Origin of the sequence: Micromonospora sp. NPDC049175, assembly GCF_043197345.1 — a bacterium.
Classification (GTDB): Bacteria; Actinomycetota; Actinomycetes; order Mycobacteriales; family Micromonosporaceae; genus Micromonospora.
This window is the reverse complement of sequence record NZ_JBICSY010000003.1, coordinates 92314-149984: the sequence shown is the minus strand read 5'-3', so window position 1 is coordinate 149984 and position 57671 is coordinate 92314. Positions and strand designations below refer to the sequence as shown.

Here is a 57671-nt window from a genome sequence, read left to right as displayed (position 1 = left end):
CCACCCGCGGCACCTACGACTGGGCCGCGGCCGACCAGCTCATCGACTTCGCCAAGCGCAACCGGCAGAGCGTACGCGGCCACGTGCTGGTCTGGCACAACCAACTGCCCGCCTGGCTGACGAGTGGTGTCGCCGACGGCTCCATCAGCAAGCAGGAGCTGCGCGAGCTGCTTCGCAAGCACATCACCACTGTCGTCAACCGGTACCGGGGCAAGATCTGGCAGTGGGACGTGGTCAACGAGGCGGTCAGCGACCCCTGGGACACCCCGTCGACCCTGCACTACAAGGGTTTCTGGGCGGAGAACCTCGGGCCCGGCTACATCGCCGACGCGTTCCGCTGGGCGCGGGCGGCCGACCCCAAGGCCCTGCTGTTCTACAACGACTACAACATCGAGGCGTTCGGCTCCGGTAACCCGGCGGACGACAAGACCCAGTTCGTCTACGAGATGACCAAGGGGCTGCGCGCCCAGGGTGTGCCGATCGACGGCGTCGGCTCCCAGGGTCACCTGGGCACCCAGTACGGCAACTTCGACACCCTCCAGGTGACCGCCGCGCTGAAGAAGTTCAGTGGGCTCGGCGTCGCCACCGCGTTCACCGAGGTCGACGTCCGCAGTCAGATGACGGCGGGCGTCCAGGCCGGCAACGCGGAGGAGATCAACCCCCGGTTGCAGGCGTCGGCCGCCAACTTCAGCGTGCTGATGAAGGCGTGCCTCGCGGTGCGGAGCTGCCTGTCGTACACGGTCTGGGGTTTCAGTGACAAGCACTCCTGGGTGCCGGACTGGTTCGACGACCCGCCGGAGGGCCTGGCCACCATCTACGACGAGAACTACCAGCCCAAGCGGGCGTACCAGGAGCTGAAGTCGGACCTGCTCCTCGCTGGCCCGCCGTACGTGCAGCAGCGCAGCACACCCCGACCTCGCCGCTGACCTCCGGTCGCGGCCGCCTCGACGGCATGTCCGTCGGCGTAGGGCCGTGTGGGGTGCGGCGGCGCCCCACACGGCCGGTACGTGACCACGTTCAGTCGCCCCGCGCGGCCATCCGGACGCCATCGGAGTATTGATGTCGGTTTTACCGGCTTATCGATCGCGTTGGTGTCACTATGGCAGGCGTGGGAACTGCGAAAACTGCCATGCCTGCGATCTCGCCGCTCACCGGCGATCCAATCAAGCGGGCCGATGCCGAACGGCTCGCGGGGGTGCTGAAGGCCTTCGCCGATCCAGCGCGACTGCGTCTGCTCAGCCTGATCCAGTCCGCGCCCGAAGGTGAGGCGTCCGTCAGTGACCTCACCGGGGCGCTCAACCTGTCCCAGCCGACCGTGAGTCATCACCTGCGGATCCTCACCGAGGCTGGCCTACTCGAGCGCGACAAGCGGGGGGTGTGGGCCTACTACCGCCTGGTGCCCGCCGCCATCGCACAGATCGCCGACCTGTTGACGCCGCCCCGAAAGCGGGCGACGAAGAAGACCCGCTGACCCCTCACATCCGCTCCGGGGTGCGGATGCCGAGCAGGTGCAGCCCCTGCCGCAGCGTCCGGGCCGTCAGCTCGGCCAGCAGCAGGCGGCTCTCCCGCAGCTCGTCCGGTGCCCGCAGCACCGGGCAGCGCTCGTAGAACGCGTTGAACACGGTGGCGAGCCGGTGCAGGTAACCGGCGAGGTGGTGAAACTCGAGGCTGCGCTCCACCTCGCCGACCACCGCGGCGAAGCCGAGCAGCTCGACCGCCAGCGCCCGCTCCGCCGGCAGCGTGAGCACGAGGGGCGCGTCCGGCCGCGCGGTGGCCCCGGCGCGCCTGGACATCGACCGGATCCGGGCGTACACGTACTGCAGGTAGGGCGCGGTGTTGCCGTCCAGGGCGAGCATCCGCTCCCAGTCCAGGACATAGTCCTTGGTCCGATCGGTGGACAGGTCGGCGTACTTGACCGCGCCGATCCCCACCGCGCGGCCGATCTCGGCGGCGGCTTCGGCGTCCAGCTCCGGGTTCCTCCTCCGGGCCAGGTCGGTGGCCCGGGTGACGGCCTCCTCCAGCAGCCCGACCAGCTTCACCGACTCGCCCGCCCGGCTGCGCAGCATCCGCCCGTCCGCGCCGAGGATCGACCCGAAGCCCAGATGCTCGGCCCGGGCCGGCGGACGCAGCCAACCGGCCGCCCGGGCAACCGCGAACACCATCGCGAAGTGCTGCCGCTGCGGCAGCCCGACGACGTAGAGCAGCCGGGTGGCGCCCAGCTCACCGACACGCTGCCGCAGCGCAGCCAGATCGGTGGCGGGATAGCCGTACCCTCCGTCGCTCTTGCGCACGATGAGCGGCACCGGCTCGCCGTCGCGGCCGCCGAACCCGGCCGGGAAGACACAGTCGGCCCCACCGCTGGACGTCAGCATGCCCAACCGGTCCAGGTCGTCGACGACCCCCGCGAGCAGATCGTTGTAGGCGCTCTCGCCCCGGAAGTCGTCCGCGGACAACGTCACGTCGAGCAGGTCGTAGACGGTCAGGAAGTACCGCTCGGACTGCGCCACCAGCAGCCGCCACCACCGCAGCGTCCGCTCGTCGCCGCCCTGCAGCGCGACCACCCGCAGCCGCGCGCGTTCCCGGAACGTCTCGTCGGCGTCGAACTTCACCCGCGCCGCCCGGTAGAAGCCGTCCAGGTCACCCATCGACAACTCGTGCGCCGCCCCGACCTCGCCGAGGTCGGCCAGGTGCTCGATCAGCATGCCGAACGGTGTCCCCCAGTCACCCAGGTGGTTGACCCGCACCACCCGGTGCCCCAGCCAGTCCAGCAGCCGTACCGCCGCGTCGCCGATGACCGTGGAGCGCAGATGTCCGACGTGCATCTCCTTCGCCACGTTCGGCGCCGAATAGTCGACCACCACGGTCTGCGGGGCCGCCGTCACCGGCACGCCGAGCCGGGCGTCGCCGGCCAGCCCGGAGACCAGGTCGGCGAGTGCCGGGTCGGCGACCGTGAGGTTGATGAACCCCGGCCCGGAGACCTCCGCCGACACGCCGACGTCGTCGAGCACCGCGTGTGCCAGCACCGCGGCGGCGATGTCGCGCGGCGGGCGGCCGAGCCGCCGGGCCAGCGCCAGCGCCGCGTCGGACTGGAAATCCGCGCGCGGAGAGCGCCGCACGAGCGGGTCGACAGGTCCGCCGGCCACCGCGGCGAACGCCGGTGCCAGCCGGTCGGACAACAACCTTTCAAGATCCATGAGTACGCCGATCTCACTCGGACCCGCACGGTCAGGCGGGCCTCGGACGACAGGAGATGCGGGCGGACCGAGGACGACAGCGCACAACCGGCGGCTCGATCCGCCGGTCGCAGGGAAACAGGTCAGCGCGGGCGGGCGACGGATCGCCGGCGTCGCCGTGCACCGACCTGGACGTCACACGACGCTCCGGTGCAGGTGGCGATCACGCTTGTCATGCGGGCACCCTAGCCGGCCGGTGGATGTGTCGGCATCCCGATTACCACCGCCCGGGTGAACGTCCGGTGGTCGTGATGTGTCGTTTGGGACGGGACGCCACCGGGAACTGCCCCGACATCGACGAAAGGTGATCATGAGCCGACACACACCGCTACCGCCCGCCCGTACGCGACGCGTGCTTGCGCTTGTCCCGTTGCTGGGCACCATCACATTCGCCGCCGCCTGCACCACCACCGCGGACCCGCCCGGCTCGACCACGTCGAGCGCGGCACCGACCTCCGCGGCGGCAGGAGTGGACCCGACGGGCCAGCCCTCGCCGAGCGCGAGCGGCCCGACGACCATCCCGACGTCAGCGTTCGTCGAGCTGCCGACCGAGCTGCGGAAGTCTCCGCGCCGGACGGTGCCGGTCGAGGAGGCCCTGCCGAAGCTCTGCGGCAACGAGTTCGGCACCGGAGGCCGCCAGGTCACCGCCTCCGCGGCGATGACCGTCACCTACAAGAAGGCCGACGACAATCCCTCCAACACGCCCCAGGGGATGATCCACCAGACCATCTTCACCTTCGGGGGCACCGGGGCCGCCGAGTACATGACGCGTCTGCGCACCGACCTGCAGGCGTGTCCCACCTACCAGCACTCCGGCAACCGGGCCACCGTCAAGAGCCAGGCCCTGCCCGGCGTCGGCGACGAGGCGCTGTTGCTGACCCGGACGTGGCCCTACACGAACCTGAACGGTGAACACACCGGCGGCGACGGGACCAGCCAGATCGCGGTGGCCCGCGTCGACACGGTGGTGACGGTGTTCGACGACCAGGGGTGGGAGGGTTCCAGCGGCAATCCCGCCATCCTGGACCGGGTCGTCCGCGACGGCGTGCGGACCATCGACACCTGGCAGCGGTAGTACCCCCACGGCCGGCTCCGGCGCGGGGCTCGGCACCCGGGTCTTCGGCGCGACACCGTCGCTCGTGGCGATGCACGCGCCGAAGACCCGCCGCCGGATCGACGGGTGATCCCCCGGTGCGATGATGCGGCCCGTGACCCCCTCGCCCGCCGATCCCCACAACCTACGAAGTGTGCGACGTGCCTACGACACCGTCGCCGAGGACTACGCCACCCTCCTGCCGGACACCCGCGCCGAGGCCGCACTCGACCTCGCCGTTGTCGACGCGTTCGCCGAGGCGGTGACGGCGGGCGGCGACACCCGGGTCCTCGACGCCGGATGCGGCGCAGGCCGGATGAGCAGGTACCTCACCGACCGTGGGTGTCTCGTGCACGGCGTCGACCTGTCGCCGGGCATGGTCGTCAGAGCACGACGAGACCACCCCGACCTGATGTTCACCGTGGGCTCGCTGACCGCCCTCCCCTACCCGGACGGCAGGTTCGCCGGCGTCCTGCTCTGGTACTCCACCATCCACACACCCCCCGCCGGGCAGGCACGCGTCTTCGCCGAGGTGGCCCGGGTCCTTCGACCCACGGGCCACCTGCTCGTCGGCTTCCAGGCCGGCGAGGGAACGCGCGACCTGTCCGAGCCCTACCGCCGCCGCTTCGGCCACGAGATCCACCTGGAGCGACACCGTTACACGGCGGACCAGGTCGCCGCCGAGATCGAGGCCGCCGGCCTGCGGGAGGAGTGCCGCCTGGTGCGGCGGGCTCGGGGCACCGAGCGCGACGATCAGGCGTTCCTCCTGGCCACGACGCGTCGCGTCAGCGGTTGAAGGCCACGTAGAGGCCGAGCCCGAAGTTCACCACCAGGACGATCGCGCCGACCACGGCGAACCCGCGCTGCCAGGCCGTCCACCGGACCGTCCTCTTCGACTCGACGAAGCCCGCCTCCTGCACCCGAACCGCCGCGATGTTCTCCCGTTCCCTGGTGTCCCGGCGATCGGAGACCACACCGGCATTGAAATGGAGCACGTTGGAGCGAAGCTCATCGGTGAGACTCTGCAATGCCTGGGTCATCGAGTCGATCGAGCCGTTGATGTGCCGCAGGTGCTCGTCGTGCCCGTCCAGACGCTGCTCGATCCGGCCCGCGTCGACACCACGGCTGTAGGCGGCCGCCTTCTCGTCGGTGCTCTCCGGGCTCGTCATCGTGGTCTCGTCGGGCGCGATGGGGCGGCATCAACAGCGCGCGTGGGCGTGACCCCCGGGGCGGCCGCTCGCAAGGGTCGGCGTCGGAGGGAGGTGCAGGTGTTACGCATGGAAGGAGCCTCCTCAGGACCACCGCCCCCGCCGGTTGGTCGATGCTCAAGTGGTACCACTCGAACATCGAGAAAGCTACTGTCCGGATCCGACAAAACCCCTGGTCAGAGTGTTTTAGCCGGGCCTCCGGCCACCGTTACGCCCGACCCGGCTGCGCTCCGGTCGGGCGACAGGCACAACTGCGGCGGTACGGCGGCACCGACCCGTACCGCCCGGGATGTAGAGGCATCGACAACTCCGACCCGACGACTCCAGGGCCCTCCGCTCCATACGCTGCGGCTGCACACCTCAGGCGATCGAAGGGAAATGCGATGTCCATCCACCACTTGTTCAGCGCCGCAATCGCTCCGCTCGGGGAGATCGCACTGGCCGCACCGGCAGCAGCGCACGCGTCGGTCGAACCGGTCGCCGCCACCGCTCTCACCATGAGCTCCGGGCGACTCGGCGCGACCACGGCCGTACTGCTGGGGCTGGTCGGCGTCGTCGTCGGCGGGCTGGCGCTGGCTCGCCCCGCCAGCCGCGTCGGCTCCGGCTCGGCGCCACTCGGAGCCGTCCTGGCCCTGACCCTGGGACTGGCCGGCATGGTGCTCGGCGGGGTGGTGGTCGCCACCTCCGACGGCGGCATCGGTACGGGTAACGGGCGCGGCGGGGCCTTCGTGGCCCTGGCGGTCGGGCTGGTCGGCGTGGTCCTCGGTGGACTGGCCCTGGCCCGGGCCCGCCGCAGTGCCCGCCTGACCGCCTGAGACCTTGGTCAGGGGCGGGTGAGCCAGCCGGGAACGGCCAGACCGGACTCGTAGGCGAGGATCACCAACTGGGCACGGTCCCGGACCTGCGCCTTGGTCATGATCCGGCTGACATGCGTCTTGGCGGTGGCGGGGCTCAGCACCAACCGCGCGGCGATCTCGTCGTTCGACAGGCCCGCGGCGACAAGCGCGAGCACTTCGCGCTCCCGGGTGGTGAGCACGCTCAGTCGCGGCCCGGGGTCCGGATGGGTGGCCCGGGCGCTGAACTCGGCGATCAACCGACGGGTGATCGACGGCGCGATGAGCGCGTCGCCACGGGCGACCACCCGCACCCCGTGGATCAGCTCGGCCGGCTCGGTGTCCTTGACCAGGAAGCCGCTGGCGCCGGCCCGGAGCGCGCCGTAGACGTAGTCGTCCAGGTCGAACGTGGTCAGGATGATCACCCGGGCCGCGCAGGTCGCGACGATCTGCCGGGTGGCGGCGAGGCCGTCCAGGACGGGCATCCGGATGTCCATGAGGACGACCTCCGGCCGCAGGTGCGCGGCGAGCCGCACCGCCTCGGCGCCGTCGGCGGCCTCGCCGACCACCTCGATGCCATCCTCGCCGTCCAGAATGGAACGGAAGCCGGCGCGGACCAGGGTCTGGTCGTCGGCGAGCAGCAGCCGGATCACGCGGGCTCTCCCACAGTCGCCGGGCCGGGCCGCAGCGGCAGTCGGGCGCGGACCCGGAAACCGCCGTCCGGCCGCGTGCCAGTGGTCAGTGAACCGCCGAGCGCGCTCGCACGCTCACGCATGCCGATGATCCCGCTGCCCGGAGCCCCGGGGGTGGCGGTGCCGTCGTCCTCCACCTCCACCACCACGTCGTCGCGGTCGGGTCGCACCCGGACCACCGCGGCGGAGGCACCCGCGTGCCGGGCCACGTTCGTGAGTGCCTCCTGGACGATCCGGTACACCGCCAGGTCGACCTCCGGGGGCAGCGACCTGGTTTCGGCAAGGTCGGTGCTGATCGTCAACTCGGGCCGTCCGGCCGTCCGGATCAGATCGCCCAGGCGATCGAGGCCGGGGCCGGGCGCGGTCGGAGCACCGCCCTCCCGCCGCAGCACGCCGAGCGTCGCCCGCAGCTCCCGCAACGTCTCCTTGCTCGTCTGTTTGATCGCGGTGAGCGCCTGCTCGGAGCGGTCCGGGTCCGGCCGGTGCAACGCGGCGCTGGCCTGCACATTGATCAGCGAGAGGTGGTGACCGAGGACATCGTGCACCTCACGGGCGATGCGCAACCGTTCCTCGGTGGCCCGCCGCCGGGCCTCCTCCTCCATCCGCTGCTCGGCGACGACCGCGCGGGCCTGCGCTTCGGCGAGGTAGGCCCGGCGGTTGCGGGTCACGCCGACGATGACCGCGACGAGCCAACCGGCGTGCAGCAGCGTCGCCCCGTTCATGGTGTCCGGGGACCGGTTGTCGTCGTCCGCGGCGGCGAAGGCGATCACCGAGGCGAGACCGAGACCTGTGGCGATCCAGAGGTGTCCCTCGTCGACAACCGTGTAGAGCGCCACGACGAAGACCAGCATGATCGGGCCGGCCTTGTGCAGCAACACCCCGTACGCGACGACGGCGGCCAGCGCCACCACACCCACCGGCACCGGGTGGCGGCGGCGGACGCTCAGCGCGGCGGAGGAGGCGAGCACCACCAGCAGTGTCGTCCACTCGGCGGTGGTGTCGATGCCCCGCGACTGCACCACCAGGCCGGCGCAGGCGACCAGACCGACGGCGACCACCAGGGCGACATCCGCCGCCCGGCCACGCCATCGCGCCCCTGACATACGCGCAGCCTAGCCTCCGGCAGGCAGGCGGATGAACGCCCGGAGCGCCGGACCTCACCGGTGGACGTACCCCTCCGTCCTGGCGTCGCTCCTCAGTGCGAGGACGAGGGGTCCTGGTGCGGAAGCCGCGGCCGCTCGGCCAGGTTGGCGTCGTAGCCGGCGGCCTGGAGAGCGAACAGCTCGGCGTAGCGACCGCCGCTGGCCACGAGCTCGTCGTGGGTGCCCGCCTCCACCAGCCGGCCGTGGTGCAGGACGAAGATCCGGTCGGCGTGGCGGACGTTCGCGAGCCGGTGCGTGATGAGGATCGTGGTGGCGCGGCCTCGGCGATCACGGATGGCCTGGAACAGGGCGTCCTCGGCCCGGGGATCGAGGGCGGAGGACGGCTCGTCCATGATCAGCAGTTCGGCGTCACGGAGGAACCCGCGGGCCGCGGTGATCCGCTGCCACTGCCCGCCGGAGAGGTCCTGACCTCTGGCGAAGGTGCGGTCGAGCAGCGTCTCGTACCCGTGTGGAAGCTCGTTGATCATGTCGTGGGCGACCGCGCGGGCGGCGGCGGCCTCGATGAGGTCCTGCCGGGCCTCGGTGTCGACGTCGCCGATGGCGATGTTCGTCGCCGCGGTGAACGGCCACTTGTGGTATTCCTGCGTCACCACTGCGATCCGGGCCCGCAGCCCCGCGACGTTCCAGTCCGCGAGCGGTCGACCGTTCCACTCGATGCTGCCCTCGGAGGGCGCCCGGAGGCCGGCGATCATCGCGGCGAGGGTCGTCTTGCCCGAGCCGTTCTCCCCGACGAACGCGACGGTCTGGCCGGCGGCGATCCGCAACGTGACGCCGTCGACGGCCGGGGTGTCCCGGTCCGGATAGCGCAGGCTGACCTCGCTGATCGTCAACTCCCGCAGCCGTTGCGGACTGGCGGCGGCCGACGGCCGGGTGGCGGCCGGAAGGTAGGCGTCGGCACGGGTCATGAAGCCTGTGTAGTCGCCGAAGTGCTGACCCTCGGTGTAGACGTGGTCGACCTGGAAGGTGGCGATGGCCAGGGACCGCTGCGCGGACTGCACCGCGATGACACAGGTCGCCGCGGCGGCGAGCGGGATCTGCCCGTCCAGGAGCAGCAGGCCGAGCAGGACGTAGACGGTGCCGGTGGCGAGACCGCCGATGATCGCCCCGACCGTTGTGGTCGTGGTGACCCGACGGGCCAGGGCGAGTTGGATGTCGGTCTCCACCCGCATCACCCGGTCATACTGGTCGAGGAGGAAACCGCGCAACCCGTACGAGCGCAACTCCGGGGCCGAGGCCCGTTCGGCCATCAGCTTGTGCAGCAGCCACAGTCGACGTCTGCGCACCGATCCGGCGGTGTACGTCTGGTAGCGCAGGTGCCCGGCCCGCAACGACGCCCAGGCGTTCGGCACCGTGGCCACCAGCAGCGCCAACAGCAGCAGCGGGTGGATGATGACGACGGCGGCCACCACGGCGAGCAGCCCGGCCAGCCCGGCCAGCAGGTTCATCGACGCCTGCACCAGCCCGATCGTCGACTCGGTGCCCCGCGAGGCGCGTTCCATGTCGTCGGCGAACGCGTCGGCGTCGAACGCCTCCAGGCGTACCGCTGTGGACACCTCGAACAGACCCCGCTCCACCTCGCGGTTCACCCGCGGCGTCAACCCGTTCTGCGCGTACCCGGTGGCGATGCCCATCCCGGCGCGCAGCGCGGTCGCCACCGCCAGCACGGCCAGGGCCGGCATCGCGGCCCGCACCTTGTCCGCGGTCGGGCCGCCGGCGAACAACTCCACGAGCACCCGCTGGGTGGCCAGCAACCCGAAGGCCGCCATCACCCCCGCGCCGACCGTCGCCGCGGCCACCACGCCGGTACGGAGTCGGTCCGCGCGCCAACTGATGCCCAGGGCTGTCCGCACGAGCCTGGGCAGCTCCGCGAAGACGGCGAAGACACCGGCCTCGGCGCGCGCCCGCACCCCCGTCTCCCACCACATCTCCCGCAGCTCCGGCAACACCGACTCGGCGCTTCCGGGGCCGGAGCGGGATGGTGGGGTGCGGTGGGCCTCTGCGGCGGCGGTCTCGATCATGGTCGTACCTCCCGGGCGGCGCAGCCGTCGCCGTCTCAGCCTGTGCAGGCGGATTGGCGGGTTCCTGGAGGATTGGACCACCCGGACTTAGCCCTTCGCAATTGACTGATCACCCGCAGTCATGACGACACGAGCACCGACTCCACGGTGCTCGGCGCCTCGCCAGACGACCGGAGCGTCCCCGGTGATCAGTCCTCGCCCGGCGCGTCGAGGCGCGCTCGCAGCGCGGCCGCGATCTCGCCGGCCGCGAGGATCTGCTCCGGTGTGAGGGCGTCGACGAAGAGCTCGCGAATGGCGCGCAGGTGGGGAAATGTCGCGTTGCCGAACGCCTCGGCACCGGCGGCGGTGAGCTGCACCTCCGCTCCCCGGGGGACCGTCGCGCACTCCTGACGGCGGATGAGGCCGCGCCGCTCCATCCGGCCCAGGTGGTGGGAGAGCCGGCTCCGCTCCCAGCCGATGTGCGCGGCGAGCGCGGACGAACGCATCGCCCGGTCCGGCGCCTCGCTGAGAGCGAGCAGCACGGCGTAGTCCCCGGTCGAGAGGGAGGAGTCACCCTGGAGGCGGGACTCGAGCCGGGAGCTGAGCGCCGCCGTCGTCTCGATGAAGTCCCGCCAGATCCGCAACTCCTCGGCCGCCGGCAGCTGGCGCCCTCCCCGCCGGGCGGGTGTGGTCTCCGTCATCTCACCTCTCCCGGGAATTGACGTGTCAATCGCCAAGTTAGCATCATTGACACGTCAACCGGTAGGTCCGCTTCCCGCGGGTCGCCGACGGGAGCCGAGGAGGTCACGATGACAGCTACAGGTTTCGAACTGGGGCTCAACTCGTTCGGGGAGGTGGCCACCGACGGTGACCGGGTCCTGAGCGACGCCGAGACCGTCCGACTCCTCGTGGACGAGGCACGACTCGCCGAGTCGGTCGGACTCGACGTGTTCAGCCTCGGTGAGCACTACCGGGAGGGCCACAACGACTCGGCGACACCCGTGTTGCTCGCGGCGGCCGCGACGGCGACCGAGCGGATCCGCCTCGGCACCTCGGTCACCGTGCTCAGCACGAACGACCCGGTACGCCTCTACCACGAGTTCGCCACCCTCGACGCCGTGTCCAACGGCCGCGCCCAGCTCGTCCTCGGACGCGCGTCGGCGACCGAGTCGTTTCCGCTGTTCGGCTACGACCTGGCCGACTACGAGCGGTTGTTCGAGGAGAAGCTCGACCTCTTCCTGCGGCTGCGACGCGACGAAACGGTCACCTGGTCGGGAACCGTACGAAGCCCGCTGACCGAGAAGCGCCTGCACCCACGGATGCGACCCGGCGGGATCCCGACGTGGATCGGCGTCGGGGGCAGCCCGAACTCGGTGGTCCGCGCCGCCCGGCACGGTCTCCCGCTCATGCTGGCGATCATCGGTGGGCGACCCCAGCGGTTCGCCGGCCACGTCGACCTCTACACCAAAGCGCTCGACCAGTTCGGGCATACCCCGCAGCCAATCGGGCAGCACTCACTCGGCCTTGTCGCAGACACCGACGAGGAGGCGGTGGAGACGTGGTGGCGGTACTGGCAGCCGGTCGCGGCGGCGCTCGCCGCGGAACGCGGCTTCTACAAACCGGACCGCGCACGCTACGAGGCCGAAATCGACCACGGGGCGCTCTTCGTCGGATCACCCGAGACGGTGGCGCAGAAGATCGCCACGGTCGCCCGCGACCTGCGGCTCAACCGCTTCGACCTGAAGTACGACATCATGCACCTGCCCCGCGAGGCACGCGCGCGCACCATCCAACTGCTGGGCAGTGAGGTCGCGCCGCGGGTCCGGGAGCTGCTGGCGAAGGAGCCCACCCATGTCTGATCTCTTGTTCGGCCTCGACACGTTCGGCGACGTACCGGAGGACGACAACGGCAAGCTCGTCTCCCACGCGGCGGCGATCCGCCAGGTCGTCGACGAGGCGGTGCTCGCCGACCAACTCGGCGTCGACGTCATCGCGTTGGGCGAGCACCACCGGCCGGAATACTCGGTGTCGACCCCGGAGACGGTGCTGGCGGGCATCGCCACCCGTACCTCACGGATCCGGCTGGCCTCCGGGGTGACCGTGCTGAGTTCGGACGACCCGGTCCGGGTGTTCCAGCGTTTCGCCACTGTGGACGCGCTGTCGCACGGGCGGGCCGAGGTCATCCTCGGGCGCGGCTCGTTCACCGAGTCGTTCCCCCTCTTCGGCTACGACCTGCGCGACTACGACACGCTGTTCGAGGAGAAGATCGAGCTGTTCGTGAAGCTGCTCGACGAGAAGCCGGTCACCTGGAGTGGCACCCTGCGTGCCCCGCTGGAGAACGCCGACGTCTTTCCGAAGACGGAGTCGGGTCACCTGGACACCTGGGTCGGCGTCGGTGGCTCACCACAGTCGGTCGTCCGCACCGCCCAGTACGGGCTGCCACTCATGCTCGCCATCATCGGCGGCGCTCCCGAGCGCTTCGCGCCGTACCTGGACCTCTACCGCAGGGCGGCCGACCAACTCGGTACGACGGCGCACCCGGTCGGCATGCACTCGCCGGGCTTCATCGCCGACACCGACGAGGAGGCCAAGGAGATCTACTGGCCGCACTACCGCGTCATGCGCGACCGGATCGGCGCGCTGCGCGGCTGGCCACCGATCCGCCGCCAGGAGTTCGACTCCGAGGTGGAGAACGGCTCGCTCTACATCGGCTCGCCGGAGACGGTGGCCCGCCGGATGGCCCGCGCGATCCGCAGCCTCGGAGTCGGCCGGTTCGACCTCATCTACTCGGCCGGCGCGCAACCGGCGAGTGCCCGGATGCGGGCCGTGGAACTGTACGGCTCCAGGGTGATCCCCATGGTCCGCGAACTGCTGGCCTGATCAGCACGTCAGAACCGAGAGGACGACATGTTCGACAACGACCGACCCCAGACCCTTGGTGTGCTCGGGGCCGGCAAGGTGGGCACGGTGCTCGCTCGGCTCGCCGTCGCCGCCGGCTACCGGGTGCTGGTCGCCGGCTCCGGAGACCCGGCGAAGATCGCCCTCACCGTCGAGGTGCTCGCTCCGGGGGCGGCGGCCACCACGGCCGTCGACGCGGTGGCCGCCGCCGACATCGTGATCCTCGCCCTGCCACTGGGTAAGTACCGCAGCGTTCCCGCCGAGGCGCTGCGCGGCAAGCTCGTCGTCGACGCGATGAACTACTGGTGGGAGATCGACGGCATCCGCGACGACCTCACCGACGCGCGTACCTCGTCGAGCGAGATCGTCCAGGCGTTCCTGCCCGGCTCCCGCGTCGTCAAGGCGTTCAACCACATGGGCTACCACGATCTGGAGGACGGGTCGCGGCCGAGGGGAACGCCGGACCGCAAGGCCATCGCGATCGCCGGCGACGACGCCACGGACCTCGCCACGGTCGCGACTCTGGTGGACGCGCTGGGCTTCGATCCGGTCGTCGCCGGCCCCCTGGCCGAAGGCGTACGACTCGAACCCGGCAGTGAGTTGTTCGGCGCCAACGTCAGCGCCGACGAGGTGCGGGCCATGCTCGACCGCTTCGGAGAGTCCGAACGCGGACGAACCATCGCCGCTGCCCGAGCGTCGGCCTAACCGATCAGGAATCGAGAAGCCCGGCCGGTGTCGTCCGGCCTAACCTTTTCCCAGGTCGCGGCATGGTGCCGCACCTGATCGAGAGGGAGCCCGCGCATGTCCGCGAAGACCACCACGACCACGCCCGACGGTTTCAGCGCCGAGGAGCGGGCCGCGATGCAGGAGCGCGCCGCCGAGTTGCGCGCCGAGGGCAAGAAGGGCGCGAAGAAGGCCGACGGGCTTCAGGCGCTCCTCGACCGGATCGCGCAGATGGAGCCGGACGACCGTGCGCTCGCCGAGCGCGTCCATGTGGCGGTGACCGCCGCCGCCCCCGAGTTGTCCCCGAAGACCTGGTACGGGATGCCCGCGTACGCGAACGCCGACGGCAAGATCGTTGTCTTCTTCCAGGACTCCGGCAAGTTCAACTACCGCTACTCGACCCTGGGCTTCCAGGACGCGGCAAACCTCGACGACGGCGACCTGTGGCCGGTGGCGTACGCGCTGCAGAAGTGGAGCCCCGCCGTGGAGAAGAGGGTCGTCGAGCTGGTGCGGGCGGCGGTCTCCTGACCGTCACCCGCCCATCGCCGCGAGGTGCGGCACGCACAATGTCGCAGTTATCGACATGTGAAGATGTCCGGCCGCCTGGCGAAGGCGGGTGGATTCCCGTCGGAGGGGCCAGCCATGATCCCCTGCGGGGTGCCGACCTGACGCCCCAGACGGGGGACATCGATGCTGCACCGACAATCATCCGCACGGGCGCGCGCCGCACTACCGCGCCGGATCGCGGGCGTGACCGCCGTGGCGACCCTGGTCGCCGCCGCCGCGGTCGGCGTCACCGGGCCGGCCGTCGCCGCGGCCCCACCCAGCGCTTCCGCTGACAGCATGACGCTCCTGCCAGATGTCACCGACGTCGCCGACACCGCTGCCGGCGGCGGCCGGGTCTTCGTCTCCGCGGAGGACCGGGTGATCGTCGCCGACGCGACAGGCGCCATCACCGACACGGTGACGGGGCTTGCCGGCGCGAACGGCCTCGCCAGCACGCCCGGCGGAGACCGCCTCTACGTGGCGCTGTACGACAGCGGCGAGGTGGCGGAGATCGACCCGAGCACCGCGAAGGTCACCCGCAAGATCGACATTGGGCGGCGCTGCCCCCGGCACCTCGCGCTCTCCGGCAGTCGGCTCTGGGTCGGCTACGGCTGCGAGGGTGTCCACGAGGGCGGAGTGCTGACCCTGGACGTCGCCGCGCCCACCCCCACCCTGGTCGGCATCATCGACAACACGTTCGGTGCGCCGGCGGTCGCCGTGGCCGGTGGTGTGCTGGCCCTCGGTGAGACTGATCTGCATCCGTCGGTGGTTCACGTCTACTCCGTCGACGGCCAGCAGGCGACCGAGCGCGGCACGATCGAGGTGCCCACTCTCAACGACCTGGCGCTGACCCCGGACGGCTCGCTGCTGGTCGTCGCCTGGGGAGCGGATTTCCTGCACTTCGCGTACGACACCACCACCCTCGCCGAGGTGCGCCGCTACGGCGACTCCTCCTCGGCCTGGGCGACGGCGGCGGCGTTCAGCTCGGACGGCCGACACCTCGCTGCCGGCCACCGCTCCCCTGACGGCCCAGCGCTGGTCATCCACGACACCGCCAACGGCACGGTGGTCAACACCGCCCGCCCCGAGAGGGGTTACCTGGTGGGTGGTGCCGTGAGCTTCCTCGGCAACGACGCCTTCGCGGTCATGGAGGGGGCCGAGAGTTTCTGGCTCTGGCGAGTGGCTGACGCGACGCTTCCGGCGTCCGCCATCTCCCTGACCGCGCCCACGTCCGGGACCGCGCTCGACCCGCTGCGCATCACCGGCCGGCTCACCCTTGCCGACGGCGCCGCTCCGGGGGTGCAGGAGCTGCAGGTCACCCGCACGATTCCGGACGGCACCTGGGCCACCCTCTCGGTCACCACCGCGGCCGACGGCACCTTCACCCTCACCGACGTCCCCCCGCTGAGTGGTCAGATCCGCTACGACGTCTACTGGAATCCGACCGCGGACTATCAACGCAGCACCGCCTCGGTAACCGTCCCGGTCGACGGCCGCACCGCGACGCTCACCCTCGGCGGACCGAGCAACGGCAGGGACGGCAGCCGGCTCTCGCTCTCCGGCGTCCTGGGCCTCGACGGCAGGGCTCCGGAGCAGCCACAGACCCTGGCGGTGACCCGGACGATCTGGAACAACCGCCTCGACGGCGCCGTCGAACAACTGCCGAACGTCACCACCGACAGCCGTGGCGCCTTCACCATCCTCGACACACCCAGCCAGGGCGGCCGGCACGTCTACACCGTCACCTGGCACGGCGACTCCGTGTACGCGTCGCCGTCCGCCAGCCACGAGGTCGCGGTGACATCCGCGGACTCGCACATCGCCGGGCAGGTGGCGGAGCCCGCGTACATCGGGGTGCCGTTGCGGGTCACCGGTGCCGTGACCTACGACGTCGGCGTGTGCCAGGGCCCGACCGTGGTGCACGTGAGCCGGCGGATCAACGGCGGTGCGGCGAAGCGACTGCCGGACGTCACCACCGACGCCTCGTGCGGGTTCGGTTTCGACGACACCGTGGGCAGGACGGGGCCGGTGACCTACACCGTGGCCTGGGACGGCAACTCCACCCAGCGCAGGACCACCGGCGCCATCTCCGTCACCGTGCAGAAACAGCCGTCGTTCATCGAGGCCACCTCTCCCGACCGCACCCTGCTCAACGGGCAGCAGGCGGTCATCGAGGGCACGGTCACGGATCTCCACGGCGAGTCGATCAGCGGGCGGTTGAAGCTGACCGTGCAGCGGATCGGCCCGGACGGCTCCTCGGTCACCCTCCCGAGCGTGACCACCGCCGCCAACGGCACCTTCTCCTACCGCGACTCGCCGCCGACCATGGACGCCAGCACCTACCCGCAGTTCCAGTACGAGTTCTCCTGGTCCGGCACCGCCACGTACCGGACGACCACGGGCAGTGTCTTCTTCTACATCGTGCCGCCGGAGTGCGGCTGCTGAGGTGCCTGCGATGCCGCCCGCCCGCCCGTCGTGGGGGCGGGCGGCATCATGTCCGACATGTCAATCACCGACCACGCACTGGCCATCGCGGCGGCGGAAGCCGGAGCCGCTGTCGTCCGCGAGCAGTACGGCACATCGCTGGCACGCTTCAGCAAGACCGGGGACGACTTCGCCACCACGGCGGACGTCGAGGCCGAGAAGGCGATCCTCGACGTCCTGCGCGCGGGACGCCCGCAAGACGCCGTGCTGGCGGAGGAGAGCGGGCGCACCGGCACCGGCGGGAACGGACGTACGTGGCTGGTCGACCCGTTGTGCGGAACGCTGAACTATGCCGTACGGACCATGCTGACCTCGGTCAACGTCGCTCTCCGGGCCGGGACACGCGTCTCCGTGGCCGCCTCGGCCGACCCGTTCACCGACGAGGTGTTCTGGACCGACGGCACCGCCGCGTACGCCAGGCGTGGTGGCGTCGACGAGCCGCTCACCCCGTCGGCCGAGTCACGACTTGTCGACGTCAATCTCGACCCGCCGTTTCCCCACCGGCACGTCTTCCTGGCCGCCCGGATGCTCGCGGACGAGGGGTTCATCGAACAGTTCCGCCCACGCGTCGTCTCCACCACACTGGCCGTGGCCTGGGTGGCCGCCGGTCGGCGCGCCGGCTACGTCACCGATGGCGAGTACCTCTGCGACAGCGTCCACTTCGCGGCCGGAATCGCCCTCGGCCAGGCTGCCGGTTGTGTGGTCACCGGGATCGACGGCGGGCCGGTTCACCCCGGCGGGAAAGGTCTTGTCGTCGCCGCCGACGAGCGGACGCACGGCGCCCTCCTGGCTCTCATCCACAACCAGCGGTGACCTTCGGCCCGACGGCCCACGCACGAGGACCGAAGCCCGAGCGCGACAATCTTCGGCCGCAGGACGTACGCGGACACCAGCACCGGGATACTGGCCACCGTGACGATCAAAGCGCTGGTCTTCGACTTCGACGGTCTGCTGATGGACACGGAGACCACGCTGCTGGAGAGCTGGCGTTGGGAGTGGCGGCGGCACGGCCTGCGGCTCGATCCGACGGGCTTCTTCGCCGACCACGGTGGCGACGCGAACGAGGCCCGGTATGTGGCGCTCGAAGCGGCGATCGGGCCGGCGTACGACCGCACGTCCAGCCACGCGCTGCGGATGGCGTACCGGGCAGAGCTGAATGCGGCGCTGACGCCCGCGCCCGGCATCCTGGGGTGGTTGGACCGGGCCGCGGAGTTGGGGCTGCGGCTCGCCGTGGCGAGCAGTTCCCCGATCACGCACGTTGGCGCGCTACTGGACCAGGCGGGGCTGCGCGCGCGGTTCGAGGTGCTGGCGACCGGCGAGGAGGTGCCCGCCCACAAACCGGATCCGGCGGTCTACCTGCTGGCGCTGGATCGGCTCGGGCTGCCCGCGGACCAGGCGGTCGCGTTCGAGGACACCGCGCACGGCGTGGCGGCGGCACAGGCCGCTGGGCTCCGGTGCGTTGCCGTGCCGAACCGCCACGCGGACCACGCCCGATTCACGGCCGCGGACCTGGTGGTGACCAGCGCGGCCGGCCTGCCCCTGGACGCGCTCCTGGCCCGCCTGGCGCTGGGGGCGAGCAGGCCAGCACCGATCCGGAGTTCCGGACTCGGTCGCTGATCATCAACGAGCAGCGCGCCGAGGTGTTCGGCTGAGGGGTGCTCGCGCACGGGCGGGAGCGACAGGTTCCGCCGCTCCCGCCCACAGGCGCTAGCTGGCGTACGTCTCGAACTCGCCGACCCGCGGCGTACCGCTGGAGCTGTTGATCCTGAAGTTGATCTTGGTTAGGGCGGTCGAGGAGAAGGTGATGGAACCCGCCCCGCTGCCGGAGGCCAGGACAGCCCCGTTGTCGTTGTTGACGAGCTGCCAGGCCCCGATGGAGCCCTGGGTCCCCGACGGCTCACGGATGACCACTCGGGACACCCGGGTCGCGGAACCCCACTTGATCGAGATGGTGCCCGTCGCTCCGGCCGGTGACCAGTAGGTGCCGATGTTGCCGTCCCGCACGTTGCCGTAGCTGGTCCCGCTGGCCTTGCTGGATCCGTCGGCACCCGCGCCGAGGCTGAGGTTGGTCCCGCCACCCGGCGGCGGCGTGGTTGGCGGGGCGCTCGTCGGCGGAGTCGTGGTCGGCGGCGGGCTCTGCGGAGAGCAACTGCCGTTCGACACCCGCAGGCCCGTGTTGGCGCCCACCGTCTGCCGGACGATCTCCGGCACGCAACTCGCCCCGTCGAGGCTGTACGGATACGGGATGGTGACCGTGGTGTTGGACGTCGGGTTGGGGCCGGCGGGATAGTTGTCGCTGCCGGCGCCGGACCAGGTGACGTTGTCGAAGATGTTGCCGCTCACCTGCCAGTAGCCGCGCTGGTCGGTGTAGAAGGTGCCCAGCACGTCCTTGGAGTTCCGGAAGTAGTTGTTCTCCACCTTCGCCTTCGCACCGGCCCGGGAGTTGATGCCCGACTCGCGCAGGCTCACGTAGTGGTTGTTGTAGATGTGGGCCGTGCCGCCGCGCAGCAGCGGCGTCCGGGAGTCGATGTTCTCGTACAGGTTGTGGTGGTAGGTGATGAAGCTGTTGGAGAGGTCAGTCTCGCTGGACCCGACGAGGCCGCCGCGCCCGGAGTTGCGCAGGATGCTGTAGGACAGGGTGACGTACTGGGTGTTGTCCTTCATGTCGAAGAGACCGTCGTACCCCTGGGACTCCCCGCCCGAGGCCTCCAGGGTGACGTGGTCGACCCAGACGTTGCGGACCGTGCTCTCCATGCCGATGGCGTCCCCACCGTTGGAGATGGGCGAGCCGGACTTCTTGACGTTCCGGACTGTCACGTTCTGGATGATGATGTTGCTGGAGTCGCGGATGTGGATGCCGAGCTGATCGAACAGCGCGCCGCTGCCGACACCGATGATGGTGACGTTGCTGATCTGCTTGAGCTCGATCACACCGTCCGCCGTGTTGCAGCTCGACCCCGACACCTTGCTGGTGTTGCCGTGGTTGATGGTCCCGGTGACCTCGATGGTGATCGGGGTGCTGCTGCTGGCGCGACCGCACAGCGCCGCGTGGATCGCGGTGCCGGTGGTGGCCCGTACGGTCTGGCCGCCCGCGCCGCCGGTGGTTCCGCCGTTCTGAGTGGCATAGCCGGTGGCGCTGCCGACCGCCGCCGACGCCTGGGGCGTCGGCAGAGTCACGCCGATGGCGACCCCGACGGCCGCCGTGGCCAGTGCTGCCTGAAGTCGCAATGCGACTGGTCGTCTCATTTCGCCTCACCTTCGCATTCGTCAGGTCCATCGCCGGAGCGCGGCGGTCGCCCGACCGCACTCGGGTGCGATCACGGAGACGCTGCATTGACGAGAATTAATTGCCGAGGGCTGCCCGGCCCTGACAAGCGCGGGGTTGGCCGCCCAAACGGCACCGCCCCGGCCACGTTGATCGATGCGCGATGACCCGATCCAGGAATAAGACATCGATGTAACGCAATGGTAGGAAAGCGGTTTCCCCGAAGGCAAGGGTTAGCGCTTGCAGGTTTTTTGCAGTGCTCCGGGAGATCCGAGTGGTGACGGTGGCCGAGACCGGTCGGAGATCGGCACCGACCTGGCCGTCGCCGAGCAGGGCCGGTGAGGTGGTGACGGTCGCGCGCAGTCGTCCCAGCGCCCAGACGTCCATCGGCGCGGGTCGTCATCTCCCGGCTGCCGCCCGGCAGCAACTCCTCGACGGCGCTCGTGGCGTCGCCCGGATAGCGAAACTGTCGGGTCAAGACGGACGCGGCGACCCGTCGCCGGTGGCGCGACCGGACGTCGCAGCCGTCGAGGCAGCTCACGGACGGCGGTGGTGAGCCGGTAGGCCCGCAACGCGCGGAGCCGAGCCGGGGCGAGAACGCCCCAGCCCGGCTCCGCTACTGTCCGCCGTTACGTCAGCTGCGTACCGTCCAGCGCTGGTTCGCGCCACCGCCGCAGGCCCAGAGGATCAACTTCGTGCCGTTCGCCGTCGCGGCGCCGTTCGCGTCGAGGCAGAGACCCGACTGCACGCCCGTGATGGTGCCGTTGGAGTTGATGTTCCACTGCTGGTTGACACCACCGTTGCAGTCCCAGATCACGACCTTCGTGCCGTTGACGGTGCCCTGGCCGGAGGCGTCCAGGCACTTGGTGCCGTAGATCATGAGCTGCCGGCTCGCGGTGTGGGTCCACCGCTGGTTGGCGGCGTTGCTGATGCAGTCCCAGATCTGGGCCTGCGTGCCGTTCGTCGTGCTGGAGTTGCCGATCTCGGCACAGCGGCCCGACTGGGCGCCGACGAGCTGCACGTTCGTCGGGTTGGTGCTGCCACCGCTCTGCACGCCGGCCGTGTTGATCACGGTCTGCGCGCCCGACGGCCAGTTGCCGCCGCTGACCGTGACGTTGTTGTTGACGACGTTGCCGCGGTCACCGTTCGTCACGTTCGTGCCGCTGCTTGTCGACCAGTTGTTGGTGACCGTGAAGTTGCCCATGTTCTCGGCGTAGAAGTAGTTGGCGGTGGCCCAGGTGCCGGTGGAGGAGAACACGTTGTTGCGGGCGGTGTAGTAGCGCGAGCCCTCGTCGAAGTAGAGCCCGAACCAGCCGTTGGTCCGCAGGCAGTAGTTCTCGGCGATCAACCCGCCCGGGTTCGCCGACAGCGAGTAGATGCACCCGCCGTCGGTCATCTGCTGCATGACGTCGTGCACGTAGTTGCCGATGACCTGGTTGTTGGCCGCGGTGGTCGCCGTGGTGTACCGCGGCTGGTAGTTGTACAGGCCACGGTTGGCGTAGTGCTGGCTGCCGCCGGCGTCGTTGGCGCCCCAGCCGTAGCCGATCGACATGCCGGTGTACGGCATGTTGTAGACCTCGTTGTGCGACACCAGCGAGGTGTTCACGTAGGTGGTCAGGATCGAGACGACGCCCCGGTACTCCAGACCCAGGTCGTGCACCTTGTTGTTGCTGATGGTGACGTTGCGGTTGACCATCCGCTGGTCGCTCGGGTGGTGGGCGTCGGCGCGCACGCCGCCGACCACGACGCCACCGGCCGAGTTGCGGGCGATCTCGGAGCGGGTGACGGTGATGTTGTTGGCGGCCAGGCCGACGCCGCTGGCGTGGGCGTTGGCGTCGTTGCCGATGCCGATGGCCGTCTGCCCCAGGTTGACGAACTGCGAGTCGCTGAAGCTGATGGTGTTGGCGGCGGAGACCTGCACGGCGGCGGGCATCTGGGCCCAGCTCGGGCGGGTGGCCTCGAACAGGGAGCAGCCCTCCTGGCAGGAGGTCAGCGCGTCGGACGGACGGGCCCAGGTGCCGACGATGTGCGCGCCGGTCTGCTGGTCGGCGAAGCCGTTGTTGCTGCTCGGGCCGAGCCAGCTCGTGCCGGTGAAGGTGATCCCGCTGAACGAGATGTGGTGCGCGGGCGCGTCGAGGGTGCCGCCGACGTTCACCAGGGACTGCAACTGCGGCAGCTCCACGCTGACGGTGCTCATGTTCTGCCCGGCGAGCGGGATGTAGTTGAGCTGGCCGCTGCTGGGGTTGAGGTACCACTCCCCCGCGGAGTCCAGGAACTCGTACGCGTTGGCCAGGTAGAACGGACCCGCACGGTGCGGGCGGGACAACGTGTCGAACCCGAAGGTGTTGTTGTTCCAGGCGGGCTGCTGCATCGTCAGGAAGTTGCCGCTGATGCTCTGCACCGGCGAGTACCTGTCGGTGAACGACCCGACGCTCTCCACCTCGACCCGGTTCTGGTTGCCGAGGTTGTTGAGGTAGTTGAGCGCGCTGTTGCTGAACCGCATCCCGGACGTGGTGAAGGTGAAGTCGGCACGGTTCACGGCGGTGCGTGCCCGGGTGGCGATGGCCCCGTTGACGTAGAGCTGACGGGAGTCGAGGCCGGCGGGCACGTTGGCCCGCCAGATGTTCTTCCCGGAGTCGACGAGCGACCAGCCGGTGACCGCGCGGGCGCCGGTGATCGACGGACGGGCGCCGGCGGCCGCCCGCCAGATCACCTGGTAGCCGTTGTTGCCGGAGTCGGCGGCGGTCAGCCGCATCGGCGACGAGAGCCGGTACGCGCCGTCGGCCAACTCCACGACGATGTCACCGGACATCGTGGTGTTGGCTGCCCGCACGGCGGTCTGCGCGGCGGACAGCGAACACGGTTGGCTGGCCGAGCAGCTGGTGCCGCTGCCGGAGGGCGACGCATAGAGGGTGGTGGTGGCCGCGAGCGCGGGGGACGCCGAGGCGGTCACCGCGACCAGCGCGGTCAACGCTGACGCGGCGGCGCCGGCCAACAGTCGCCGCAGCGGTGGGATGGACGAGACAGACACGGGACGGTGCTCCTGACTCTAGTGGGGGGTGGCGGGCAGAGCCCGAGGGCCGGGCCTTGGGTGATGGGGGGCGGTCACCCGAGGATCTCCCGGAGATAGCGCAGGCCGTCCGTGGCGAGACGGTCCTGCGAGGGGGCCAGCGGACGCCAGATCGCCGCGGCGACCGCGATGGCCTCGTTCTCCGCCGTGAACGACTCGATGCAGATCGCACCCTGGTAACCGGTGTCCCGCAGGACGGTGAAGAAGCGGGGCCAGTCGAAGTGGTCCGCACCGGGTGCGCCCCGGTTGGAGCCGCTGACCTGGACGTGCTTGATGTGCGGGCCGGCGGCGGCGAGAGCCGCGTAGGGGTCGGCCTCCTCGATGTTCATGTGGTACGTGTCGATCATGATGCCGACGTTCGACGGAAGACCGTCGATCAACTCGACCGTCTGCTCGATCGTGTTGACGACGCTCGTCTCGTAGCGGTTCAACGCCTCGACACCGATGCTCACGCCCAACTCGCCGGCCTGCTCGGCAACCGGCGCCAGGGCCCGCCGGAAGTCCGCGTAGCAGGCCGCGCGAGCCGCCGGTGACATCCGCCAGGTGCGGCCGACCGAGGCGTACACCGGGCCGCCGACGCATCCAGCGCCGACGGCCGCGGCGCTCGCCACGCAGCCCTTGAGGTACGCCACCGTCGACTCCACCACCGCTGGCGCGGCGTCGACCAGCTCCCGCCCCGGCGAGAACGCCGCGCAGACCCCGGCAGCGACGAGGCCGTGCTCGGCCAGCAGCTCCCGGGTGCGGACCGGGTCCCAGTCGCCGGGCTGCTCGATCGGCAGCTCGACCGCGTCGAAGCCGAACGAGGCGATCCGTGGGATCAGCTCGGCCAGGGCCTCGTCGTCGACAGGCGAGGCCCACACCCAGGGGTTGACGCCGATGGCGTACATCGGAACCTACTTCCAGCGCTGCGGGTAGCCGGGCAGGTCCGTGCAGCCGCACATCGCGTAGTGCAGCGGCGGCATGCTCGCGTCGAGGTACTTGTCCAGGTTGTCCTGGGTGACGGTCGGCTGCGGCAGCTTCCACGGGTTGGAGACCTGCTCGCCGTCGAGGATCCGCAGCGCCGCGATGATCGGCGTACGCCACTGGTAGGTCGGGTAGGTCGGCGCGATCGCGGTGAGGTTCTTGTCCTTCCAGATCTTCAGGAAGTCGAGCTGGTCCTCACCGTTCATCGGCGGAACGGGCTTGCCCGCGTCCTGGAACGCCTCGACCGCGGCGACGGCAACCGCGCCGGCGTCCATCCAGACGCCGTCGATCGTGCCGTAGCGCTGGATGTAGTCGTCGACGATCTTCTTGGTCTTGGCCGGGTCGCCGTCGGTGAACTCGACGCCCACGACGTCGACCTTCGCCTTGTCGAAGGCCACCTTCGCCGCCGACCAGCGGGTCTCCAGGACGTCCACACCCGGCAGGATCCGCAGGGCGAGGACCTTGCCGCCGGGCTTCATCTTCTGACTGACGAACTCGGCGCCGACGTGGCCGAACCCGTAGCCGCCGATGGGGTTGATGAAGGTCACCGGGCACTTCGTGTCGACACCACGGTCGAAGACGACGACCGGCAGCCCCGCCTTGCAGGCTGCCTCGACGGCCGGGGTCAGCGTGGCGGTGGTGTTGGGCGAGACGATGAGCGCGTCGCAGCCCTTGCCGAGCAGGTCGTTGATGTCCGCGATCTGCTTCTGGTCCTTGCCTTCGGCGTCGACGTGCACGAACTCCTTGATGCGGCTCTTCTGCGCCTCGACCTCGGCCTGCATGGTCTTGAACCCGACCTGCCGCCACGGGTTGTTGAGCGCCGCGTTCGAGAAGCAGATCTTGTGCGGACCGCTCTTCTTGAACTTGGCGGTGTCCACCAGCTTCGGGTTGAGCACCTGCTCCCACGGCTTGTCGGCGGGACCCGTCGGGGTCGCGTCGAGCAGCGAGAGCTCGGCGTCGTAGTCGGCCTGCACGAAGAACTTCGACTGTTCCCCGGTGCCCGAGCCGGCGGCGGAGGCGCTGCTCGAGGGGCTCGCGCCCGGCTCATCGGTGGAACAGGCGGCAAGGGACAGCAAGGTGACAGCGGCCAGTGCCGCCATGGAACGTCGCACTATGGGAACCCCTTTATCTCGACGAGGAACGCGTTGCCGAGACCGCCACGGCGAGCAGGATGATCCCGCCCTGGACGGTCGACCTGAGGGCGCCGGAGACGCCGTAGAAATTCATGAGGGCGAACAGCAGTTCGAGGGTCAGCGCACCGAGCATCGCGCCCACCACCGAACCGCGGCCCCCGCCCAGCGCGACGCCACCGAGGACGACGGCGGTGATCGCACCGAACTCCAGGCCAGCGCCGGCCTGGAACGACACGCCGCTGTAGCCGCCCAGCAGGATCGCCGCGACGGCCGCCGCGAGCCCGCTGAGGATGAAGGCGATCGTGCGGGTACGCCAGACGCGTACGCCGCTCAACTCGGCGGTGCGCGGATTGTCGCCGACGGCGACGAGCGTCCGGCCGAAGTCGGACCGCATCAGCAACACGGCCACCACCGCGAGGGCCACCAGGACCAGCAGCGCGAACGGCACGCGACCGAGCACCGGCACGTCCTCGAAAGCCCGCCGACCGTACCGCCGGAACTCCTCGGACAGGCCACCCTTCGGGGCGCCGTCGGACCACAGGTAGACCGCGCCGACCAGGATCAGGAACATGCCGAGGGTGGTGATGAACGACGGCACCCGCAGCCGCGTCGTGATCAGGCCGTTGACCAACCCGACGAGCGCGCCGAAGGCGAGCAGGAGCAACACCACGGGCCAGGTACGCCCCGGGTCGCTGTCGATGAGCCGGGCCGCGACGACCACCTGCGCGGTGACCAGGGAGCCGACCGAGAGGTCGAACTCGCCGGAGACGATCACGAAGTACTGGCCGGCGGCGAGCAGGATGATCGGCGCCGACCGCCCGAGGAACGACATCAGCGACGGAGGGGAGAGGAAGTCGGGCTGCCGAATGCCGACGAGCACCACCAGCACCGCGAGAATCGCGAGGATCGGCAGGATGCCACCGGGACGGACCCGCGGAAGACGCAGGGGCAGCGTACGACGCTCAACGGTCTGCATGACTAGGCAGCCGCCTTTCGCATGGTCCGGCGGGCGTAGACGGCCACCGCGGCGATGATGATCGCGCCCCGGATCACCTGCTTGAAGAAGGCGTCGACCTCCAACTGGTTGAAGATCGCGTCGATGCTGGCGAGCAGCAGCACTCCGCCGACCGTGCCGATGACGCCACCACGCCCACCGGCGAGGGCGGTGCCGCCGATCACCACCGCGGCTATCGACTCCAGGTCGTAGAGGCCCTCGGTGCCCACCCGGGGCGCGCCGGAGCCGAGCCGACTGGCGAGGTAGATGCCGGCGAGCCCGGCACACATCGAGCACAGCACGTGGGCGGTGACGAGGACCCGGTCGTTGCGCACGCCCGAGAGCCGGGCCACCTCCGGGTCTCCGCCGACGGCGACCAGGTGGTGGCCGAAGCGGGTCTTCGAGAGCGCGAACCAGGCCGCAGCGGTCACCGCGACCAGCAGCAGGAACGACACCGGCACCGGGCCGACGCGCTGGTAGCCGAGCGACTGCACGAGCGACGGCGCGGTGGTGCCGGCCGGCCCGTCGTAGCCGTTGTCGAGGTAGCCCTTGAGCAGCAGCCCGACACCGAGGGTCGCGATGAACGCGTTGACCCGGAGTTTGGTGACGAGGAGCCCGTTGAACAGCCCGATGCCGGCGCTGACGACGAGCACCAGGCCGATCGCCGGCAGCACCGCGCCGTCGCTGCCGTTCATCGTCTCGGCGGCGACGAGGGTGCTGAGGCTGATCACGTACGCCACCGAGAGGTCGAGCGACCCACCCAGGATGACAAGGGTCTGGCCGACGGCGACGAGCCCGAGGCCGGCCGCCACGTGCAGCAGACTCACGGTCGTGGACTGATTGAAGAGCTGGCCGCCGTCCACGAGGACGACAAGCCAGCCGATCGCGAGGGTGAGGGTCAGGGCCACGAAGACGCCCGGTACGGGGCGGCGGGCCGGCAGGAGCGACAGGGCGCTCACGTGGTGATCTCCATTCGCGACTGCGGGGCTCGCAAAACCGGCTCACTCCTCGCGCTCACTTGACGGCCGCCGGAACGGCGCCGACCGCGAGGGTGACGACGTCCTCCTCGCTCGCGCCGGCGGGCAACTCGCCCGCGACCCGGCCGTCGCGCATGACGACGATGCGGTCACTCATGCCCAGCAGCTCCGGCAGGTCAGACGAGATCATCAGCACGGCCGCACCGTCGCGGGCGAGGCGGCGGACGAGGTCGTGGATGGCCGACTTCGCGCCCACGTCGATGCCGCGGGTCGGCTCGTCGAAGAGCAGGATCCGCGGGTTGAGCGCGAGCCAGCGGGCCAGCACGACCTTCTGCTGGTTGCCGCCGGACAGGAAACGGATCTCCTGGTCGTCGCCCGCACCACGGACCTCCACGGCGTTGAGCAGCTCGCGCACCCGAACGGTCCGGGCCGCACGGCCGGACCGGGCCGCGAAGACGGCCCGACTGGCGAGCAGCGCGTTGTCGAGCACCGACTGCCGGGCGACGATCCCCTCGCCCTTGCGGTCCTCGGTGACGTAGGCGATGCCGGCCCGCATCGCGGTGCGGGGTGAGCGCAGGCGGACCGGCCGGTCGTCGAGCGTGACGTCGCCGGTCGTGAACGGCGACACCCCGAAGATCGCACGGGCCAGCGCCGAGCGCCCGGAGCCCTGCAGGCCGCCGATGCCGAGCACCTCGCCGGCGCGCAACTGGAGGTTGACGTCGCGCAGCTTCCGGTTTCCCACGTCGCGAAGGTTGAGCCGCACCGGGCCCCGGTCCTCCGGGGCGGCGCGGTCCGGGTAGTAGCTGGACAGTTCCCGGCCGACCATGTGCCGCACCAACTCGTCGGAGGTGGTGCGCGCGGTGTCCACAGTGGTGACGTGGCGGCCGTCCTTGAGGACTGTGATCCGGCTCGACAGGTCGAACACCTCGGCGAGCCGGTGCGAGACGTACAGCAGGCCGATGCCGCGATCCTGGAGCCGGCGTACCAACCCGTAGAGCAGCTCGACCTCGTGGTCGGCCAGCGCGGCTGTCGGTTCGTCCATGATGAGCAGTCGCGCGTCCAGGGCGAGCGCCTTGGCGATCTCGACGACCTGCTGCTGGGCGACGCCGAGCTGCCCCACCCGGGCGTCGGCGGGCAACGCCGTCTCCCCGATCGAGGCGAGCAGGCGCGTGGTGCGGTCGAGCATCTCCCGACGGTCGACCAGCCCGCGCCGGACCGGCTCGTGGCCCAGGTAGACGTTCTCCGCGACGGTGCGCTCCGGCAGGAGGTTGAACTCCTGGTGGATGATGCCGACGCCGGCCCGCTGGGCGTCGCGCGGGCCACGGAAGGTCCGCGACTCACCGGCGAACTCGATGGTGCCCTCGTCCGGGGCGTATCCACCCGAGACGATCTTCATGAGGGTCGACTTTCCGGCGCCGTTCTCGCCGACGACGGCGTGGACCTCGCCCGGCGCGACGTCGAGGTCGACATCGCCGAGAACGCGTACCCCAAGGAAGGACTTGCCGATGCCCCGAAGGGTGAGCAGTGGCGCCGGCGGTGGATCTGACATCCCGAAAGCCCTCACAGATAGTAGTTATCGACAAGGTGCACGGGTCGGCGTACGACCCGCTCGTGGCCGGACCACGAACTTTCGCAGCTAGCTGCGGAGACTTACGTTTTTATGTTGCGAACATTCTCTTGACATCGACGAAACATCACACGTATGAAGAACATAGATGTTTGGATGCAGGTCCGCAATCCTCGACCGGGGCCGATTGCCAGGGCCGTCACTCGTCCGGCAGCGACGCCGTGTGCGAGCGATTCGGACATGGCCGTCGTCATCAGGGCAAGACGTCGGACGGCACCCCATTCATTGACACCCATCTATTTCTGGCTCATCCTGACCTTGTGGACCACGGGACACGAACTACAGCCACCATCACTCAATGTGATGTCCCGGGGGTCTGACTGCCGTTTCGGCGAACGGCACGAGGACAGACCAGCGCACTCATGCTCACCCATGCGTCCAGGTACAACCTGACGCAGGGTGAGCCCGTGGGCGCAAGCGGAGTTACCCGTCCAACCTAGGAGACGCCATGCGTCGCAATACCATGATCATCTCGGTGATCGCGGGCCTGTTACTGGCTCTCGGACTCGCCCCACCGGCGTCGGCCGCCCCGGCCTTCCGCGCCCTGGTGTTCAGCAAGACCACCGGCTATCGGCACGACTCGATCCCCGCCGGGATCTCCATGCTCCAGCAGCAGGCCGCAGCGAACAACTTCGAGGTGGTGGCGACCGAGGACTCGAGCGTCTTCACCGCCGCCAACCTGGCGACCTTCGACGTCATCGTGATGCTCCAGACCTCCGGCATGGTCTGGACCTCGGCCGCCCAGCGCCAGGCGGTGGAGGGCTACCTCGCCAGCGGCAAGGGCATCGTGGCCATCCACAACGCCACCGACATGGGCATCGACACCGAATACCCGTGGTGGGACAACACCATCAACGGCGGCGCCCACATGCCGGAGCACTCCCCCGGCGTGCTGCCCGGCACCGCCATCGTCGCCGACAAGAAGCACCCGTCGACGTCCGGCCTGCCGGACAAGTGGAACCGCAGCGAGGAGTGGTACAACTTCGACTCCAACCCGCGTGGCAAGGTGCACGTGCTGGTGACCGCCGACGAGCGCACCTACAACCCGGGCGCCCGGGCGATGGGCCCGGACCACCCGATCTCCTGGTGTCGCAACACCGCCGGCGGGCGGGTGTGGGCCACGGCGATGGGTCACGCGATCGCCTCCTACAGCGAGACGTACTTCCGCGACCACGTCCTCGGCGGCATCAAGTGGGCCGCCGGCAACGCGCCCGGCGACTGCGGCGGCACCGTCTGGGGCAACTTCGAGAAGCGCACCCTGGACGACAACACCGTCGACCCGATGGCGTTGGCGGTGGCTCCGGACGGACGGGTGTTCTACGCCCAGCGTGGCGGGCAGCTGAAGATCTTCAAGCCGTCCACCAACAGCACCGTGACCGCCGGGACGCTGAGCGTCTACACCGGCGGTGAGGACGGTCTCACCGGTATGGCGCTGGACCCCAACTTCGCCACAAACGGGTACGTCTACCTCTACCACTCGCCGGCGAGCAGCTCGACCGACGTCAACCGCGTCTCCCGTTACACGATGAGCGGTGACACGCTGAACATGTCCAGCGGTGTGACGATCATCGACATCCCGGCGTACCGGGACCGGACGTTCCCGGAGCCCGGGCACACCGGCGGTTACATCGAGTTCGGTCCGGACGGCAACCTCTTCATCGGCACCGGTGACGACACGCCCCCGAACCTCGACCCCAACTGGCAGGGCTACGCCCCGCTGGACTGGCGCTCGGGCAAGTCCAACCTGGACGCCGCCCGTAGCGCGGGCAACACCAACGACCTGCGCGGCAAGCTGCTGCGCATCCGCCCCGGAGCCAGCGGCGGCTACACCGTCCCGACCGGCAACCTCTACCCCCAGGGCACCGCGCAGACCAAGCCGGAAATCTACGCGATGGGCTTCCGCAACCCGTTCCGCTTCTCGATCGACCCCGCCAACGGCTGGGTCTACCTGGCGGACTACGGACCGGACCGCAACCCGCCGACCACCAACCGTGGCCCGGAGGGCCTGGTCGAGCTCAACGTGATCAAGACGCCCGGCAACTACGGCTGGCCGTTCTGCCACGGCAACAACCAGCCCTACGCCCCGTACAACCCGGACACCGGCGTCGTCGGCGCGAAGTTCAACTGCTCGGCGCCTGTCAACAACTCGCCGAACAACACCGGTCTGGTCAACCTGAAGCCGGTCGTCATGCCCAACATCTGGTATGGCTACCCCGCCTCGACGACCTTCCCGGAGCTCGGCTCGGGCGGCTCGGCCCCGATGGGCGGCCCGGTCTACCGCTACGACGCGTCGAACCCGTCCGAGACGAAGTTCCCGCCCTACTACGACGGCGTGCACTTCTTCTACGAGTGGGCGCGCAACTACGTCAAGGAGGTGCACTTCGACTCCTCCTCGGCGGTGACCCGCACCAACCCGTTCCTGCCCGCCGGTAACTTCAACAAGCCGATGGACATGGAATTCGGCAAGGACGGCTCGCTCTACCTGCTGGAGTGGGGCACCAACTTCGGTGGCGGCAACAGCGACTCCGGGCTCTACCGGATCGACTACAACCAGGGCGGCCGGTCACCGATCGTCAAGGCCACCGGCACACCCACCAGCGGCTCCTCGCCGCTGACCGTCCAGTTCAGCAGCGCGGGCACGTCCGACCCGGACGGCAACACGCTGAGCTACCTGTGGACGTTCGGCGACGGCACCACCTCGACGGCGGCCAACCCGTCGAAGACGTACACCGCCAACGGCAACTACACGGCCCAGTTGAAGGTCACCGACAGCACCGGTAAGACCGGCTTCGCCAACGTCCCGATCACCGTCGGCAACAGTGCCCCGGTGGTCACCATCACCACACCCGGCAACGGGGGCATGCTGACCTTCGGTGACAAGGTGTCCTACCAGATCACCGTGACCGATCCGGACGGCGGGACTGTCGACTGCTCGAAGGTGTTCCTCAACCCGGCGCTGGGTCACGACGACCACGCGCACGAGACGACCGAGTACCCGGGCTGCTCGGGCACCATCTCCACCGACCTGCTCGGTGGGCACCCCGATGGCGCCAACCTGTTCTACGTGCTGAACGCTCGGTACACCGACAACGGCGGCTCGGGTGGCGGGGCCCCGCTCACCGGCACCGCGCAGGCGATCCTGCAGCCGAAGCACAAGCAGTCCGAGTACTTCAGCAGCCAGTCCGGCATCCGGGTCGTCGACCAGGCGGCGGCGGAGAGCACCAAGCGCGTCGGTGACATCTCCACGAACGACTGGATCGCGTTCAGCCCGATGAACCTGTCGGGCATCTCCACGGTCAGCTACCGGGTGTCGTCGCCCTCCGGCGGCGGTTCGATCGAGCTGCGCGCCGGCTCGCCGACCGGCACCCTGCTGGCCACCACCACGGTGCCCAATACCGGCGGCTGGGACAACTACCAGTCCACGGCTCCGGTGAGCGTCGCCGCCTCCAGCGGGACACAGACGCTCTACATGGTGTTCAAGAACAGCAGCAACTCGTTCGATCTGGACTCGCACACCTTCGGCGGCAACGGCGTCGGGACACCCGGCACCGGTACCGGCGGTGGCCTGGCGGGGAAGACCTACACGGTCACGGCGCAGCACAGCAACAAGCTGATGGACGTCAGCGGTGTCTCCACCGCCGACGGCGCCCAGATCACCCAGTGGGCCTCCACCGGTGCCAACAACCAGAGGTGGCAGGCCGTCGACGCCGGTAACGGCGCGCTCTACCTCAAGGCGGTGCACAGCGGCAAGTGCGTCGAGGTGGTCGGCAGTTCGACCGCTGCGGGTGCCTTCCTCCAGCAGGCCACCTGCAACAACGGCAACCAGCAGAAGTTCACCGCCACCGCGACGGGAACCTCCGGCGTGTACACGGTGAAGAGCGTGCTGAGCGGCCTCTGCGTCGACGTCAACGGCGCGTCCACCGCCGACGGCGCCCGACTGTTGCAGTGGACCTGCCACAGCGCGGCCAACCAGCAGTGGCGGTTCACCGCAGTGTGACCTGCCGCTGACGCGGTAACGCAAAACGTCCCGGTCGGGACCGGTGTCCGATAGTCGGAGCCGGTCCCGGCCGGGACGTCTTCGTCAGTTCGGTTGGCCCGCCGCGCCCGGACCGGGCGCCACGGCGAGCAACCCGGCCGCCGTCAGGGCGCCCCACAGCTCCTCCGGTACGGCGACCTCGGACCGTCGTACCGTCTCGGCCACCTGCGCCTCGGTGCGGACGCCGACCACCGTCGACACCACGGCCGGGTGCCTGCGAACGAAGGCGAGTGCCGCCTGCGGCAGGGTCACCCCGTACGTCTCGCAGACCGCGGCGATCCGCCGCGCCCGCTCGATCACCTCGGGCGGGGCCTGCTGGTAGTTGTAGACGGCATCGGCCGGCGGCTGGTCCCGCGACAGCAACCCCGAGTTGTAGACGCCAGCGATGACCACGCCCACCCCCCGGTTCTCCGCGATCGGCAACAGGTCGTCCGCCGCACCCTGTTCGAGCAGGGTGTAGCGCCCGGCGCACATCATCACGTCGACGTCGGTCTCCCGCACGAACCGCGCCAGCATCGCCGACTGGTTCATCCCCGCGCCGATGGCGCCCACGACGCCCTGATCACGCAGGTCGACAAGGGCCGGCACGGCCTCGTACGCGGCCTGCTCCCAGTGGTCGTCCGGGTCGTGCAGGTAGGCGATGTCGATCCGGTCCAGCCCGCTGCGCTCGAGGCTGGCCTCGATCGAGCGAAGAACGCCGTCGCGGCTGAAGTCCCACACCCGCCGGTGGCTCGCGGGCACGTCGAACCCGTCCGAGTCCTGCTCGTGGGCGTTCTCGGGCGACGGCACCAGGAGTCGTCCGACCTTCGTCGACACCACGTACTCGTCACGCGGTCGCTGGCGCAACGCGGCGCCGAGGCGGCGCTCGGACAACCCGAGTCCGTAGTGCGGCGCGGTGTCGTAGTACCGCACGCCCGCCGCCCACGCCGCGTCGACCGCCGCCGCGAACTCCTCGTCCGTCGTCCCCCGGTACAGGTTGCCGCCCTGGGCCGCGCCGAACCCCAGCTCGGTGAGACGCACCCGCGGGGCACGCGGCAGCGCTCGCGTCCTCATGACGCCGCCCACCCGGGTACGTGGTGAGCGGGCTCGCCGACGAGGCTCACCGGCGGCACCGGTCGGCCCGTCATCGGCCCAACCAACCGCCGTCGACGGGCAGCACGACCCCGTTGACGTAGTCCGACGCCGACGACGCCAGGAACACAGTGGCACCGCCGAGATCGTCGGCGCGGCCCCACCGGCCCGCCGGAATACGGCCGAGGATCGCCTCGTTGCGGTCGGGATCCTCGCGCAGCGCCTGGGTGTTGTCGGTGGCGATGTAGCCGGGGGCGATGGCGTTGACGTTGACCCCGCGGGCCGCCCACTCGTTCGCCAGCGCCTTGGTGAGCCCGGCGATGCCCGACTTCGACGCCGCGTAGCCGGGGACGGTGATGCCGCCCTGGAAGCTCAACAGCGAGGCGGTGAAAATGATCTTCCCGTGGCCACGCTCGACCATCGTCCGGCCGATCTCCCGGCTCAGGATGAACTGGCTGCTGAGGTTCACCTCGATGACGTGGTCCCACATCTCGTCCGGGTGCTCGGCGGCCGGGGTGCGGGCGATAGTGCCGCCGTTGTTGACCAGGATGTCGATCGGCCCGAGAGCGGTGAGATCCCGGGCCAGTTGGTGTACGGCCGCCCGGTCGCCGAGATCGGCACGCAGGCCGGTGAACTGCCGGCCGGCGGCCCGTACCCGGCGTTCGACCTCGCTGCCATCCGATTCGAGCTGGGCGGAGACGCCCACGATGTCGGCGCCGGCAAGCGCCAGGGCCTCGGCCATGGCGAGGCCGATGCCGCGTCGGGCGCCGGTCACCACGGCGACGCGCCCGGACAGGTCGAACAGGGCCGTCACTTGCCCACCTCCCGCAGGTCGAGCAGCACCTTCATCACGCCGCCACCCTCGAGTGCCGTGAAGGCGGCGCCGGCCGCCTCGACCGGCTCCACCCGGGAGATGAGCTGTTGTGCCGGAATCGCGCCCGAGGCGACCAACCGGATCGCCTCCACCATGTCGTCGCGCTGGTACAACCGCGCGCCGAGGAGTTCCAGCTCGCGCCAGAAGAACCGGTGCAGGTTCACCTCGCGGGGCCGGGGGTGGATCGCCACCATCACCAGCCGACCGCGGGTGGTGAGGACGTCGACCGCGGTGGTCACGCCACCGGCCGAGCCGGACACCTCGAAGGCGATGTCGGCGCCCGCGCCGTTGGTGCGCTCGTCGACAAGCGCCACGACATCTGTCGCTCCCGGGTCGACGGCCTCGATCCCGATCCCGGCCGCCACCTCCCGCCGGAACGGGTCCGGCTCGACGAGGAGCACCCGCGCGCCGCGGCCCTGCGCGACGACGGCGATGAGCGCCCCCACCGGCCCACCGCCGACCACGACGACCTGGTCGTCGGCGGTCACTTTGCCCCGGCGGACGTCGTGTACGGCGACCGCGACCGGCTCGACGAGCGCCGCGTGGTCCAGCGGCAGGTCCTCGGGGAGCGGCAGAACCAGTTCCGCCGGCACGGTCCAGTAGGACTGCATGGCGCCCGGTGAGTCGATACCGAGGAAGTTCATGGCGTGGCAGACGTGGGAGTGCCCGCGTTGGCAGGCGGCGCACTTTCCACACGGCCGGGTCGGCAGCACGGTGACGGGCGCTCCGATGGTCCAGCCGGTGGTGTCCGGCCCGACGGCCGCGATCCGACCGGACATCTCGTGCCCGATGATCGCCGAGTCACCGACCCGAGCGTCCATGTCTCCGTGGTAGATGTGCAGGTCGGTGCCGCAGATCCCGGTGTACGCCACCTCGATCCGCACCTGGCCGGGGCCCGGCGGAACCGGTTCGCGATCCTCGATGCCGAGGTCTCGCGCCCCCCGGTAGACGACTGCCTTCATCGATCCTCCGTCTCGACGGCCGGCACGTCGTTCGTGCCGACCGGACATGGCCGTGGGTGCACCGCGATGGCGGTGCACCCACGCGTTCACTGTTTCTGTCGGTCAGCTCAGTGCCGCCCGGTGGGCGACACCTCGTTGCGGTAGTTCAGCGGCACGACGGGCACCTGGCGGGTGGGGACGACCCCGTCGATCCCGCCCAGCAGGCGCCGACCGGCCCGCTCCGGCCGGACGTTGGGGCTCTCGGCCGTCTGCGCCCACGGGCGGTGATTGGCCGTCCGGATCCGCTCCTCGTCGATGCGGACACCAAGTCCGGGTGCGTCGCCGAGAATGAAGGCGCCGTCCTCGACGTGCAGGTCGACGGAGACGCCGACCGGCGGGTGCAGGTCCTGCAACTCACTCGTCAGGTGGTTCGGCACCGAGGTCGCGGCGTGCAACAGACCGATCGGGCTGTTGCCGATCGGGCTGACCGGCAGGTCGTACGCGTGCGCCAGGGCGGACGCCCGCAGGAAGTGGGTGACTCCCCAGACGGCGGCCATCTGGACGACGTCGACCGCGCCGGCGGCGAGCAGCGGACGGTACTGTTCGAGCCCGGTGAGGTTCTCCCCGGTGGCGACCGACGCGCAGACCCCTCGGCTGACGGTGGCGAGGCCCTCGGCGTCCCAGCGTCGGACGGGCTCCTCGATCCAGATGAGGTCGAGGGAGCGTTCGAGCTCGGAGACGTGCCGGACGGCCTGCTTGCGGGTCCAGGCCTCGTTGACGTCGAGCATGAGACCCGGTCGCCGGCCGTGCCCCGCCTCGGTCAGGACGTCCCTGACCAGGGTGAGCCGGTGCCGGTCGCGTTCGATGTCGAGACCGCCCTTGAGCTTCGCGGCGCGCAGGCCGTGGCTGGCGTAGACCTCGTACTCGGCGACGAGTTCGTCGTCGGAGAGCCCGATGTCCAGCCCGGACGCGTAGGCGTTGACCCGCCGGTCACGTCCGCCCAGCAGCCGCCACAGCGGCTCGCCGGCGGCCTGCGCCTTGATGTCCCAGAGCGCGGTGTCCAGTGCGCCGATGGTGCCGAACACCGGGCCGGCGTGGCCCGCCTTGAAGGTGTGCCGCAACATGCGGTCGTACAGGGTCGTCACGGCACGGGGGTCTTCGCCCTCGATAGCTGCGAAGATCCGCTCGATCTCGACGTGCGGCCCGAGGCCGACTCCCGAGACGCCCTCGTCGGTGTCGACGATGACGATCGAGACCGGAACCACCCCGTCGGGGAACACCCCGTTGGCATCGCCGACGGGCCGCCCCCATTCCTGGACCGTGGTGAGCGTCCGATATCCCGTGATCCGCATGTCAACCCTTCGTGGAACCGGCGGCTACACCGTCGGCAATTTGGCGCTGGAGGAACAGGTAAACCAACAGGACGGGTATGGCGGCGATCAGCACGCCGGAGGCGAACGTGGGGATGTTGTCGGAGTACTGCCCCCGCAACGAGGTCACCCCGATCATGAGCGTCCGGTGATCGGCCGAGGGCATCATCACCAGCGCCATGAGGACGTCGTTCCAGCAGAACAGGGCGTTGAGGATGCCGACCGACAGTAGTGCCGGGGTGCCCAGCGGCAACATGATCCGGCGGTACACGCCGTACACGGTGTTGCCGTCGATCCGTGCCGCGTCGACGATCTCCGGGGGGATGCCCCGGTAGTAGCTCGTCATCAGGAACACGGTGAAGGGCAGGAACTGGGCCACGTAGACGAGGACCAGACCGGGGTACGTGTCGATCAGCCCCGCATCGGCCATGATCCGGGACAGCGGCACCATGATCACCTGGAACGGGATGAAGAGCCCCGCGAGGCAGCCCAGGAACAGCGCCGACGAGCCACGGAACCGCAGCTGGCTCAGCGCGAAGCCGGCCATCGACCCGAGCAGCAGCAGCAGGAGCACCGACACCGTCACCACGAGCAGCGAGTTGACGAAGTAGCGGCCCATGCCGACGCTGTTCCACGCCGTGCTGATGTTCTCCCAGCGCAGGGCGTCGGTCAGGGAGAACCGGTCGAGGATGTAGTCACGGCGGGTCTTCATCGCGACGTTGGCGGTGAAGAGCAGCGGGTAGATCGTCGCCAGCGCGAGCAGTGACATGGGGATGGCGATCAACCACCATCCCAGGCGGGCCCGAGACATCAATCCTCCTTTCCGGATCGTTCGAGCAGCTTGATCTGCAACAGCCCCACCACGAGCATGATCATGAAGAGGATGGTCGACGCGGCCGACGCGAGAGCGGGACGGTTCATCTGGCCCTGCTGCTTCCAGATGTAGAACTCCGGCAGGTACGTCGACCCCTCCGGCCCACCGCTGGTCATGACGTAGAGCAGCCCGAACATCGAGGTCAGCATCCCGATCATCGTGGTCACGAAGACGAACTGGATGGTGCGCGAGAGGCCCGGGACGATCACGTGCCAGACCACCTGGCGTAGCGACGCCCCGTCCACCCGGGCGGCGTCCAGGAGCGCGGGGTCCAGGGTGGCGAAGCCGGAGAGGAACACCACCAGGGCCATTCCGAAGGTGGCCCAGATGTGCACGCCCACCACCATGAACATCGCGATGTCCGGGTCACCGAGCCAGTCCACCGCACCGATGCCGAACGACCCGAGGATGGCGTTGAGAGGACCGTCGAAGGCGAGCAGCAGGTTGAAGATCGCGCCGACGATGACCGGCGAGAGCACCGCGGGGAAGAAGTACACGCTGCGGTAGAAGCGGTGCCCGGGCACCCGCAGGTAGATGAACGTCGCGAGCAGGCCGGGGATGGCCACCGCCACCGGGAGCAACAGCACCAGCAGCCCGACGTTGCTCAGCGCGGTCCGGAACAGCGGGTCGTGGAACAGCTCGCGGTAGTTGCCGAATCCGACAGCCGTCCCGTTCTGCGCACCGTCGCCGGTGAAGGAGAAGTTGACGCCGAGGAGCAGCGGATAGAGCCGCAGCACCACGATGATCAGGATGGCCGGAGCGACAAGGATGTAGGGAGCTAAGCGTTCGGCCCGCAGGCCGCCGCGGGCGCGACGAGGCTGCGCACCATGCCGATGGGTGGCGGGGGTAGGCCCCGCCCCGCCGGCCCGTCCGGCCTGAGCCAGACGGACCGACGGTTGCGTGTTTCCAATTGACACGAGGGTCAGCCCGCCTGGTCGGAAGCGGCCAACTGCTTCACCACCTCGTCGACGGTGATCGACCCGCTGAGCAGTTGCTGGGAGAGGCGCCCCATCAGGTCCAGCGTCTTCGAGGAGAGCGCCACGTGCAGAGCGGGCTTGCCGCTCTTCAACTCGCCGACGATCGTGGAGACCGCGGGCCCGCCTGCGGACACGTCGATGGTGGTGTCGGCGGCGATCGCACCGGCGTCGGCGTAGAAGGCCTTCAACGCGTCGGCCGAGCTCAGGGAGCGCACCAGGTCGGCGGCCACCTTCGGGTCCTTCGTCCACTTGGCGACCGCGTAACCGATGCCACCGTCGTACGGGAGGCTCGGGGTGGTGCCAGCGGTGACGACCGGGGCCTTCATCACGCCGAGCTTCTCCGCGGTGAGGAACTCGTTGAAGTCCTGCCAGTGCCCCACGTCCGACATCAGACCCATGACGTGCGCGGCCTTACCGGACTGGAAGAGTGCGAAGGAGTCGTTGAACATCGCGGTCGAGTTGGCACCGTCGCTGTTCATCTTCCGGTCGCCGGTCTCCTTCCAGAGCTGGAAGATCCGCTTGACGTTTGCGGAGTTCCAGTCGCGCTTGCCGGTGATCCAGGCGTCGTACTCCGCGGCCGTGAGGGTGACCGACCCCATGCTGGAGAGCCAGAACTGGATGCCGACGCCCTCCTTGTTGCCGAGGGCGAAGCACTTGGAGCCGGCCTTGGAGATGGCGGCGCAGTCGGCGACGAACTTGTCCCAGGTGGCGGCGGGGGTCGCCGGGTCGAGGCCGGCCTTGCGGTAGATCTCCTTGTTGTAGTAGATCGGATAGCCCTGCAGCGTCACCGGGGCGCCGTAGACCTTGCCGTCCTTGGTGAACGCGTCCCACCCGGCCAGCCGCTGCTTATCCTCGGCCACGTAGTCGGTGATCGGCACCAACGCGTCAACCCGGTCGCGAATCTGGCCACCGCCGTTGAACAGCATGACGTCCGGGCCCTTGCCGGACTGGATCGCCGCACCGAGCAGCGTGTAGTACTGGTCGAAGGGCTGCGCTACGAACTCGACCTCGACTTTTGGGTGCTTCTTTTTGAAATCGGCCTTAGCCTTGTCCAGATAGGATTTGGCGAACGGCTCGCCGGACTTCCAGTCCCACACGACGAGCTTGCTGTCCGACCCGCTTGACGAGCTTGAATCGCTAGCACTTCCACAACCGGCCAGGGCCAGGCCCACAACGAGGACGGCCGACCATATTGCGCGCTGTCTCATCAGTTGTCACCTCAGAAAGTGGGGTGGCCGGCGGACGCGCCGCCGTGCCAATGTTGCCCGGAACGTAACTCGTATGACGTGTGACGTCAATACTCAGCCGTACACTGAGCCAGACGTCGTGCCACGGCGAGCCTTTCGGAGGGGACATGACGCCATCGCAGGAGACGGCCCTGAACAGCCCGGTGACACCGGCATGGGTGCGTCGGCCGACCAACCTGGCCCGAGCGGTCACCGCCGAACTGGTGGAGCGCATCGTACGTGGCGTGCACCCGTCCGGGACGTCCCTACCTCCCGAGCCGATTCTCTGCGAGACCTTCTCGGTGAGCCGGACCGTCGTCCGCGAGGCCGTCAAGATCCTTCAGGAGAAGGGGCTGGTGCAGGTACGCCAGGGCGCCGGCACCATGGTCACCCCCGCGGCACAGTGGGACATGCTCGACGAGCTCGTCCTCGGGGCCACGATCGCCAAGGACGACAGCCTCGCCATCCTCGACGATCTCGTCGTCACCAGGCGCGTACTGGAATCCGACATGGCTAACGTCGCCGCCCGGCTCGCCGACGCGCAGACCATCGACCGGCTGCGCGTCATGGTGGACCAGATGGACCAGCTCGTCGACGACCACGTCACCTACCACGAGCACGACCGGGCCTTCCACGACGCGATCATGCAGACGTCCGGTAACCGCATCGCTCGCGGCGTCGTACGGGCACTGGAGAGCCAGGTCATCAACACCGCCCGCTACATGGGCCGGACCGAACGCTCGCTGTGCGTGGCGTCCAACCGGGGCCACCGGCGCATCTACGAGCGCATCGCCGCGCACGACTCCGAGGGTGCCGCCGGGGCGATGTTCACCCACATCACCGAGGCCTGGCTGGTCCGCCGCAGCGGCTCCGGCAAGCCGGTTCGTCTGCAACGCTGACCGGCCGGACGACGAAGCGGCGCCCACCCCCGAGGTACGGGAGCAGGCGCCGCCAGAGGCCGACCAGGTCGGCAAGGCCGGTCAGGAGAACTGCGCGAAGAACCTCCAGATCTCACCCTTGGTCCAGGTCGTGATGCCGCTCTCGGCATAGGTGCCGTCGACCGGGCCGGGCATGTGACCGTTGTCGTACGCGGCCCACTGCACCGGGTAACCGGCCCGGCAGCCCGAGTACGTGGTCGTGACGTGCGTGCGGCTGCCGGCCGCCGGCTCGCGCGGGCTCTGCGCGGTGCAGCCGTTGTTCCGGACGAACGTGTCGCGCAACGCCCGGCCACCGGAGATGCTCAGGACGTTGTCCGAGATGCCGTGCAGCCCGAAGTACGCGATGGGCTGCGTACCGCCACTGCAACCGCTGATCTGCCCACCGGAGATGACCGCGACGGCGCGGAAGACGTTGGCCCGCGCGCAGGCCACGGCGTAGCTCATGCCGCCACCCCAGCTGAAGCCGAGGGCGAACCGCTGCCTCGGGTTGACGCACAGGCTGCTCTCGATCCGGCTGATCATGTCATCGACGAAGACGATGTCCTCACCGCCGGCGTTGCCCCAGCCGTTGCCGAACCCCTGGGGCGCGACCAGGATCGCGCTGTTGTTCGACTGCTCCTGCTGCCCGTAGTAGGACCACGGGGTCCCGCTGGTGCCGCCGGAGGCGATCTCCTGCATCGTGCCGCCACGCCAGTGGAACGCGAAGATCAGCCGGTAGGGGTTGCTGTTGTTGTAGTTGGCGGGCACCCGCAGGATGAAGGTGCGGCTCTTGCCGTTGCTCTGGATCGTGTGCGTGCCGCTGGCCAGCGTCGGCGCCTTGCCGCACCCGCTGCCACCCGACGGCGGCGGGTTGCTGCCGTCCGTGCGGACGAGCTGCCACTGCTGGTTGGTGCCGTTCCAGTCGGCGTACTGCACGATGTTGGCGCCGTCGGCGGTGGACGAGCCCTGCACCTCCACGGCCTTGTTGCTGTTGCGGTTGATCAGCCGGACGTAGCCGCCGTCCGAGTCGGCCAACCGGAACTGCTGGTTGGTGCCGTTGTTGTCGGACCACTGCACGATCGCCCCGCCGTCGGCGGTCGAGCGGCCGCTGACGTCGAGAACCTTGCCGGAGTGCCGGGACTTCACCCGGTAGAAGCCGTCACCGGAGTCGACGAACTGCCACTGCTGGTTCGCGCCGTTGTTGCGCGTCCACTGGCTGATCCGGGCGCCGTCGTTGGTGGCCGACGAGACCAGATCCAACGCCTTGCCGCTGTTGCGGTTGACCAGGACGTACCAGGCGCTGGTGTCCACCGTCGCCGCCGCCGCGGGCGCCGCGTTGACCGCGACGAGTGTGCCGGCCGCCATGAGCACGGCCGCCGCGGCGGCCAACCCTGACCGCCAACGACGTCTCGGTGGAGAGGCGGGACGAACCTCACCGATGGCCTTCATGGTCCACTCCTTCGATCGGGGTCACCCACGAGCGGAACGCGCGCGTGCCCTGGGGGTGTGTGCCAGCGTCTGGTGGTGGCGTCGGCACGTTGGGGGGTGTGCGGGCGTAGCGGCCCGCCCCGACGGAAGGGGCGAGCCGCTACGGTTTCCCGCTGGATCGTGACGGTCGTCAGCCGATGCGGACGAGTTGCCACTGCTGGTTGTTGCCGCCCCAGTCGGCGTACTGGACGATGTTGCCGCCGTCAGCCGTGGAGGAGCCCTGCACCTCGACGGCCTTGCCGCTGTTGCGGTTGATCAGGCGCTGGTAACCGTCGGCCGACTGGGCGAGCCGGAACTGCTGGTTCGTCCCGTTGAGGTCGGACCACTGCACGATCGCCCCACCGTCGGCGGTCGAGAAGCCGCTGACGTCGAGCACCTTGCTGGAGAGTCGGGACTTCAACCGGTAGAAACCGCCGCCCGAGTCGACGAACTGCCACTGCTGGTTGGTGCCGTTGTTGCGCGACCACTGGCTGATCCGTGCGCCGTCATTGGTTGCGGAGGCGTACAGGTCCAACGCCTTACCGCTGTTGCGGTTCAGCAACACGTACCAGGCACTGGTGTCCACCCCGTTGCTCGGCGGAGGCGTGGTGGGCGTGGTCGAGCCGGCGTTGAGGGCGTTCAGGACGCTCGTGTACGCGGCCTTCTTGTTACCGTTGCACTCGAAGAGCAGGGCGTTGTCCGACCCACGCCACGAGTCACAGTCACGCACACCCCACGTGGTGATGCCGGTGCACCGCGAGACGGCCAGGCAGGCACGGGTGACACCGGCGAAGATGTTCGCCTGGTTGCCGCCGCCCATCACGTCCAGCTCGGTGATCTGCACGTCCACGCCGAGATCGGCGAAACGCTGCAGGTTGGCCTGGTAGTCACTGGCCAACGAGGTGCCCAGGTGCGACTGGAAACCCACACAGTCGATCGGCACGCCACGGGACTTGAAGTCCCGCACCATGTTGTAGATGCCCGTCGACTTCGCGTTGATCCCGTCGGTGTTGTAGTCGTTGTAACACAACTTCGCACCCGGATCCGCCGCCCGCGCCGCCCGGAACGCCGCCTCGATCCAGTCGTTGCCGGTGCGCTGCAGGTTCGAGTCACGCCGCCCGCCGCTGTTACCGTCGGCGAACGCCTCGTTCACCACGTCCCACGCGTAGATCTTGCCCTTGAAGTGGGTCGCCACCTGCGTGACATGGTTGATCATCGCGCTGCGCAACGGGCTACCCGACATGTCCCGCGCCCAGGTCGGCTCCTGCTGGTACCACAACAGCGCGTGGCCCCGCACACTCATGCCGTTGGCCTGCGCGTGCGCGACCAGCCGGTCACCACCCGTGTAGTTGAACCGACCCTGCTGCGGCTCGGTCGCATCCCACTTCATGTCGTTCTCGGCCACGACACTGTTGAACTCGCGGTTCAGGATCGTCACGTACGCGTTGTCGGAGAGCTTTTGGCCCGCGACGGCCGCACCGAAGTAGCGACCCTTCTCGGCCGCTGCCGCCTTCAGAGTCGTGCCGGCGCCACTGGCCGTGGGGGCGAGCACCGCCGTCATGCCCGCGGTGAGTGCGACGGCGAGGGACGCCGCCGCCAGCAGAGTTCTCTTGGGTTTCATGTCGTTCCTTTTCGGTGGTGGTCGCAACGGTGGTGGTCGCAACGGAACCGGGACGTAAATCTCGCATCGGCACGTACCGACACCTGTCGTCCGGCCGGCTGACGCTGCCGAGGGTGCGTGATCGACGTCCGCATGCCCTGGGGAACGTCGTGACCGTGAGGTGCGACAGCGGCTCGCCCGGTGAGCCACACGTGCTGCCTTCCTCGATATCGAGGGTGAGCGATAACATGTCGTTCGTCAAGACGTAACATAAGCCCGTATCGATGCTGTCGAGGTCAGGTTCCGCCGAAGCCTGCCTCGTCACCGTCGTCCTGACGCGCTGCCCTGGTGGGGAGCCAGCCGCGCCGGTCGCAGCTCGTGCACGCGCCAATCACGCTGACTCTGTTATCGCTCACAGGGCCGCGGACCAACCGGATCGCGGCCACCCTGCGTACGGCGGCGGTCACCCTCGGACGGGCCGTGGCCCGCCCGGGCCGAACCACGCACCAGCCGACCGGTCCACCGCGCGGCGGGCCGCCATCAACACGCGCATCCGCCGTGCGCCGGTTCCGCGGGATTCCTGGCGGGGTGCACTCCGGCCAGGATGTCGGCGGTCGTGTGGGCCTCGATGCCGGGCAGCTCGCAGTCGGTGAACCGCGCGACGACCGCCCGGACGTGCCGCTCGGCCGGTGCCGCGAGGCCGTCGTAGACGGCCTCGAACAACTCCCGCGCCGGCCTCCGGAGCCATTTCTTCGGCAGCAGCTCCAGGGGCAGCTGCGGATCGAGGACGGGAAAACGCCGAAAGGTGTCCATGACCTCGGTCCGGGCTCGTACCGCGGCGGCACCCTCCATCTCCCCCGCTGCCACCCGGGGCAGCACCGCCGTCCAGTGCGTGAGGAACGCCTGGTAGCTCCGGCCGATCTCCGCGATGTCCCAGGCCTCGATCGGGGCGCGGTGGATGGCGGACCCGATGGCTGCCTGCCGGCCGCGGAACACCGTGACGGCACCGAGGGTGAGCTGGTCGAGCTGTGCGCGAGCGGCAGGGGTCAGCTCCTCGGGTGAGATCCACAGCCCGTCGTACAACGGCGCGTATCCGAGCCACCGCAGTTGGGCACGAAGGGCCCGACGCTGGGCGCTCCGGTCCTGTGGCAGCGAGAACGCGACGACCGTCCAGCAGCCGTCCCACCGCACGGTCGAGCTGGTCGAGGCGAGGATCCAGTTGCCGCCGGAGGAGAGGTTGGCGGCGGCCGCGCGGCTGAGCCGGTAGGAGCTGCGCCGTCCCAGCCGGCTGCCCTCCAGGACGCCGCGGCGGGCCAGCCGGCTGATCGCGGTACGCGCGCCGGCCGTGGTCACCCCGGTCTCCTCGAGCAGCGCGACGATGGCGGCGGACGGGAGAGCGGCACGACTCCGCAGGGTGTAGTCCGCGAGCAGGGTCACCGCGACGCCCTGCGGCGAGTTGCCGACCTGCCGTCGGGGCAGCCGGAGCTGCTGGCCCCCGTCGTCGGGATAGATCTCGTCGATGTCGAACGGGCTTGCCACAGGCGCTCCGTGCTCTTCAGGGACGGTGTGACGACTGTAGACGGACCGCCGTCGAACGGGGAGTCACCGGTCAACCATTGATCGAAGGTGTTCGATTGACACTTGTTGGCCCGAGGAGAACACTAATCGCCACGCGATGTGGTCCGGAGTCGGGCAGGGCGAGCCACCGGTAGCGGGCATCGCGCGATCACCGCGGGCCTCGGGCAGACCCGCGACCCGATCGCGCGGCCACCCACAGCCTGCACAGGCAATCGAAGGAGTCGTCCGTTGAGAATCAGAAGAAAACTGCTGCTCGCCCTGGCCGCGTCGCTGGTGGCGGCCGGACTGGCGGTCCCCGCGACGCAACCCGCGTACGCGGCGTCGCTGACCGAGGTGACAAGCTTCGGTGACAACCCGGGTCGGATGCGGATGCACGTCTACGTGCCGGACAACCGCCCGGCCCGGCCGGCGACAATCGTGGCGATGCACGGCTGCGGTGGTTCCGGCCCCGGTTTCTACTCAGGCAGCGAGTTCGCCGGCCTTGCCGACCGGTACGGATTCATCGTGATCTACCCGTCCGCGACCCAGCAGGCCGGGTTCGGCAACTGCTTCGACGTCTGGTCGGACGCGGCCAAGCGGCGCGGCGGCGGCAGTGACCCGGTGTCGATCATCTCGATGATCCGGCACGTGCAACAGCAGTACGCCGCCGACCCGGACCGGGTCTACGCCACCGGCAGTTCCTCCGGCGGCATGATGACCAACCACATGCTGGCCCTCTATCCCGACGTGTTCAGGGCTGGCGCGGCGTTCATGGGCGTGCCGTTCACCTGCTTCGCCAACGCGGCCGACTTCCCACCCACCAGCAGCCAGTGCACCGGCGGGAACATGAACCGTACGCCGCAACAGTGGGGCGACGCGGTCCGCCAGGCGTACCCCGGTTACTCCGGGCCCCGCCCGCGCGTCCAGTTGTGGCACGGCACCAACGACACACTCGTGCCGTACTCGCTCTTGCAGGAGTCGATCGAGCAGTGGACGAACGTGTTCGGGTTGAGCCAGACGCCGACCTCCACCGACACTCCGCAGCCGAACTGGAACCGGCGCAGGTACGCCGACAGCAGCGGCACGGTCCAGGTCGAGGCGTACAGCATCCAGGGTGCCGGGCACAGTCTGCCCGCCAGCGGCATGGCCGCGTCCGCCATCGGGTTCTTCGGCCTGACCAACCCGACCACGCCGCCGCCGAACCCGACCACCCCGCCGCCCAACCCGACCACGCCACCGCCCAACCCGACCACCCCGCCACCCAACCCGACCACCCCGCCGCCGGACTCCGGTGCCTGCCGGGTGACCGTCGCCGTCAACGCCTGGAACAACGGGCTGACCGAGAACATCACCGTGACGAACACCGGCGCCAGTGCCGTCAACGGCTGGTCCCTGGTGTTCACCCTGCCCGGCGGTCAGAGCATCACCTCGGGCTGGAACGCCTCCTACTCCCCGAACTCCGGGCAGGTGACGGCCCGGAACGTCGCCTACAACGCCGGCATACCCGCGAACGGATCGGTGACCGTCGGCTTCCAGGCCACGCACACCGGTAACACCGCCAAGCCGAACGCGTTCACCCTCAACGGCGCGTCCTGCTCGGTGGCCTGACACCGGCACGACGGGGACGGCACGCCATCCGTGCCTCCCCCGCAGTGCCGGCGGCCCCGCCCGGGCGGGCGTCGACGAGTACGTGCGCCGGTCACCAACTCGTGGTGACCGGCGCACGTGTTGTCGGGCTAGCGGTAGCCGGCGCTCACGATGCTGGCCTGCACCGCGGCCTCGGTCGCGTCGGACGGGTAGCCGGCGACCATGGCCCCCTCGTAGAAGGTGCCGGCGCTCAGGTTCGCGCCGCCGTCGGGCTTGCAGCAGTCACCGCCACTGCCCAGGATGATCGCACCCTGCTTTTTCATCGGGCTGTAGCCCGGCGGGAGCGAGCCGTCGTACAGCGTGTACAGGCTGCCGGACGTGGCGTCGCTGCCCTTCATGGCGAAGCGGCTCGTGCCGTTGTTCTTCAGGGTCGCGGTCACGAACTTGCTGGTGAAGGCGCGCTGGTTCGGGTTCCAGCTCTGGCTGCCACCGGGGAAGAGACCCCACTCGAGGTCTGCCTGCACCCACGGTCCGCTGCCGGAGCAGCCGCCGAACCAGCACTGCTTGCTGAAGTTGATGGCGTCCATCGCACCGGCGGCGTCGGCCTTGCGGGTCGTCTCGCTGTTGCCGTAGTCGAAGCAGCAGCCGCTGTTGACGTGGGTGCCACTCGTCACCATGTACATACCCTCGGGAGCGGCCCCGGTCGGCACCCCGGTGAGGTGCCCGTCGCGCCAGTAGCTGTTGCCGGGGTTGATGTAGAGCGAGTACGCCTTGGCGCCGCCCACGGTCAACGACTCGGTCGTCGCGACCGCCGGCCTGCTCTGCGGGCTGCCCGGAACCACGCTCGACCCCTGGTACCAGAGGTCGTTGCCGCGCCCGGACTGGTCGAAGACGACGGTGATGACGCAGGTGGTGCCGGTGCAGAACGAGTCCTGGGTCGCCGCGTTCGCGGTGCCACCCGTGCCGGTCAGCCCGACATTGCGGGTCGTGTTGTCCGACGAGCGCCGGACCTGGTAGAGGTTGCCGGTGTACGCCGCGTAGAGCGCTCGCGTCGTGCTGTGTGCCGCGACGCACGGGGTGCCGCCGGAGGCGTAGATGTCACACGGGCGCGCACCGCTCGGCGGGGGGCTGGTCGGCGGCTCGGAGGTCGGCGGTACGGAGGTCGGCGGCGTGTTCGGCGACGCCCACTGCTGGTTGGCGCCACCGTTGCAGGCCCAGAGGATGACCTTGGTGCCGTTCGCGGTGGCGGCGCCGTTGGCGTCGAGGCAGAGCCCGGACTGCACGCCGGTGATGGTGCCGTTGCTGTTGACGTTCCACTGCTGGTTGTTCTGGCCGTTGCAGTCCCAGATGATCGCCTGGGTGCCGTTCGTGGTGCCCCGGCCGGAGGCGTCCAGGCACTTGTTGCCGTACACCTGGAGTTGCTTGCTCGACGTCCAGGTCCAGGTCTGGCCGGCGGCGCCGTTGCAGTCCCAGAGTTGCGTCTGGGTGCCGTTGGTGGTGCTGGAGTTGGGCACCTCGAGGCAGCGACCGGACGGCGTGCCGACGATCCGGGTGCTCTGCCCCGGCGCGATGGTCGCCGCCGCGGCGGCGTCGGCGGCGAAGGGCGAGCCGGTGGGGGCGGTGCCGACGCCGATGCCCACGACGACGAGCACCCCGGCCAGGGCACCGGCGAGGAGGGTCAGACGTCGGACGCGTTGGCGTCTCGGGATGAGGTCGCGGGCTGTTGCTGGCCCGCTGCGGGACGGGGTTCGCACGAGGTGGCTCCTCGGAGTCGTGAAAGCGCGGGGGGATCGTCGACGCGCCACGGGCGGGTGGTGGCATGGCGAATCGCAGCGAATCGTATGACCTTTATTTTATTCATGTCAATGAATGCAGCGCGGGAGGTGGCGCGCTGGCTGCTGGGCGGACAGCCAGTGCGCCGCCTCCCCCGGGACGACTACCGCCCCAGGAGCCGCCACGTCTGGTTCAGGGTGCCGCCCTGGTTGGCCGCCTTGCAGGTCCACTGGTGGACGAGCGCGCCGGCCGCCGTGGAGACGCCGCTGACGTCGACACACTTGCCGCTGTGCCGCGCGACGAGTTGGTAGTCGTGCGAGTCGTTGCCCGAGTAGGTCACCTTGCGGAGAGTGAACTGCTGGTTGGTGCTGTTCAGGCAGGTCCACTGGTGCACGGCGGCGCCGTCGGCGGTGGACACGCCGCTGACGTCGAGGCACTTGCCGCTCTGCTGGTTGACCACCGTGTACGTGTTGGCCACGCCGGCGACCGGGCGGAAGTTCCAGAGCTGCTGGTCGCCGCCGTCGCAGTAGTTCTGCTGCTGGACGTTGCCGTCGGCGGTGCTCAGGCCGGCGTTGTTGAGGCACTGCTGGGAGTGCTGGGCCACCGCCACCGACTGGAAGCTGGCGTCGGCCGGGGGCAGCAGGGTGATGGCGTAGGTGTCGGTCTGGTTGGTGTACGGCACGGTCACGGTGGCGTTGTTGTTGGACACGCCGACCACGCTGTTCGAGACCGTGATCGGCCCCGCCACGGCACCGCCGCCGTTGTGCGGGATGCGTTGGGTGAGGACCCGGACCTGGTTGTTCTGCACGATGCCGCTCGTGGTGTCCAGGCCCTGGAGGTTGACGGTCAGGTTCCCGGTGGTACGGCCACCGCCGATCAGGATCTTGGCCACGCCCGCCGCCCTCGTGGCGAACGCGTCGTACGACTGGCTGGGGGTGACCCCGGCGATCTGCCCGGTCTGGGAGGCGTAGAAGCGGTAGTTCCACCACTCACCCTTGGGCTGGTGCTGCCCGGCCGAGTTGCGGATCAACAGGTTGCCGAGGTCGTTGTGCAGGCTGCCCCCGCTGGCCCAGTTCGCCCGTAGGCCGTCGGCCCGGGCCCGTTCCAGCCGCGCGATGTACCAGGCGCCGTCGGCCGGGTTCTGCTCGTCGGGCGCGCCGTACTCGTTGATCTGGTAGGGCCGTGGGTGGGCGATGCCACGGGGGTCGAGGGTGGCGTTGGCCGCGGCGACGTTGGCGACCGGGTCGCCCGGCAGCGAGTGCCAGCTGATGATGTCCGGCACCGTGTTCGTCGAGCGGACGAAGTCCAGGTACTGGTTCCAGAAGGCGTGGTTCGTCGACGGGACGCAGGCACAGCTCGGCCCGACGATGAGCTGGTTGGGGAACTCCACCCGGAGGCGCTGGTAGGTGCGGCGCCACAGTTCGAGGTACTGGGAGATCGGGCGGTTCCAGAAGATGGTGATGTTGGGTTCGTTCCAGATGTCCCACTGCACGTTCAGCCCGGACGCGCGGACGTCGCCGATGAGCCGGGTCAGGAAGTTGTCGTAGTCGGTCCAGTTGCCGTTGTCGCCGGGGAAGCGCGAGATTCCGGCGCCGTCGGCACCCCACAGGTCGTGCGGCAGGATGATGAACTTCCCGCCGAGGGCCGTGGTCCGACGTGCCTGGGCGAGTGTGGAGTTCCACCGGCGGTCGTAGGTGCCGCCGACCCAGCCGCTGCCCGGGAGCTGCGCGCCGCCGGCGCGCATGGACTGGAACTTGACGTCTCGGTAGAAGTGGTCCGCCGGACCGCTGGCGTTCTCGGTCATGCCGTAGATCCAGCCGGACGCGCGGTAGGTAGGCGTGCCGTTGTCCGTGGCGAAGTTGACGCTTATCGACTCGTTGCCGGCCTGCGCTGGAGGCGCGGCGACGGTGACGGCGGCGGTGGCGGCGAGCAGGCCAACCGCGAGTCGGGCGGCGAGCGCGCGGGCTCGGCCTGACCTGCCGGGGGACGGGGTTTTCACGGGCGGCTCCTTGGTGGGGCGCGGGGGACGCTCTCCGGAGGGCTGCTTGCGAATCGATTCGCACGGATCGTAGGACCAGGAACTGAACCATGTCAATGAAGTGACGACGCGGTGAAGGTGGCGTTTCACAGCGCAGCCTTCGGAACACCCGATCATCTCTTGACCAGCCGACAGCGGCGGACCTATCTTCGTGCGAACCGATTTGTCGAATCGGTTCGCCTCATGGTCGGACGGTGTCCGACCCCGCGACGGTCAACCCGCACACCCACCTGACGATCGACTGAAGTGAGGCAACACATGACAGGACTCAGTCGTCGACGGCGCCTGGCCGCCGTCGCCGTGATAGCCCTTGCCGCGGTGACCAGCAGCGCCTGCTCGTCGTCCTCCGACGACGGGGCCAGCGACGGCGGCGCCTACCTCGTCTGGGACCCGTATCCGCAGTTCGCCGCCGACTCCGAGTGGGTCGCACTGCTCAAGAAGTGCGGCACGTCGGCGGGGGCGGCGACCGTCGAGCGGACCGGCTACGACACCACCGACCTGACCAACAAGGCCCTGCTCGCCGCCCAGCAGAGCAACTCGCCGGACGTGCTGATCGTGGACAACCCGGTCATCTCGACACTGGCCGAGGCCGGCGCGCTCACCACCACCGAGGACAACAAGCTCGACGTCTCGGCCATGGCGCCGAACCTGCTCGGCGCCGGCCAGAGCGCGGGCAAGACGTACGGGGTGCCGATCGGCGCGAACACCCTCGCCCTCTACTACAACAAGGACCTGCTGAAGGCCGCTGGCGTCGACCCGGCCTCGATCAAGGACTGGGCGTCGCTGACCACGGCACTGAACGCGGTCAAGGCCAAGGGGAAGAAGGGCATCACCTTCTCCGCGATCGGCACCGAGGAGGGCAGCTTCCAGTTCCTGCCCTGGTTCTGGGGCTCGGGCGCCCAACTGACGAGCCTGGACTCACCGCAGGCGGTGTCCGCGTTGACGCTCTGGACCGACTGGCTCAAGCAGGGCCTCGCCCCGAACTCGGTCATCAACAACACCCAGACCACGAGTTGGCAGGAGTTCGCCACCGGCGACTTCGCGTTCGCCGAGAACGGCACCTGGCAGCTGGCCAACGCGGAGAAGCTCGGCTTCTCCTACGGCACCATCGCCATCCCGGCCAACGCGGGCGGGCCGGCGCCGGCGCCCACCGGCGGTGAGTTCGTCTCCATTCCGGTGCAGAAGAAGACCGCCAGGTACGAGACGTCGCAGAAGATCGTCGCCTGCCTCACCAACGCCGACAACCTGCTCACCACCGACACCACGCTGTCCTACGTCGCACCCGTCACGGCCGTGCAGGACCGGCAGGCCGCCGCCGACCCCAAGCTCAAGGTCTGGGTGGAGGCGGTCCGGGCGGCCAAGGGCCGCACCGGCGACAACCTCGGCACGAAGTACCCGAAGATCTCGGAATCGCTGTGGACCGCGGTGCAGTCGGCCCTCAGCGGTGGTAAGTCACCGAAGGACGCGCTGACCGCCGCCCAGGCCGCGACCAGGTAACCGCGCCGAACCGACACCATGCTCCCCTCGACACACAGCTCCACTGCCGTAACGGATCCGGGTGGGGCGGCGAAGTCCGCCCCACCCGGGCCTCCGCCGTCCCGCGCCCGCCGGCCCAACCGATGGCTGGCCTGGGGCTTCCTGGCGCCGGTCACCCTCTACCTGGTGGCCTTCTACGCCTACCCGCTCTACCGCAATCTCGACCTGAGCCTGCGCGAGTACACCGTCCGCTCGTTCGTGCAGGGCGGCGCGCCCTTCGCCGGCCTCGACAACTACCGGACGGTCCTGGCCGATCCGGCCTTCGGATCCACCCTGTCGCACACCCTGATCTTCACCGCCGCGTCGCTCGTCTTCCAGTTCGTCATCGGCATGGCCCTGGCGCTCTTCTTCCACCAGCACTTCCCGCTGTCGCGCACGTTGCGGGCGTTGATCCTCGTACCGTGGCTGCTGCCCCTGATCGTCTCGGCCTCGACCTGGTCGTGGCTTCTCAACAGTGATTCCGGGCTGGTCAACGCGGCGCTCGGTGTCGTCGGGATCGACCCGGTCAACTGGCTCACCTCGCCGGGCTGGTCGCTCGCCTCGGTGATCATCGCGAACATCTGGATCGGCATCCCGTTCAACCTGGTGGTGCTCTACAGCGGGTTACAGGCGATTCCGGTCGAGATGTACGAGGCGTCCGCGCTGGACGGCGCGTCGAGCTGGCAACGGTTCTGGGGGATCACCTTTCCGCTGCTCCGCCCCGTCTCCGCGATCACGCTGCTGCTGGGGCTGATCTACACGCTGAAGGTCTTCGACATCATCTGGATCATGACGAAGGGTGGCCCGAGCAACTCCTCCGCCACGCTCGCGACCTGGTCCTACCGACTCGGCTTCGGCAACCTGCTGCCCGAGTTCGGTCCGGGTGCGGCCGTCGGCAACCTGCTCATCGTGATGGCCCTGATCGCCGGGCTCGTCTACATCCGGATCCAGCGGAGGCAGAACCAGCCATGACCACCTCCACACCTCGGGTCTGGTGGAAGACCGCGGTCGGTCTGGTGCTGACCGGGCTGATGCTCTTCCCCGTCTACTGGATGATCAACGTGTCGTTCACCCGGGACCAGGACATGCGGGCCAGTCCCCCACACCTGTTCCCGACCAACGGCACGCTGGACGGCTACCGGGCCGTCCTCGACCAGCAGTTGCCGTACCTCGGCACCAGCTTCCTGGTCGGTCTCGGCACGGTGGCGCTGACCGTGGCGCTGGCCGCCCCCGCCGGGTACGCGCTGGCGAAACTGCGGCCACCCGGCGGCACGGCACTGAGCTTCGTCCTGCTGATCGCGCAGATGATCCCGGGCATCATCATGGCGATGGGCTTCTACGCCATCTACCTCAGTCTCGGCGTCCTGAACACGCTGCCCGGCCTGATCCTGGCCGACTCGACGCTCGCGGTGCCGTTCGCCGTGCTGATCTTCACGGCCTTCATGTCCGGAATCCCCGACGAACTGCTCCAGGCCGCCGTGGTCGACGGCGCCGGTCGGCTGCGGACCTTCTGGTCGATCGTGCTCCCGGTCAGCCGCAACTCGATCGTCACGGTGTCGCTGTTCGCGTTCCTGTGGTCGTGGTCGGACTTCATCTTCGCCTCGACGCTCGCCGGCGGCGGCGACCGGCAGCCCATCACCCTCGGCATCTACCACTACATCGGCAACAACAACCAGCAGTGGAACGCCATCATGGCCACCGCTGTCGTCGCCTCCATCCCCGCCGCGGTGCTGCTGATCCTGGCCCAGCGCTACGTCTCGATGGGCGTGACCGCCGGCGCCGTCAAGGACTGACCACCCGCACCACAGAAAGGCATCCGCCACCCATGACCGTCGCCCCGTCCGGTCCGGAGTTCCCCGTCCAGGACATCCCGTTCAGCTACCGAGGAGCCTGGTTCAACATCTCCCCGGTGGTCGCCGAGAAGACGTACGCCGACGATCTGCACCTGGTCTCCCACCAGACCGGGCTACACCCCGTACTGCGGCTCTCCCCCGCGGCGGCCGATGCCACGATCGTCGCCACCCCCGCGCTGCTGACCTGGCGCAACGGCACCGACCGGATCGAGGCCGTCTACGACGGCCCGGACACCCTGCGGATCCGGGGCCGACGCCTCGGCCTGCGGGTGGCCGCCGCCGCGCCCACCCTCACCCCGTTCAGCGGCACCTACCTCTACCACGACCCGGTCGACGGCTCCCATGTGTTCACCTCGTACGAGACCGGTCGCCGCTACCGGGTCACCGTGCTCGCCGGTGCGCTGCAGGCCAGTGCGGGCGTCGAGGCGCTCGGCAGCGCCGACCGACACGTGGACCTTCCCGGCGACCAACCGTGGGAGATCGCGATCGAGGAGTACGCCACCGCACGCCGCCCGTACGCCGGGTCGGCCACCTTCGACCAACTGTGCCGCGACCGGGCCGCCGAGTTCACCGCGTTCGTCGACGCTGTCGCACCGTGGCGGGGGGCGGAGACCCCGGCCGCCGAACTCGCCGCCTACGTCCTGTGGTCCGCCACCGTCGCCCCGGCGGGCTTCGTCACCCGGCCCGCGGTCCTGATGTCCAAGCACTGGATGGACAAGGTGTGGAGCTGGGACCACTGCTTCAACGCGATCGCCCTGGCCGCCGGCGAGCCGGAGCTGGCCTGGCACCAGTTCCAGTTGCCCTTCGACCACCAGGACGAGGCCGGCGCCCTACCCGACTCGGTGACGCACTCCGAGGTCCTGCACAACTACGTCAAGCCCCCCATCCACGGCTGGGCCCTGCGGCACCTGCGTCGACGCCTTCCCCAGCCACCGGACCGGGCGGCGCTGGCGCAGACGTACGACCGGCTGGCCCGCTGGACCCGGTTCTGGCTCGACGCGCGTCGGGCCCCCGGCCACGACCTGCCCCACTACCAGCACGGCAACGACAGCGGCTGGGACAACGCGACCACCTTCGACGCCAACCGGGTCCTCGAGACGGCCGACCTCGCCGCGTTCCTGGTGTCCCAACTGCGCTGCCTCGCCGACCTCGCCGGCGAGCTGGGTGAGCCCGCCGAGCAGTGGTCCCGGGAGGCCGACCGGATCCACGGCGCCATGCTGCGGGACCTGTGGGACGGCGAACGCTTCACCGCCCGCAATCCGCACACCGGCCAGCGGCGGGCGAGTCGGAGCCTGCTCGACCTGATGCCCGTCGCGCTCGGCGCCGACCTGCCGGCCCCGGTCGCCGCCGCGCTGGCCCGGGGCGTCGAAACCCACCTGACCACCCACGGGCTGGCCACCGAGCCGGTCGACTCGGCGCACTACCTCGCCGACGGCTACTGGCGCGGCCCGATCTGGGCACCCTCCACCGTCCTGGTCGAGGACGGCCTGCGGCGGGCCGGGCAGACCAGGGTCGCCGACGAGATCAGTCGACGGTTCCTGGCGCTGTGCGAGAAGTCCGGGTTCGCGGAGAACTTCGACGCCGAGACCGGGGCCGGGCTCCGGGACCGCGCGTACACCTGGACGGCCAGCAGCTATCTGATCCTGGCCGCCGGTCAGGAGGAACGGCGGGTCACGAAGGGGTAGTCGCGTCGACTCTCCGGGCCCGCACCGGACCGGTGCTGGAGCGCAACGAGATGGGCGGGCTGTACAGCCGGTGGCGCGGCACGGCGTCGGGGGCGGCGATGCTCTCCAGCAGGAGCGCCACGGCCTCGGCGCCCATCTCGACCATCGGGACGTCCGCGGCGGTCAACGGGGGGCGAAAGTCCTCCGCCCAGTGTTGGGCGGCGACACCGGTGACGGAGAAGTCGCGGGGCACGGACAGGCCGGCGCCGGTCAGCGCGCGCTGCATGCCAGGCAGCGCGGCCTCGTTGATGGTGGCGACGGCCGTCACGTCCGGATGTGTCACGAGCAACTGTTCCACGCACGCCTCGCCGGCGGCGGTGTCGTCGCCGCTGCAGACCTCCACACCGGTCAGGCCCCGCTCCATCGCCGCCGCGCGGAAGCCGGCCAGCGCGCGGTGGCTGGGGCCGTAACCTGCGGCCACCAGCTCGGCGGAGCGGTTCACAAGCGCCACGTGCCGGTGCCCCAGATCGGCCAGGTGGTGCACGCAGCGGGCGATCAGCCCGGAATAGTCGATGTCGATCCAGCTCATCTCGTGCGGCTCGGCTATCCGCCCGATCGTGACGAACGGCAGACCGGCCCTGGTCAGGCGGGTCACCCGGTCGTCCGCCAGGCGGATCTCCATCAGGACCACGCCGTCCACCCGACGCCCGGTGACGATCCGCTCGAAAGACCGGTCATGGTCACCACCGGACGGGGACAGCAACACATCGAGGTCGTGGCGGGCGGCCGCCTCGACGACGCTGGCGACGAACCCCAACTGCATGTCGGTCAGCCGCTGGCTCGCCGGGGGAATCACCAGGCCGAGGGTGCGGGTGCGACCCTCCTTCAGCGCGCGGGCACTGGCGTTCGGTCGGTAGTCCAGCTCGTCGATGACCGCCTGGATCCGCTGCCGGGTCGTCTCCGACACGGTCCGCTTCCCGCTCAGCACGTAGGACACGGTGCTGCGGGACACCCCCGCCCGACGGGCGATCTCCCCGATGTTCATACCGCGCCCTCGAATCGATTATTGCCCCGACACGGGGACGCACCGTCTTTCGCTGACGAGCATATCCGTCCGGAATCTCCGGCCCGAGTCCGGAAGTTCCGCAGCCAGCACGGGCACAGCCGGCGATTCCGACACGTCGTGGAACCGGTGCCTGACGAGATGGATGTCGGTGGGCGCCGAACCGGACGCGCGGGCCGCGGAAGGTAGCGCAATAGATGGACGCACATTAATGTAAAAAGGTGTGACGTGTGATGTCGCTTACCACACCCCACCACACCGCCGAGAGGATCCGATGAATGTGAAAAGACGCTTGCGTCGCATGATGGCCGCTGCGGGAACCATGCTGGTTCTCGCCATCGGTGCCAGCATCTACGTGGTCTCGGACGC

45 protein-coding genes (1 of these 45 running past the window's edge) are annotated in these 57671 nt (G+C 69.6%); 19 read left to right on the top strand and 26 right to left on the bottom strand.

The features are described 5' to 3' along the window. Both ACGFH8_RS14660 and ACGFH8_RS14655 read left to right on the top strand, forming a co-directional pair. Positions 1–926: the 3' portion of an endo-1,4-beta-xylanase gene (locus ACGFH8_RS14660; RefSeq protein WP_393367278.1), read on the top strand. Its footprint begins 268 nt before the window's first position; 926 of the gene's 1194 nt are visible here — the last part of the coding sequence; its start codon lies beyond the left edge, outside the window; the stop codon is at positions 924–926. Between the two features lie 203 nt (positions 927–1129). After that, complete coding sequence (locus tag ACGFH8_RS14655) at positions 1130–1471, top strand: helix-turn-helix transcriptional regulator (protein WP_208641223.1); 342 nt, start codon at positions 1130–1132, stop codon at positions 1469–1471. Positions 1472–1475: 4 nt separating this feature from the next. On the opposite strand, the gene argS is transcribed toward ACGFH8_RS14655, so the two are convergent. Then, positions 1476–3194: an arginine--tRNA ligase gene (gene argS, locus ACGFH8_RS14650; RefSeq protein ID WP_393367277.1), complete on the bottom strand. Its 1719-nt coding sequence runs from the start codon at positions 3192–3194 to the stop codon at positions 1476–1478. Positions 3195–3543: 349 nt separating this feature from the next. Here argS and ACGFH8_RS14645 point away from each other — a divergent pair, with 349 nt between their 5' ends. Both ACGFH8_RS14645 and ACGFH8_RS14640 read left to right on the top strand, forming a co-directional pair. Beyond that, the gene (locus ACGFH8_RS14645; RefSeq protein ID WP_393367276.1) at positions 3544–4308 is read left to right on the top strand and encodes a hypothetical protein; all 765 of its coding nucleotides are present in this window, start codon (positions 3544–3546) and stop codon (positions 4306–4308) included. Between the two features lie 172 nt (positions 4309–4480). Continuing rightward, complete coding sequence (locus ACGFH8_RS14640) at positions 4481–5122, top strand: class I SAM-dependent DNA methyltransferase (protein ID WP_393367275.1); 642 nt, start codon at positions 4481–4483, stop codon at positions 5120–5122. On the opposite strand, the gene ACGFH8_RS14635 is transcribed toward ACGFH8_RS14640, so the two are convergent. Further along, positions 5112–5495, bottom strand: coding sequence for a hypothetical protein (locus tag ACGFH8_RS14635; RefSeq protein WP_393367274.1), 384 nt, complete (start codon positions 5493–5495; stop codon positions 5112–5114). The two genes, ACGFH8_RS14640 and ACGFH8_RS14635, sit on opposite strands and share 11 nt — an antisense overlap. A gap of 422 nt (positions 5496–5917) precedes the next feature. Between ACGFH8_RS14635 and ACGFH8_RS14630 the strand changes: the two genes are divergently transcribed. Continuing rightward, the gene (locus ACGFH8_RS14630; protein WP_393367273.1) at positions 5918–6349 is read left to right on the top strand and encodes a DUF6223 family protein; all 432 of its coding nucleotides are present in this window, start codon (positions 5918–5920) and stop codon (positions 6347–6349) included. An 8-nt stretch (positions 6350–6357) separates the two neighbouring features. On the opposite strand, the gene ACGFH8_RS14625 is transcribed toward ACGFH8_RS14630, so the two are convergent. The 4 genes from ACGFH8_RS14625 to ACGFH8_RS14610 form a co-directional block, all read right to left on the bottom strand. Then, positions 6358–7020, bottom strand: a complete 663-nt coding sequence (locus ACGFH8_RS14625; protein WP_393367272.1) for a response regulator — start codon at positions 7018–7020, stop codon at positions 6358–6360. Beyond that, a complete protein-coding gene (locus ACGFH8_RS14620; protein ID WP_393367271.1) occupies positions 7017–8162 on the bottom strand; it encodes a sensor histidine kinase in 1146 nt (381 codons plus the stop codon). The genes ACGFH8_RS14625 and ACGFH8_RS14620 overlap by 4 nt, the downstream gene beginning before the upstream one ends. A gap of 92 nt (positions 8163–8254) precedes the next feature. After that, positions 8255–10240 (bottom strand): ABC transporter ATP-binding protein, encoded by a 1986-nt coding sequence (locus ACGFH8_RS14615; protein WP_393367270.1) that lies wholly within the window; start codon positions 10238–10240, stop codon positions 8255–8257. 188 nt (positions 10241–10428) lie between these two features. Further along, positions 10429–10920: a MarR family winged helix-turn-helix transcriptional regulator gene (locus ACGFH8_RS14610; protein ID WP_393367269.1), complete on the bottom strand. Its 492-nt coding sequence runs from the start codon at positions 10918–10920 to the stop codon at positions 10429–10431. 108 nt (positions 10921–11028) lie between these two features. On the opposite strand from ACGFH8_RS14610, the gene ACGFH8_RS14605 reads away from it, so the two are divergent. The 7 genes from ACGFH8_RS14605 to ACGFH8_RS14575 all read left to right on the top strand — a co-directional run bounded on the left by ACGFH8_RS14605 (position 11029) and on the right by ACGFH8_RS14575 (position 18487). Next, entirely contained in the window at positions 11029–12078 is a 1050-nt protein-coding gene (locus ACGFH8_RS14605; RefSeq protein WP_393367268.1) for an LLM class flavin-dependent oxidoreductase, read from the top strand. Further along, positions 12071–13099, top strand: a complete 1029-nt coding sequence (locus tag ACGFH8_RS14600; protein WP_393367267.1) for an LLM class flavin-dependent oxidoreductase — start codon at positions 12071–12073, stop codon at positions 13097–13099. Before ACGFH8_RS14605 ends, ACGFH8_RS14600 begins: the two co-directional genes overlap by 8 nt. Before the next feature lie 27 nt (positions 13100–13126). Continuing rightward, on the top strand, positions 13127–13822 hold the full coding sequence (locus ACGFH8_RS14595; RefSeq protein WP_393367266.1) for an NADPH-dependent F420 reductase: 696 nt from the start codon (positions 13127–13129) through the stop codon (positions 13820–13822). Positions 13823–13918: 96 nt separating this feature from the next. Then, complete coding sequence (locus tag ACGFH8_RS14590; RefSeq protein WP_393367265.1) at positions 13919–14368, top strand: iron chaperone; 450 nt, start codon at positions 13919–13921, stop codon at positions 14366–14368. A gap of 222 nt (positions 14369–14590) precedes the next feature. Next, positions 14591–16831, top strand: a complete 2241-nt coding sequence (locus ACGFH8_RS14585) for a YncE family protein (protein WP_393367264.1) — start codon at positions 14591–14593, stop codon at positions 16829–16831. A gap of 57 nt (positions 16832–16888) precedes the next feature. Then, positions 16889–17683, top strand: a complete 795-nt coding sequence (locus ACGFH8_RS14580; RefSeq protein WP_393367263.1) for an inositol monophosphatase family protein — start codon at positions 16889–16891, stop codon at positions 17681–17683. A gap of 99 nt (positions 17684–17782) precedes the next feature. Continuing rightward, positions 17783–18487 (top strand): HAD family hydrolase, encoded by a 705-nt coding sequence (locus ACGFH8_RS14575; RefSeq protein WP_393367262.1) that lies wholly within the window; start codon positions 17783–17785, stop codon positions 18485–18487. A 90-nt stretch (positions 18488–18577) separates the two neighbouring features. Here ACGFH8_RS14575 and ACGFH8_RS14570 read toward each other — a convergent pair whose 3' ends face one another. The 7 genes from ACGFH8_RS14570 to ACGFH8_RS14540 form a co-directional block, all read right to left on the bottom strand. Further along, the gene (locus tag ACGFH8_RS14570; protein WP_393367261.1) at positions 18578–20116 is read right to left on the bottom strand and encodes a polysaccharide lyase family 1 protein; all 1539 of its coding nucleotides are present in this window, start codon (positions 20114–20116) and stop codon (positions 18578–18580) included. A gap of 653 nt (positions 20117–20769) precedes the next feature. After that, positions 20770–23166 (bottom strand): ricin-type beta-trefoil lectin domain protein, encoded by a 2397-nt coding sequence (locus ACGFH8_RS14565; RefSeq protein WP_393367260.1) that lies wholly within the window; start codon positions 23164–23166, stop codon positions 20770–20772. 74 nt (positions 23167–23240) lie between these two features. After that, on the bottom strand, positions 23241–24092 hold the full coding sequence (locus tag ACGFH8_RS14560) for a sugar phosphate isomerase/epimerase family protein (protein WP_393367259.1): 852 nt from the start codon (positions 24090–24092) through the stop codon (positions 23241–23243). 6 nt (positions 24093–24098) lie between these two features. Next, on the bottom strand, positions 24099–25280 hold the full coding sequence (locus ACGFH8_RS14555; protein WP_393367258.1) for an ABC transporter substrate-binding protein: 1182 nt from the start codon (positions 25278–25280) through the stop codon (positions 24099–24101). A 13-nt stretch (positions 25281–25293) separates the two neighbouring features. Further along, positions 25294–26277, bottom strand: coding sequence for an ABC transporter permease (locus ACGFH8_RS14550; RefSeq protein ID WP_393367257.1), 984 nt, complete (start codon positions 26275–26277; stop codon positions 25294–25296). 2 nt (positions 26278–26279) lie between these two features. Beyond that, the gene (locus ACGFH8_RS14545) at positions 26280–27254 is read right to left on the bottom strand and encodes an ABC transporter permease (protein ID WP_393367256.1); all 975 of its coding nucleotides are present in this window, start codon (positions 27252–27254) and stop codon (positions 26280–26282) included. Between the two features lie 55 nt (positions 27255–27309). Then, on the bottom strand, positions 27310–28821 hold the full coding sequence (locus ACGFH8_RS14540; protein ID WP_393367255.1) for a sugar ABC transporter ATP-binding protein: 1512 nt from the start codon (positions 28819–28821) through the stop codon (positions 27310–27312). A 526-nt stretch (positions 28822–29347) separates the two neighbouring features. Between ACGFH8_RS14540 and ACGFH8_RS14535 the strand changes: the two genes are divergently transcribed. Then, the gene (locus ACGFH8_RS14535; RefSeq protein WP_393367254.1) at positions 29348–32896 is read left to right on the top strand and encodes a ThuA domain-containing protein; all 3549 of its coding nucleotides are present in this window, start codon (positions 29348–29350) and stop codon (positions 32894–32896) included. An 84-nt stretch (positions 32897–32980) separates the two neighbouring features. Here ACGFH8_RS14535 and ACGFH8_RS14530 read toward each other — a convergent pair whose 3' ends face one another. From ACGFH8_RS14530 to ACGFH8_RS14500, 7 genes are all read right to left on the bottom strand, one after another. Continuing rightward, complete coding sequence (locus tag ACGFH8_RS14530) at positions 32981–33988, bottom strand: aldo/keto reductase (protein WP_393367253.1); 1008 nt, start codon at positions 33986–33988, stop codon at positions 32981–32983. 70 nt (positions 33989–34058) lie between these two features. After that, positions 34059–34820, bottom strand: a complete 762-nt coding sequence (gene kduD / locus ACGFH8_RS14525) for a 2-dehydro-3-deoxy-D-gluconate 5-dehydrogenase KduD (protein WP_393367252.1) — start codon at positions 34818–34820, stop codon at positions 34059–34061. After that, positions 34817–35842 (bottom strand): zinc-binding dehydrogenase, encoded by a 1026-nt coding sequence (locus ACGFH8_RS14520; protein WP_393367251.1) that lies wholly within the window; start codon positions 35840–35842, stop codon positions 34817–34819. The genes kduD and ACGFH8_RS14520 overlap by 4 nt, the downstream gene beginning before the upstream one ends. Positions 35843–35949: 107 nt before the next feature. After that, positions 35950–37173 carry a mandelate racemase/muconate lactonizing enzyme family protein gene (locus ACGFH8_RS14515; RefSeq protein WP_393367250.1) on the bottom strand — a complete coding sequence of 408 codons (1224 nt, stop codon included), beginning with the start codon at positions 37171–37173 and terminating at the stop codon, positions 35950–35952. 1 nt (position 37174) lies between these two features. Beyond that, positions 37175–38002, bottom strand: a complete 828-nt coding sequence (locus tag ACGFH8_RS14510; protein WP_393367249.1) for a carbohydrate ABC transporter permease — start codon at positions 38000–38002, stop codon at positions 37175–37177. Beyond that, positions 38002–38805 (bottom strand): carbohydrate ABC transporter permease, encoded by an 804-nt coding sequence (locus tag ACGFH8_RS14505; RefSeq protein ID WP_393367248.1) that lies wholly within the window; start codon positions 38803–38805, stop codon positions 38002–38004. The genes ACGFH8_RS14510 and ACGFH8_RS14505 overlap by 1 nt, the downstream gene beginning before the upstream one ends. A 182-nt stretch (positions 38806–38987) precedes the next feature. Continuing rightward, complete coding sequence (locus ACGFH8_RS14500) at positions 38988–40139, bottom strand: ABC transporter substrate-binding protein (RefSeq protein WP_393367247.1); 1152 nt, start codon at positions 40137–40139, stop codon at positions 38988–38990. 257 nt (positions 40140–40396) lie between these two features. On the opposite strand from ACGFH8_RS14500, the gene ACGFH8_RS14495 reads away from it, so the two are divergent. After that, positions 40397–41167: a FadR/GntR family transcriptional regulator gene (locus tag ACGFH8_RS14495; RefSeq protein ID WP_393367246.1), complete on the top strand. Its 771-nt coding sequence runs from the start codon at positions 40397–40399 to the stop codon at positions 41165–41167. An 81-nt stretch (positions 41168–41248) separates the two neighbouring features. Here the strand turns inward: ACGFH8_RS14495 and ACGFH8_RS14490 are convergent, their stop codons facing one another. The 3 genes from ACGFH8_RS14490 to ACGFH8_RS14480 form a co-directional block, all read right to left on the bottom strand. Continuing rightward, on the bottom strand, positions 41249–42634 hold the full coding sequence (locus ACGFH8_RS14490; RefSeq protein WP_393367245.1) for an RICIN domain-containing protein: 1386 nt from the start codon (positions 42632–42634) through the stop codon (positions 41249–41251). Between the two features lie 169 nt (positions 42635–42803). Continuing rightward, on the bottom strand, positions 42804–44273 hold the full coding sequence (locus ACGFH8_RS14485; RefSeq protein WP_393367244.1) for an endo-1,4-beta-xylanase: 1470 nt from the start codon (positions 44271–44273) through the stop codon (positions 42804–42806). Positions 44274–44792: 519 nt separating this feature from the next. Next, the gene (locus ACGFH8_RS14480) at positions 44793–45791 is read right to left on the bottom strand and encodes a PaaX family transcriptional regulator C-terminal domain-containing protein (RefSeq protein ID WP_393367243.1); all 999 of its coding nucleotides are present in this window, start codon (positions 45789–45791) and stop codon (positions 44793–44795) included. Positions 45792–46058: 267 nt separating this feature from the next. Between ACGFH8_RS14480 and ACGFH8_RS14475 the strand changes: the two genes are divergently transcribed. After that, the gene (locus ACGFH8_RS14475) at positions 46059–47417 is read left to right on the top strand and encodes a PHB depolymerase family esterase (RefSeq protein ID WP_393367242.1); all 1359 of its coding nucleotides are present in this window, start codon (positions 46059–46061) and stop codon (positions 47415–47417) included. Positions 47418–47545: 128 nt separating this feature from the next. On the opposite strand, the gene ACGFH8_RS14470 is transcribed toward ACGFH8_RS14475, so the two are convergent. Both ACGFH8_RS14470 and ACGFH8_RS14465 read right to left on the bottom strand, forming a co-directional pair. Then, complete coding sequence (locus tag ACGFH8_RS14470; protein WP_393367241.1) at positions 47546–49150, bottom strand: arabinofuranosidase catalytic domain-containing protein; 1605 nt, start codon at positions 49148–49150, stop codon at positions 47546–47548. 182 nt (positions 49151–49332) lie between these two features. Continuing rightward, positions 49333–51168 carry an RICIN domain-containing protein gene (locus ACGFH8_RS14465; RefSeq protein WP_393367240.1) on the bottom strand — a complete coding sequence of 612 codons (1836 nt, stop codon included), beginning with the start codon at positions 51166–51168 and terminating at the stop codon, positions 49333–49335. A 297-nt stretch (positions 51169–51465) separates the two neighbouring features. Here ACGFH8_RS14465 and ACGFH8_RS14460 point away from each other — a divergent pair, with 297 nt between their 5' ends. The 4 genes from ACGFH8_RS14460 to ACGFH8_RS14445 are packed head-to-tail and all read left to right on the top strand — an operon-like array spanning position 51466 to position 56260. Beyond that, positions 51466–52704: an extracellular solute-binding protein gene (locus ACGFH8_RS14460; protein ID WP_393367239.1), complete on the top strand. Its 1239-nt coding sequence runs from the start codon at positions 51466–51468 to the stop codon at positions 52702–52704. Positions 52705–52722: 18 nt separating this feature from the next. Further along, positions 52723–53694 carry a carbohydrate ABC transporter permease gene (locus ACGFH8_RS14455; RefSeq protein WP_393367238.1) on the top strand — a complete coding sequence of 324 codons (972 nt, stop codon included), beginning with the start codon at positions 52723–52725 and terminating at the stop codon, positions 53692–53694. Further along, positions 53691–54515, top strand: coding sequence for a carbohydrate ABC transporter permease (locus tag ACGFH8_RS14450; protein ID WP_393367237.1), 825 nt, complete (start codon positions 53691–53693; stop codon positions 54513–54515). Before ACGFH8_RS14455 ends, ACGFH8_RS14450 begins: the two co-directional genes overlap by 4 nt. 32 nt (positions 54516–54547) lie before the next feature. After that, entirely contained in the window at positions 54548–56260 is a 1713-nt protein-coding gene (locus ACGFH8_RS14445) for an amylo-alpha-1,6-glucosidase (protein WP_393367236.1), read from the top strand. Here ACGFH8_RS14445 and ACGFH8_RS14440 read toward each other — a convergent pair. Then, positions 56247–57284: a LacI family DNA-binding transcriptional regulator gene (locus ACGFH8_RS14440; RefSeq protein WP_393367235.1), complete on the bottom strand. Its 1038-nt coding sequence runs from the start codon at positions 57282–57284 to the stop codon at positions 56247–56249. The two genes, ACGFH8_RS14445 and ACGFH8_RS14440, sit on opposite strands and share 14 nt — an antisense overlap. Between the last annotated feature and the right edge of the window lie 387 nt (positions 57285–57671).

What these genes read in the sequence shown, in the direction of transcription:
- ACGFH8_RS14655 (WP_208641223.1), top strand. Translation starts at nt 1,130, where the DNA reads ATGCCTGCGATCTCGCCGCTCACCGGCGATCCAATCAAGCGGGCCGAT.
- argS (WP_393367277.1), bottom strand. Translation starts at nt 3,194, where the DNA reads ATGGATCTTGAAAGGTTGTTGTCCGACCGGCTGGCACCGGCGTTCGCC.
- ACGFH8_RS14645 (WP_393367276.1), top strand. Translation starts at nt 3,544, where the DNA reads ATGAGCCGACACACACCGCTACCGCCCGCCCGTACGCGACGCGTGCTT.
- ACGFH8_RS14635 (WP_393367274.1), bottom strand. Translation starts at nt 5,495, where the DNA reads ATGACGAGCCCGGAGAGCACCGACGAGAAGGCGGCCGCCTACAGCCGT.
- ACGFH8_RS14630 (WP_393367273.1), top strand. Translation starts at nt 5,918, where the DNA reads ATGTCCATCCACCACTTGTTCAGCGCCGCAATCGCTCCGCTCGGGGAG.
- ACGFH8_RS14620 (WP_393367271.1), bottom strand. Translation starts at nt 8,162, where the DNA reads ATGTCAGGGGCGCGATGGCGTGGCCGGGCGGCGGATGTCGCCCTGGTG.
- ACGFH8_RS14615 (WP_393367270.1), bottom strand. Translation starts at nt 10,240, where the DNA reads ATGATCGAGACCGCCGCCGCAGAGGCCCACCGCACCCCACCATCCCGC.
- ACGFH8_RS14610 (WP_393367269.1), bottom strand. Translation starts at nt 10,920, where the DNA reads ATGACGGAGACCACACCCGCCCGGCGGGGAGGGCGCCAGCTGCCGGCG.
- ACGFH8_RS14605 (WP_393367268.1), top strand. Translation starts at nt 11,029, where the DNA reads ATGACAGCTACAGGTTTCGAACTGGGGCTCAACTCGTTCGGGGAGGTG.
- ACGFH8_RS14600 (WP_393367267.1), top strand. Translation starts at nt 12,071, where the DNA reads ATGTCTGATCTCTTGTTCGGCCTCGACACGTTCGGCGACGTACCGGAG.
- ACGFH8_RS14595 (WP_393367266.1), top strand. Translation starts at nt 13,127, where the DNA reads ATGTTCGACAACGACCGACCCCAGACCCTTGGTGTGCTCGGGGCCGGC.
- ACGFH8_RS14590 (WP_393367265.1), top strand. Translation starts at nt 13,919, where the DNA reads ATGTCCGCGAAGACCACCACGACCACGCCCGACGGTTTCAGCGCCGAG.
- ACGFH8_RS14580 (WP_393367263.1), top strand. Translation starts at nt 16,889, where the DNA reads ATGTCAATCACCGACCACGCACTGGCCATCGCGGCGGCGGAAGCCGGA.
- ACGFH8_RS14570 (WP_393367261.1), bottom strand. Translation starts at nt 20,116, where the DNA reads ATGAGACGACCAGTCGCATTGCGACTTCAGGCAGCACTGGCCACGGCG.
- ACGFH8_RS14560 (WP_393367259.1), bottom strand. Translation starts at nt 24,092, where the DNA reads ATGTACGCCATCGGCGTCAACCCCTGGGTGTGGGCCTCGCCTGTCGAC.
- ACGFH8_RS14550 (WP_393367257.1), bottom strand. Translation starts at nt 26,277, where the DNA reads ATGCAGACCGTTGAGCGTCGTACGCTGCCCCTGCGTCTTCCGCGGGTC.
- ACGFH8_RS14540 (WP_393367255.1), bottom strand. Translation starts at nt 28,821, where the DNA reads ATGTCAGATCCACCGCCGGCGCCACTGCTCACCCTTCGGGGCATCGGC.
- ACGFH8_RS14535 (WP_393367254.1), top strand. Translation starts at nt 29,348, where the DNA reads ATGCGTCGCAATACCATGATCATCTCGGTGATCGCGGGCCTGTTACTG.
- ACGFH8_RS14530 (WP_393367253.1), bottom strand. Translation starts at nt 33,988, where the DNA reads ATGAGGACGCGAGCGCTGCCGCGTGCCCCGCGGGTGCGTCTCACCGAG.
- ACGFH8_RS14520 (WP_393367251.1), bottom strand. Translation starts at nt 35,842, where the DNA reads ATGAAGGCAGTCGTCTACCGGGGGGCGCGAGACCTCGGCATCGAGGAT.
- ACGFH8_RS14515 (WP_393367250.1), bottom strand. Translation starts at nt 37,173, where the DNA reads ATGCGGATCACGGGATATCGGACGCTCACCACGGTCCAGGAATGGGGG.
- ACGFH8_RS14510 (WP_393367249.1), bottom strand. Translation starts at nt 38,002, where the DNA reads ATGTCTCGGGCCCGCCTGGGATGGTGGTTGATCGCCATCCCCATGTCA.
- ACGFH8_RS14495 (WP_393367246.1), top strand. Translation starts at nt 40,397, where the DNA reads ATGACGCCATCGCAGGAGACGGCCCTGAACAGCCCGGTGACACCGGCA.
- ACGFH8_RS14490 (WP_393367245.1), bottom strand. Translation starts at nt 42,634, where the DNA reads ATGAAGGCCATCGGTGAGGTTCGTCCCGCCTCTCCACCGAGACGTCGT.
- ACGFH8_RS14485 (WP_393367244.1), bottom strand. Translation starts at nt 44,273, where the DNA reads ATGAAACCCAAGAGAACTCTGCTGGCGGCGGCGTCCCTCGCCGTCGCA.
- ACGFH8_RS14460 (WP_393367239.1), top strand. Translation starts at nt 51,466, where the DNA reads ATGACAGGACTCAGTCGTCGACGGCGCCTGGCCGCCGTCGCCGTGATA.
- ACGFH8_RS14455 (WP_393367238.1), top strand. Translation starts at nt 52,723, where the DNA reads ATGCTCCCCTCGACACACAGCTCCACTGCCGTAACGGATCCGGGTGGG.
- ACGFH8_RS14450 (WP_393367237.1), top strand. Translation starts at nt 53,691, where the DNA reads ATGACCACCTCCACACCTCGGGTCTGGTGGAAGACCGCGGTCGGTCTG.
- ACGFH8_RS14445 (WP_393367236.1), top strand. Translation starts at nt 54,548, where the DNA reads ATGACCGTCGCCCCGTCCGGTCCGGAGTTCCCCGTCCAGGACATCCCG.
- ACGFH8_RS14440 (WP_393367235.1), bottom strand. Translation starts at nt 57,284, where the DNA reads ATGAACATCGGGGAGATCGCCCGTCGGGCGGGGGTGTCCCGCAGCACC.